Origin of the sequence: Novosphingobium sp. B1 (genome assembly GCF_900176395.1) — a bacterium.
GTDB lineage: Bacteria > Pseudomonadota > Alphaproteobacteria > Sphingomonadales > Sphingomonadaceae > Novosphingobium.
Window position 1 is genome coordinate 55,223 of sequence record NZ_FWXL01000011.1, and the last position, 46,703, is coordinate 101,925.

Consider the following 46,703-nt stretch of genomic DNA (forward strand, 5'->3'; position numbering starts at 1 on the left):
GTGCAATGGATCATTGCCTCGGCGACCCTGCGCAGGCGCCATCCTGTCACGATCCGATCAAGCTGCAATTGTGCCCCATCGCCACCAGATCCCGCGGCAATGATCGAAGCGTAAGGCCTGCCTTCCAGCTGCCCCAGCAACGGGTAGTAGGAGCGATCGAAAAAAGCCTTCATTTCGCCCGACATGCTGCCGAGGTTCTCGGGGAAACAAAACAGATAGCCGGCGCTTTCCAGCATGTCGGCGGGGCTGGTCTCCTCGGCACTCGACAGGCGGCTCCCCAACTCGGTCATCGCACCGGCATGCGCGGCACAGGCCATAGCCTGCGACGCGCCGGTGCGACTGTGCCAGATGATGAGGAGCCCCTGTGCCATGTCTCAGCAGTCGTCTGCGCCCGTGGGCAGGCCCAGCGCGCCGCCAACAGCCCCTCCCAGCAGGCCGCCCAGACCCTTCTTCTTCGGCTTGCATTGCGGCCGCTGTTCTTGCGCCGGGGTCCCTTGCGTTCGGCCATTGTCGCTCCGCCCCGCAAAGCCCTCGAAGCCGACGAGAAACCCCGTAGTCGACCGATGCCGGATGCGTGCTGTCCATTCCGGCATCCATCGCACCTTGGGATCTGCCGGGCGCGGCGGATAGGCGAACGATTCTTCCGGCCCATAGGCGTGGAGCGTACCGAACATGAAATCGGGCGCTGCGGCCTTGACCTCTGCCGGCACCGTGCATGTCGTCGTCTGGGGTGACATCACGGTACGGTCGGCAACCAGCCTTGCCACCGTTGCGGGTGAAAGCCAATCGGACAGGCCACCCCCGAACTGGCGGGCTGCGCTCGATGACCACCACACGATGTCGGTCATCTCCTGTCCCTTAGGCGCCTGCTTGCCGCCGATGATCATCGCATAATAGCCAGTGGCATCAGCCAAGCTGCCCCACCGCAGCAACGTCGCGCCAGAAGGCTGAGGGGCGTTCGTCGCATCCAGAGCGCCCATGAAGTCCTTCGACAGGCTGAAAGCCATCTCAGGTGCATAATTGGAGGCAATCCTGTGCTGGCCTGGCAACGACGAATCCGGCCTTGCGGACTTGCCGTCATCGCCAGGCCAGTATCCGTATGTCTTGCTCGAGCCAGGCGAAACCCACCGGTCGAGCGGCACCGTCGTCGTCCAAAGACCGGGTGGCACCTGCCCTTGGGCAAGCTTGCTGAAGTCGATAACCACCGGCTGCCCCTTCGGCGCATGCTCGCCGCACCCCCAGAAGATGAGCATCCGCCCCTTGGGCCGCTGGAATTCCGCTTCTCCCGGCAGACGGGGCTCGCTGACCGGCGTCTTGAGCAGAACCGATTTTCCAAGCTTCGCGCCCGGGGGCATGAAATGTTCGGCTTTCGGCTTGCCATCGGTCGGCCCACGCGTGCTGCCAAGATCGAGCCACAACATATGCTGCGCCTTGGGTGCACCACCCATGCCCAGCGCCATGGCTGCAGCAAGCCCACCTCCACCAGAACCCGGCGCGCCCATACCGCCCAGTCCAGACATCGTCTCGGCACGCATGTCGTAGCGCGCGATCGGCGCGGCCGACTGCTGTGCCACGCCCGTACCGGCAAGCGCGACAAGCACTCCTGCGCCAGCCGCGATCCCTATGGTCCTTCCCCGCATGTTCCGTCTCCATCCTCAATCGATGCGACCGCCATGGACCGGGGACAAGTTTCTCATCGTGCGCAACCGCGCCTGCCCTTTTCGGTGTCCGTGTCATGGTATAGCGCAAACACATGATTCCGGTCACTGCGATAACACACTCTCTTTCCGGCCAGGCCTGGCGCTGGCGCGGCGGCAACATGGACATGGGACATGGCCTGCGCGGTCCGGCCGATGACATTGTCAACCAGCTGCTACTGTCGCGCGGGGTCACCATTGATGAGCTCGAACGCCATCGCCGGCCCACTTTGCGCGAGTTTCTTCCTGACCCGTCGATCTTCCGGGACATGGACATTGCAGCTGCGCGCCTTGCAGATGCTGTCCTTCAGGGTGAAGCGATCACGATCTACGGCGACTACGATGTCGACGGGGCGACGAGTGCAGCCTTGCTTATCCTGCTGCTGCGCGATCTTGGCGTAACGGCTGGCCACTACATTCCCGACAGGTTGCTTGAGGGATATGGTCCCTCGGGTGAAGCTCTGGTCCGGCTGGCCCAAGCGGGGTCGCAGCTTATCGTCACTGTCGATTGCGGGGCGATGGCGCATGAAGCCCTCGCCATGGCGGCTGCAGAAGGTGTCGACGTCATCGTTGTCGACCATCACAAATGCTCAGCAGAGCTTCCGCGTGCGACGGCACTGGTCAATCCCAATCGGCTCGATGAAGATGACGAGGCCGCTGCCCACGGTCATCTGGCAGCAGTAGGCGTTGCCTTCCTGCTGGCCGTCGCCACGGTTCGCGAGCTTAGGGCGCGTGGCTGGTTCGAAAGCCGTAAGGCGCCAGACCTGATGAACCTGCTCGATCTGGTCGCGCTCGGCACGGTGGCCGACGTTGCGCAGCTCAGGGGCCTGAACCGCGCGCTGGTGAGCCAGGGCCTCAAGATCATGGCACGGCGCGAGAATATCGGCCTCTCCGCGCTGATCGATGCCAGCCGCCTCAATCGAGCGCCGACCTGCAGCGATCTCGGATTCGCTCTTGGACCGCGCATCAATGCCGGTGGCCGGGTGGGTGAAGCCACGCTGGGTGTCAGGTTGCTGACGACGCAAGACCCCGAGGAGGCGCGCGAGATTTCCGCCCTCCTCTCGCAGCTCAACGAAGAGCGTCGGGCCATCGAACAGGAAGTGCAGGAAGCTGCAGAATCGCAGCTAGCGGCGCAGCACAACCGGGCGGTAATGGTGCTTTCGGGGCGCGGATGGCATCCCGGCGTGATCGGAATCGTGGCAGGCCGCATCAAGGAACGCACTGGCAAGCCGACACTCGTTATCGCCCTGGACGCCGACGAGAACGGAAAGGGCAAGGGATCGGGTCGCTCCATCACCGGGGTCGATCTTGGCGCTGCCATCATCGCTGCGCGCGAAGCGGGTCTTCTCGTCGCCGGAGGAGGCCACGCGATGGCCTGTGGGCTGACGGTAAGCCCTGACCAGCTTCAGGACCTGGCCGATTGGCTCGACGCGCGGCTGTCCCGCGATGTTACGCGGGCGCAAGCGTCGCAGTCCCTGTTGCTCGACCTCTCTCTCAGTCCCGGCGGTCTCACGCCTGAACTTGTTGAGTCGCTCGAGGCTGCAGGTCCATTCGGCGTGGGCTGGCCGGGACCGCGTGTGGCCGTGGGCCCGGTGCGCCTGGTCAAGGCCGATCTAGTCGGCACCGATCATGTGCGGATGATCGCTGCGGGAAGCGACGGGCGCTCGTTCAAGGCCATCGCCTTTCGCGCTGCCCAGACCGAGATGGGCCAGGCGCTTCTGCACGGCTCGAAAGGCCGCCAGCTCTGGCTGGCAGGGCGTGCAAAGATCGATGATTGGGGCAGCCGGCCTGCTGCGGAACTCCATGTCGAGGATGCAGCTTTTGCCGACTGACATTTTTCTTCAATTCCGTGCTTGACGCCCCGCCATACTCCCCTTAGAGGCGCGGACCTGCCCAGCGGCGCAAGCCCAGTGGCCCCTTCGTCTAGCGGTCAGGACGCGGCCCTTTCACGGCTGAAACACGGGTTCGATTCCCGTAGGGGTCACCACTTGCTTCTCCTCTTGCTTGAGGGAAGCGGCGGCGCACTATCAGGCCTTCCAGCGGAATGGCCCCTTCGTCTAGCGGTCAGGACGCGGCCCTCTCACGGCTGAAACACGGGTTCGATTCCCGTAGGGGTCACCATTGCCACGATCGGATGGGTATTTTCCAAAGCAAACTGTCGCGTCACAAGCGCACAGGTAGCCGGGGCAGACGGTAGCACCGCCCGCCCCCGCGCATCTCTTCAGCAGTCTGTCTTGCCTACAATGCGTTTCGCGCAGCGATTCGGCCAAGGACCTCGGCGCTCGGCTTCGCAGTCCGCTTGAACGTCACCCGGTCGAACGAATGCAGGCCGAAGCGGTGGTGGTAGCCAAAGCCCCACTCGAAGTTGTCGATCAAGGACCAGTGGAAGTAGCCGCGCACCGGTACACCATCGTTGATCGCGCGTTTCAGTTCTGCAAGCGCGGCCGGGATCAGCCACTGGCGCAAAGCATCATCGTCCGAATTGACGCCGTGCTCGGTGACATAGACCGGCAGCTTCGTCACCTCATGGGCATAGCGCACGGCACCCGCCAACGAGCCTGGCCAGACCTCTATCCCGCCGGCGTTGCGCCGTGCGTCTGCAGGCGCTGGAAGCGGGCCCCGATCATTCCACACCTTGCGCTCATAGTTCTGCACGCCGATGAAATCACAGGTGTCACGCGCCAGGCGCAGCCATTCGTTGTAATAGCGCTCGCGAATGCCATCGCGCATCGAGTTCTTGCCAACCGCCTGGTCGTCCAGCATCGCCAGGCTCACGCCTACCGGCAGGTCGGGCCGAACCGCCTTGATCGCGGCGAGGCCGCGACGATGACCCTCCATCATGTTGGCGCGGTAGGTCTTCGGGTCGCGGATATAGAGAGCCACGCCTGGCGTGTAGAGCGGCACGCCCAGTTGCCGGGCTGCGGCCTCCTGCGTGGCCTTGTCACCGGCCATGAGCTGCGGTGGCAGGATTTCGCCGATCACGCCTGCGAGATTGGGCTCGTTCAGCGTGGTGGCGATTTCGATGCCCGCCGCAAGATGGCGTGCAGCACGGTCGCAGAAGCGTGCGAACAGCGCAGGCGATTCCGGATTGTGCCAGCCGCACTTGGCAGCAAACCAGCGCGGCGTGGTAAAGTGGTTGAAGGTTACGACGGGCTTGAGGCCCCTCACCCGGCAGCCTTCGATCATCGCCTTGTAATGATCGAGCATGGCGTTGGAGAAGTATCCCTCGTCCGGCTCGATCCTCGCCCATTCCAGGCTGAAGCGATAGGCGTTGAGGCCCATGCCCTTGACCAGATCGAGATCGACGGGCCAAAGTTCGAAACTGTTGGCCGCGTCGCCCGAACGCTCGGCGAACGTGGTGCCGGGTACGTTTTCGATCACCCACAAGTCGGCGTTGAGGTTGTTGCCCTCGACCTGGTGGGCAGCAGTCGCGGCACCCCACAGGAAGCCTGCGGGAAATTCTGGATCAAGCGGCTTGGCCCTGGCTGCGCGCGCAAGCGCATTGCCGCCTGTCACCGCAGAAGCACCTAGAGCCACGGCAGAAGCCATCAGGCTGCGACGGTCGATCATCTTACTTCTTCTCCGTTGTCAGGAAGCCCTGCGTTCGCATCCACCGGTACAGAAGTTCGAGCCATCCTTCCTCTGGCGAACCGGCAGGGCCAGCGCCAAAGCCATGGCCGCCGGCCGAAAACAGGTGGAACTCGATCGACTTGCCGGCGCTGCGATAATTTTCAATCAAGGGCAGACCGCGCTGCCGAGCCAGCAGGAAATCATCGGCGGCTATGGCGACAAACATGGGCGGCGCATCGGCAGGTACTGTCATCGGACCCATGTTCGGGTAGATGGGCGCAGCAAAATCGGGGCGATCAGCGCCCCCCTTCTCCACGACGCTTCGGGTAAGGAAACCGCCTGCCGAAAATCCCATGAAGCCCACACGCTCGGGATCGATGCCATATCTGGCTGAACTTGCGCGCACATGGCGCAGTGCGGCTATGCCGTCTGCCAAGGCTTCGGCGGGGGTATCGGCCGGAGGTGCAAAGGCAGCCTTCTGGCCGCCGATCATCTTGCCGAGTTCGGCGACGAAGACCTTCTGGTCAGCAGGCGTCGGCAGCGTCCTGTACTTGAGGACGAAAGCAGTCACGCCATGATTGGCAAACCAGCGCGCCACTTCCCAGCCTTCCTTGTCCATTTCCAGGCCAAGGAACGCTCCCCCTGGTGCAATGATGACAGACGCTGGCAAGGCTTTCCCGATCGGCTGGAAAACAGTGAGCGTCGGCCGGGTGACGTTGCGCACTGCGTAGCGGCCCATGTCGCTGGGATGCCAGACCTCGCGATCCACCTTCTCGGCAGTCGGGAGGGTGATGGTATTGGGTTGCGCAGGCGCTGCGATCGTTTCGGTAGAAATACCCGTCTGCGCTATTGCTGACGAGCCCCAGAAGAATGCGATACCCAGGCAAAGCATCGAGCACCGAAGCGCGGGCGAGGTCGTCATCAGGTCATCCTTTTCCAGAACCGCTCCAGTCTTGGCCGGATGCAGCAAACGCAAGGGCCGCCACTTGGTGGTGGCGGCCCTCTTTGAGCATCAGAAGTTGATACCGGCACGCAAGCCGATGGTCCGTACCGATTCAAAGCTGAAACGCTGGTTGAGCGTCATCACCGGCGGGGCAACGCCCACCGGGTTGGCGTCGCCACCATCCGAACCAACCGAAATCGGGCGGATCTCGTTCGTGCAATTCTTGCAGAACAGGCTGATGTTCCAGTTGTCGGCCTTCACACCGGCGCGCAGGTCGACCGTGTCCCAGGTCGGGATGACGAACGGTGCTCCGATGCCGGCGGACTGCGGCGAGCGATGGTAGTAGCCAACGCCAAATTGCGCTTCCAGGCCCTCGGTGATCGGCGCTGCATATTCGGCGCCGAGCGTCGCGGTAAACTTCGAGGACAGCGGCAACTGATAGCCCTTGGCATTGAAAGTGCCGACGAAGCCGGGCAGCGACGAATTGATGTCAGCCTTGCAACCGCCGGTCGTCTGTGAGGGATAGCACTGCGCGCCAGGGTAATCATCGAACGTCGCATCAGCGTACGAGGCAGACCCCGAAAGGGTCAGCCCTTCGAACGGACGGGCCTGGAACGAGAAGTCGATGCCCTTGGTCGTTGCCGTCGCAGCATTGCCCAGCACGAACGTGCGCAGCGCCTGGACGAAGGCTTGGACCTGAAGGTCATAGAACTTCGTGTAGAAGCCCGAAACGCTGAACGTCAACGCGCCGTCAAGCGCCTTGCCCTTGATGCCGAGTTCGCCACCGCGCGAGATTTCCGGGCGGACGGCAAGATCGGCATTCGGAGCAGGAGCCGTATTCGAGAAGCCCGGTCCCTTGAAGCCTTCGCCGTAGAAGCCATAGAGCATCAGGTCTGGCGACGCCTGCCAGTCGAAGCCCAGCTTGTAGCTGAGATCGGTGGCATCGGTGGACTGGTCGGCAACGTTATTCTTAACGCCGAGCGTGACAAAATAATTACCGAAGTTTTCGCGCAAGTTTATCTGCGCCTTTTCATAAGTCAGGCGCGCACCGGCAGTAATCTTGAAGGTGTCGGTGAGCTGGTAGCCAAGCTGGCCAAACGCGGCATAGCTGTCGTTCTGCAGGCGGTACTGGAAGTCCTGGCCGAGGAACGAGCGGTTGCTGACACCACACGCCGGCGGCGGACCTGCGGTGACCGTGGCGCCGATGCAGAACGGAAAGCCGATGGCCACAAAGTCTGGCAAGCCATTGTTGCCACCACGGAAGCCCGAATTGTTACCGACCGAGCGATAGTAATACAGACCGAACTGGCCGGTCAGGGCATTGCCGCTGGGCAGGGCGAGACGCAGTTCCTGCGAGTATTGGTCGTACTTCTGGTTGGAACCGTTGAAGTTGAAGAAGTTGAACGGCGTCTGGTCCGAGTCGAACTGGAAATCGACCTTGGCCTGCTTCCATGCTGTGATGCTGCTCAGTTCCATGCCGTTGCCGAGGCGCAGGTTGATGTTGGCCTGAAGACCACCGGTATCGCTGTCACGGAAGTTGGGCGCGTCAGCCGCGAAGTTCAGGTTCTCCGTTCCTGCGACGAGGCCACGTGCCGGGTACTGGCTGCCAGGGCCGAACTGGCGGAAGGTGATGTCGTAGCGCCCGGTGATGCCGAGCTGGCGGTTGTAGTCGCCAATCACATAGACCGAGAGATTGTCGGTCGGCTCGAACAGCAGCTTCGCCCGCAGGCCGAGGTTTTCGAGACCAAGGTCGTTGCGTATGTTCGGATTGACCTTGCCGACCGTGATCGGGTCCTGATCGCTGTAAATCGCATTCAGGCGCAGCGCAGCCTTGTCGCCCAGCGGCGCGTTGACGGTCGAGCGGATCTGGTAACCGGTACCGTCGTCACCGGGACGGGCACGCTGGACCAGTTCGCCATCGGCGCTGAAGGAGAACTCACCAAGCTTGGGCTTGTTGGTCGTGATGTTCACCAGACCGGCCGAGGCGTTCTTGCCGAACAGCAGGCCCTGCGGCCCGTTCAGCACTTCGACGCGCGCTACGTCGTAGAATGCGTTTGCCGCATATTCACGGTTGCCGAGCACCACGTCGTCGATCACCTGCGAAACGCTGGCTTCGACCGTGTTCGAGAACGTGGCCGTGCCTACGCCACGCACCGAAAAGGTGTTGTCCTGTGCCACCTGAAGGCTTGGCGCCAACTTGGTTACAGCGGTCAGGTCGTTTGCGCCGCGCTGGACCAGCTGCTCCGCGCCAACCACGGTCACGCTGACCGGAACCTTGAGCACGTTCTCGCTGCGGCGCTGCGCGGTAACGATGATCTCGCCGGGCGCCGATGCTTCTTCGGCGGCCTGTTCATCGGCGGCTTGGGCGAAGGCGGGTACTGAAGAGAACAGCGCGATCGCTGCGATTGATACCGACTGCACGAGCCGGGTCTTCCTGCTGATGTTCATGGATTATCCTCCCTTTGAACGATTTCCGCGGCCTTTGCTTTGCCCCGCCGGTCCGCGTACCCGGCGTCCTGATTCCCGGCAGCCTGTCGCTGCTTCAAGCCTGGATGATCGTCGCGTGACGTTCGTTGCGAGCGATGGCGGGCTGGAACTCGGGCGGGAAATACGGGTGACGATAGCGGATCGCGCTGCCGACGAGATGCACCCCGCGCGTCAGGCCGCCCTGCTTCGGCACGACGACAGTGAAGTAGTCGCCAACGTAAAGCCGCGTCTGCGTCGCTTCGTTCAGTTCGTCACGGGTGTATTCCTTGCCGCCAAGGCGGAACAGGTTCCCCTCTGCCGGATAGGTCACGCCGTCGACGATAATATCGACGCCTTCGATCAGGCTCAGCCGTGACGAACGGTAATTGGCCTGACGGATGCGCACCTCGAAGCCGGTTCGCGCACCTTCGGGGCCGACATTGCGAAAGCCGGTGCTCTGGATATGGCTACGTTCAAGCATCGGCCGTCTCCGCCAAAGGTGCACCATGGGCGGCGTCATATTCTTCTTCGAGCGTCCGCAGCAGCGCGTGCTGGCGGCGTACCTGCTCAATCGCCACCCAGGGATCGCGCCTCCCTTCGTATTCGCTCGAAAGATAGCCGGCGTAGCCAAGCTTCTTGAGCATTGGCACGATCCGCTCCCACGGGATCTGATGATCGTGCAGAGCCTCGTCGATATTGTGGAACTTGGCCTGGATGAATGGCACGTACTGGATGACATCGGCCAGATGCTCGACGGGCACCTTGGTCCCGTAGACCATTTCGGGAGCGCCCTTCTTGATCGCCTCGAAATCGCCGCCACCCCAGGCGTCGAGCGGGCGATCCTGGAAGATGCCGGTGTCGATCATCAGGCCGAAATGCTTGGTGCCCGTCCGTTCGATGAAGGCCACGTAGCCTTCGGTCACCGGATGACGGATCGGCGTCGGAGCATGAATTTCGGGGAGGATCACCACGTCCAGCTGATGGGCCAGATCAAGACTACGCTCGATCGCGCCTTCCCAGATCGGGTCGGGCGTCAGTTCACGATCCATCACCCCAAACTTGGGCCGAATGAACTTGAAGCCGAGACGATGCGCCAACCGCAAGTCCTGCGCGATCTGCGCGGCACCCTCTTCTTCCGACATCCTGCGATCGATCTGTATGCGGGTATCAACCCAGCAGGCCAAGTTGGTCGGCTCAAGGCGGTAGCGCTCAAGCTTGGCAAACCAGTCATCGATCCACGAAACCGGAGGCTCCGGATAGAGCGGAACACTGGTCTCGCCAAGAATCTCGATGCCGGTCGATCCCGTATCGGCGACGTGGTCGAACGCATCATCGAGCGTCATCACGGTGCCGAAGTCATCGGTATAGCTGTACAGCGAAACGCCGTACTTGAAGCCTGTCACAGGACGATCTCCCTAGGGCGGCGCCTTTAATTATCACCGCTAATTTTCGCTTCTTAGCACCGCTTAATAGCCGTGCAAGTGGAATTTATCAGCGCTCATTAAGACGGATGAGGCTTGCGAAGATTTGCAATTCCCCGCACATGAGCGCGATGACCATCAGGCCGGTGACCAGAGAAAGGCGGGGCAGACCCTCGCACAGGGAAGACCTGCGTCTCGAGCTGCTGGAAGCCGCCAAGACGGTCATCGCGCGCGAGGGCTATGAGGCTCTGTCGATGCGCAAGCTGGCCGAAGAAATCGGCGTCAGTTCCGCGGCGCCTTACCATCACTTTCCCGATCGTCAGGCGTTGCTGCTGGCCGTTGCGGTGGATGGCTACAGAACGATGTTCGCAGACGCTTTCGCAGGTGTCGTCAGCAGCGAACCGCGCGAGAGGTTGCGCGGACTTCTGATGAATTTCCTTCACTTCTCGACCGCGAACCGTCGCACATTCGCCCTCATGTACGAAAGCGAGCTGGTGCGCGAAGGGCTCGCGCCGGAAATCCGGGCGGAGCAGGATCTCGGTTTCCGGCAGATGCACCAGCTTGTGCAGTCCGTGTGTCCTGACCTTTCAGATCACGAACGCGGCATCCGAATGGCGACGATGTGGTGCGCCGTGTTTGGCTTCGCGCTGCAATCCAACCGGGCCATGATCCGCACCCCGCAACCCGAGCCGGAGCCGCAGGCCCTGGCCGCTGCCGTCGTCACCCAGGCGATGCGACTTCTGGAGAGTTAGGGCCGCAGCTTGCATGGCGGTCGCTGCGTCGCCTATTCCGGCTGCAATATGCGCGAAACACTAGTCGGCGATTCGGATTTTGAACCGCTGACGATGGCGTGATTCGACTTGGGATAATGCCGCTGCCACTCTCCAATCTTCCTATGCCGAGCATCGTGGTTGCGTTCTGCTCGGTGCTTGTCATGTATTTCGGCGGCGCCGGATTCTGGATGTCGGCTGCCGTCCTGCCGGTCTGGCTGGCAACGCTTTGGCTGGCGCGCCCCGAACCAACGGTCGAAACCCGTGACGACGATGATGGCAGCGTATCCCGTCAGGCGATGATCGACCTCATCGAGCCTTTCGGCTTGCCCGTCCTGATGCTTGACGGCCAACGGATCAGCAATGCCAATGCGGCCGCGCGCGAAGAGCTGGGAGCGCACATCGTCGGTCAGGACGCACGCGTCGCCTTGCGCCATCCCGAAGCAGTCCGCCTCCTGCAACAGCCCCAAGGCCGTGCGCTGGTTCGCGGACTGACCGGCGCTCGCTCGATCTGGCAGGTCAGCCGCGTACCGATCGACGAGCGTTTCTCGCTCATCGAGATGGTCAATCGCACGGCAGAGGCCGACATCAGCCGGGCCCACACCGATTTCGTTGCCAATGCCAGCCACGAACTGCGCACGCCGCTGGCCTCGATCATCGGTTACATCGAAACACTCGCCGATCCTGACGCCAAGGTCGACAAGGCCACTACGGCCAAGTTTCACGCCACCGTGCTCCGCGAGGCGCGCCGACTGCAAAGCCTCGTCGAAGACTTGATGTCGCTCTCGCGGATCGAGGCCGAAAAGCACGAACTCCCGCGCGACCGGATCGACATCGGACAGATGGTCGGCTCCATCGCCAGTGAAATCACGATGACTGCGGGCGAGGAGCGTCTGGCCGCGACGACTGGAGATGCCATCGTTCTGGGAGACCGGCAGCAGCTTGACCAGTTGGTCCGCAACCTGATCGACAATGCCATGAAATATGGCGACCCCGCACAACCGGTGCAGGTTTCAATCACCGCAGCCAACGGCGAGGCAGAACTGGTCGTCACGGACCGCGGCGAAGGCATCCACCCGGATCATCTGCCCTACCTGACGCGTCGGTTCTACCGCACCGATCCGGGCCGGAGCCGCGCGGTAGGAGGCACCGGGCTGGGCCTGGCGATCGTCAAGCACATCGTCGAACGCCATCGCGGCAAGCTCGATATCGCGTCGACCCAAGGCATCGGAACGACAGTAACCGTGCGCATTCCTCTGGCCCCGGTCGATCATGTTTCCGAAGATTGACGGGCTGTTGCTGCCACTGTCATAAACCTGTCACGCAACCGTCGCATTGGCCGCCCTGCCAACAGGGATGAAGGCTTGGAAACCATGTCGATGATTCGCAACATTTCGCTTTCTGCTGCCGCTATCGGCGCTCTTGCTCTTGCCGGCTGTGGAAGCCAGGAAGCGGCCACTCGCGACCAGGTTCGCGCGGTCGGCTCGTCCACCGTATACCCCTTCGCCAAGGCGGTTGCGGAATCTCTTGCCAAGTCAGATTCGTCGCTGAAGTCGCCGATCATTGAATCGACCGGCACTGGTGCGGGCATGAAACTGTTCTGCGCCGGCGTCGGTGCACAGCACCCCGACATCGAGAACGCCTCGCGCCGCATGAAGAAGTCGGAATTCGAGGATTGCGCGAAGAACGGCGTGAAGGAGATCGTCGAAATCCAGGTTGGCCTCGATGGCGTCGCCTTTGCCGAAGCCCAGGGTGGCCCCGGCATCGCGCTGACCCCGGAAGACGTCTACAAGGCGCTCGCCAAGAACCCTTATGGCAAGGCGAACACTGCCAAGACCTGGAAGGACGTCAACCCGTCGCTTCCGAACGAGCCGATCCTTGTCTACGGCCCTCCGTCGACCTCGGGCACGCGCGATGCACTCAAGGAACTGATCCTGATCAAGGGTTGCGATGAGAACGCCGAGATGAAGGCGCTCAAGGACAGCGACAAGGACAAGCACGACAAGATCTGCGGAGAAGTGCGCGATGACGGCGCCTATGTCGATGCAGGGGAAAACGACAACCTGATCGTCCAGAAGATCGAGGCGAACCCGAAGGCCATCGGCATCTTCGGCTACTCCTACCTTGAAGAGAACAAGGGCCGTATCAAGGGCCTGACCATGAAGGGCGTCGAGCCGACCTACGCGACGATTTCGGACTTCTCCTATCCTGGTGCTCGTCCGCTCTACATCTACGTGAAGAAGGCGCACCTGAAGGCAATTCCCGGCTTGCAGGCATTTGTCACCGAATGGTCAAAGCTGTGGGGCAAGGATGGCGTGCTCAGCAAGCTCGGCATGGTCGTCGCACCTGATGATGTGCTTGCGGGGAGCGCGAAGGCTGTTAACGACCTGCCGGTCCTTGATGGTTCGCAGCTTAAGTAAGAATTGGGGGTAGTACCGGGGTCATGTCGCCAGCCATCCTGCTTTTGCTCGCCCTTGGGCTGGGCCTTCTTGGTTGGCTGGCGGCACGGTCGCGCGCCTGGGCGTTCCGCAAGGCCGCTCCAACCACCCGGCTCCATTCCCTTCCGAACTTTCACGGTTGGTACGTCGCTCTCTGGATCGGCGTGCCTGCCCTGCTCTTCGCGGTTATCTGGAATGCTGTCAGCCCGGTCCTGATCACCAGCCAAGTCCTGGCCGATCCGGCTGCATCGCTGCTTCCGGGCTTCGGGTTCGAGCGCGAGACCATGCTTGCCGAGGCCCGTGCCGTGGCCGAGGGTCGCGCATTCGGCGTGTTCAACGAAGAAGCGCAGGGCCTCATCGCGCCCTATCGCGCAGCAATCACGCTGTACGATTCCATTGGCCTGGTAATCACGATACTTGTCGCCTTCGCAGGCGGCGCTTTTGCGTTCACGCGACTCAAGCCCGATTTCACCGCGCGGACCCGCGTCGAACGTGCCGTGATGGCGCTCCTGCTGGTTGCCTCGCTGGTGGCGATCCTGACGACTGTCGGCATCATCGTCAGCCTCGTGTTCGAAACAGTGCGCTTCTTCGGCATGGTCTCGCCGATCGATTTCCTGTTCGGCACGCACTGGTCGCCCGACCCGATGAGCTCGGGATCGCCGGACGGCAGCGACTACGGCGCCATCCCGCTATTCTGGGGAACGATCTACATCGGCGCGATCATTGCCATGATCGTTGCCATCCCGCTCGGGCTGATGAGCGCCATCTTCCTTACGCAATACGCCAGCAACGGCGTGCGCAAGGTGCTGAAGCCCATGCTCGAGATTCTCGCCGGCGTGCCGACGGTCGTTTACGGCTACTTTGCCGCGCTGACGGTTGCGCCGATGGTGCGCGATGCTGCACAGGCCATCGGCATCTCCAGCGCCTCGACCGAAAGCGCTGTGGCGGCAGGCCTTGTCATGGGTGTGATGATCATCCCGTTCGTGTCTTCAATGGCCGACGATTCCATAGCCGCCGTGCCGCAGGCGATGCGCGACGGCAGCCTTGCCATGGGCGCCACCACTTCGGAGACAATCCGCAAGGTTCTGATCCCAGCCGCCCTTCCCGGGATCGTCGCCGGCGTGATGCTCGCCGTCAGCCGCGCGATCGGCGAAACGATGATCGTCGTGATGGCCGCAGGCGCTTCGGCCAACCTTACCGCCAATCCGTTCGAAAGCATGACCACGGTCACGTTCCAGATCGTTGCCATGCTGACCGGCGAAGGCAGCTTCGACCATCCAGCCACGCTTTCGGCGTTCGCGCTCGGCATGGTCCTGTTCCTTGTCACCCTCACGCTGAACTTCATCGCCCTGCGCGTGGTGAAGCGCTACCGCGAAGCCTATGAGTGATCCTGCGATGACCGACACCACTTCAGATGTGCAGGCGCGCAGGCGGGCGCTGATGGACAAGGGGCTCGCGCGCCGCCGCGCCGCCGACAAGCGCTTCCGCTGGCTGGGTTTTGCCGCCGTGGCGTTTTCGGCGTTGATGCTGGCGTTTCTGCTGGTCAACATGAGTTCGGCCGGCATTGCCGGATTCCAGCGCAGCGAAGTGCGTTTCGACATTCCGCTCGCAGGCGCGATGCAAATCGACGCCAAGCGCCTTGCCCAGCCCGATCCCAGCGGCGGGCTCGAACTTGCAGGCATCGAGAAGGTCGTCGAGGGCGCGGCGAAGACCGCACTTGGCGCGCAAGCCGATGATCTTGTCGCCCAGGGTGCATGGCGCGAGGTGGCGACTGCCATTGTCGAGGACCCCACGCTCCTGAGCCGCACCTACAGCGCCTCGCTCCCCGCCAGTGACGATCTTGCCGCCGCCCAGCGCGGCGAAGGCGAGCCGGCGATGCAGCAGCTCGCAACAAAGCTGGTCAGCGAAGGCAAGCTGGTCCGTGTCTTCGACAAGGGCTTTCTCAGCCGCTCGGACGCAACCAGCCCCCAGTCGGTGGGCATCTGGGGTGCGCTGAAGGGCTCGATCCTGACGATGTTCATCACGCTTGTCCTGGCCTTCCCGGTCGGCGTGCTCTCCGCGCTTTACCTCGAGGAATACGCGCCCAAGAACCGCTGGACGGAGTGGATCGAGATTTCGATCAACAATCTGGCCGCGGTGCCTTCGATCATCTTCGGTCTGCTCGGGCTTGCCGTATTTCTGGCCCTGTTTCCGCACTATCGTTCGGCCCCGCTGATCGGTGGCATGACTCTCGCGCTGATGACCATGCCGGTCATCGTCATCTCGGGCCGCAACGCGATCAAGGCGGTTCCACCCTCGATCCGCGATGCCGCGCTGGCGATCGGTGCAAGCAAGGTCCAGGTCGTCTTCAACCACGTCTTGCCCCTTGCCTTGCCCGGCATCCTCACCGGCACGATCATCGGCATGGCCCGCGCCCTGGGAGAGACCGCTCCCCTGCTGATGATCGGCATGCGCGCGTTTGTGTCCAGCCCGCCCACGGACTTCACCTCGCCTTCAAGCGTGCTGCCGGTGCAGATCTTCCTGTGGTCCGACGAGATCGACCGCGGCTTCGTCGAGCGCACCAGCGCCGCGATCGTCGTCCTGCTCGTCTTCCTTCTCCTGATGAACGGCCTTGCGATCTACCTGCGCAACCGTTTCGAAAAGCGGTGGTAAAATGAACGCTGAAGCGATCCAGACAGCCGTGAAGGCAGACGACAAGCCCTACTTCGATGCGCCGTCGAAGATGAGCGCGAAGAATGTATCGGTCTTCTACGGCGAGAAGCGGGCGATCGACGATGTCTCGATCGAGATCCCGCAGCGCTACGTAACGGCTTTCATCGGCCCGTCGGGCTGCGGCAAGTCGACCTTCCTGCGCACCCTCAACCGCATGAACGACACCATCGCCAGTGCCAAGGTCGAAGGCGACATCCTGCTCGATGGCGAGGATATCTACAAATCGGGCATGGACGTCGTGCAGCTCCGCGCCCGCGTGGGCATGGTGTTCCAGAAGCCCAATCCCTTCCCCAAGTCGATCTACGAAAACATCGCCTACGGACCCAAGATCCACGGCATCACCGGCAGCAAGGCCGAGCTTGACGAAATCGTCGAGCAGTCGCTGCGCCGGGCCGGCTTGTGGGATGAAGTCAAGGATCGCCTCAACGACAGCGGCACTGCGCTTTCCGGCGGTCAGCAGCAGCGCCTATGCATCGCCCGCGCCATTGCCGTCGATCCAGAGGTGATCCTGATGGACGAGCCATGCTCCGCGCTGGATCCCATCGCCACCGCTCGCATCGAGGAACTGATTGACGAGTTGCGCGGCCGCTATGCCATCGTCATCGTCACCCATTCGATGCAGCAGGCAGCGCGCGTGTCCCAGCGGACGGCGTTCTTCCACCTTGGCAAGATCGTCGAATACGGCAAGACTTCCGATATCTTCACCAATCCGCGCGAGGAACGGACGAAGGACTACATCACCGGGCGTTACGGGTAAGGGGAAGAGATGGTGGCCGAACATACCGTCAAGGCATTCGACGAGGACATCACCCGGCTGCGCGGCCTGGTTGCGGAAATGGGCGGCCTTGCCGAACTGTCCGTGTCCGAGGCGATGGACGCACTGCTGCGCGGAGACCGGGATCTTGCCGCCGGCGTGATCGCCCGCGACAAGCGCATCGACCAGCTCGAAGCCGAGGTCGACAAGCTTGCAATCCGCGTCCTTGCCCTTCGCGCTCCGATGGCGGACGATCTGCGCGAGGTCATTGCCGCCCTCAAGATTGCTGGCGTGATCGAACGCATCGGCGATTATGCCAAGAACATCGCCAAGCGCGTCGGCATCATCGAAGGCCGCAAGCGATTCGAGCCGCTGACGCTGATTCCGGCAATGAACGACCTTGCGGCAGAGATGGTGCACGACGTGCTCACGGCGTTTGCCGCGCGCGATCCGGTGGCCGCTGCCGAGATCGTCCAGCGCGATGCCAAGGTCGATGCGTTCTACGATTCGATCTTCCGCAATCTCGTGTCGTTCATGGTCGAGAACCCCGCGACCATCAGCAGCGCCGCGCAGCTCCTGTTCGTGGCGCGCAATATCGAGCGTATTGGCGACCACGCCACCAACATTGCCGAAATGGTCTATTATGCCGCAACGGGCATGAACCTGCCGGACCGCGAGGAAGTGCTGCCGCCAGCTTGAAGCCCTTTTCGGGTTTCGTCACAGCACGGTAACAATGGTCGTGTCTTGGCAAACTGACCGTCATGGAGGTTTGCGTGCCTGCTCCCAAGTTGCTGCTGGTTGAAGACGATACGGCCCTCGCCGAGCTGGTAGAATACCGGTTTCGGGGAGAAGGCTATGATGTGCGCACCACCGATGATGGCGACGAGGCCCTGCTTCTCGCTGCCGAAGATGCACCCGATCTCGTCCTTCTGGACTGGATGATCGGCGGCACGAGCGGCATTGAGGTGTGCCGTCGCCTGCGTCGCAACAAGGAGACGGCGCACGTCCCGATCATCATGCTCACCGCCCGATCCGATGAGGAAGACCGGATCCGCGGCCTCGAGATCGGCGCTGACGACTATGTCACCAAGCCCTTCTCTCCCCGCGAACTGATCGCCCGGGTCAGCGCCGTTTTGCGCCGGGTTCGCCCTGCCCTGGCTGGCGAGACCATCACTGTCGGAGACTTGTCGCTGGACCCCACCGCGCATCGCGTCGCCCGGCGCGGCACGCCAATGAAAGTCGGCCCCACCGAATTTCGGCTCTTGCGGCATTTCATGGAGCACCCCGGTCGCGTCTTCTCTCGCGGACAACTGCTTGACGCCGTGTGGGGAAGCGGGAGCGATATCGAACTGCGCACGGTCGATGTGCATATCCGCCGCTTGCGGCAGGCGATCGCCATCCCTGGAGCTGCAGATCCGGTGCGTACCGTCCGCTCCGCCGGCTACGCCCTCGAAGGCGTCTGACCCTACTTGTCGAGCCGCTGCAGCACAGTGTTGTAATCGAGATCGCCGGCAGGCTCGGTACAGGATCCCGCCCTCGCCAGCACGCAATACTGCTGCTCGAACAACGGCTTGCGTGGCGACATGCAACCCATGAAGCGGTAGGCCTGCGGCAGTTCCCGCATGTGTTCGGCTGGCACGACCACCACGTTGAAGCGAGTTTGGGCGTCGCTCGCGCGCCTTGCGGCGTCGGGTCCGTCGATCAGCAGCGTCGGGACTTCGCGATTGAGCACCGCGCGCGACACGAACGGCACATCTCGCACGCGATAGGTCGCCAACCCGCACAATCCGGCCTGCGCTCGAACCGTGCGCATGGCACGCAGCGGCGCTTTCCCAACTCCCCAATTGATCACGAACGGCTCACTGGCAGCGACCTGTACCGACGCTGCTGTCCACAATCCAAGTATCAGCAGCACACTGCCGCGCGGCGCTACGCGCCCTCGCCGCGCACGGAGCCAGTCGAGGAAGTCGGCCGAGCCGATCGCAGCCAGCAATATCAGGAGCAGGACTGCGAGGAGGATGAAGCGATATTCCTTGTGGCTGATCGCCGAATGCACACCGATCACCGCTACCGCCGTCGCCAGCAGCATCGGATATCGCCTCGCGCCGAATACGAGCGCAGGGACAAGGGCAATTGCGATGTACTGCCATTCCCAGCCCAGCACCCGCAGATACCAGTCGGCGCCTTCGACGCCATAGGCGTGGCTGCGCTGGGCAACCACGTTGGCAAAGACGTTGTTATACACCCACTGCAGCGGCGGCTGACCCATTGCAGCATTGGCCACGACGTCGAAGCCTACGCCACAGGCCGCACCGGCGAGAAGCGGCACCCACCCCTTGCGAATGTCCAGACGCCCTGCCCAGATGAAGGGAATGGCAAGCGCAGGACCGAGCGGGAAACGTGTGATGAACCCCAGACCGAGCAGAAGCCCGCCCCAGAAGGCATGCTTCGAAGCATGTTCGTCCCGAAACCGCGCAAGCATGGCAACGCCAGGCAATATGGCCAGCGCTGAAAAGGTATCACTTGACGTGCGCGGGGCAAAATAGGCGAAATCCACCCAGATTGAGGCTACGAATGCGGCAACGATGGCATGACGCCTGCTCAACCGAAATCCCAGCGACCAGCCCGCCCACACTGTACCAATTGACGCAAGGGCCATTGCCAGCCGTGGCAGTATCAGGTGCAGTTCACTGTCCGGAGCAAGGGCGTGGCCCAGCCACACAGGCGGGAGCATCGCCAGCGGGATCAGCCAGCTGCGTATGCCAAGCCTGATATCCCAGGTGCGTATCCAGTCACCGGTCAGAAGCCCGTAGGCTGGCTCGATGTATTGCCAGATTTCGTCGGCGTGATGATAGACCGTGAAGAGTGCGATCGGGACGCGAACCGCCAATGCCAGCGCCATGATCGACAGCAACGCCGGATCGATCCTGCGCTTGCCATCAGCTACCTTGCTGCCTGCCCCCTCCAGCACTTTCAGTGCGAGAAGTAGGTCGTCAGATCGAGATCTTCGACCGTGATCCAGCCATTGAAGTAGTTCGCATAGAAGAAGGCGAACATCACGGCGGAAAGCAGCGTCGCCCTGATAACCAGCTTGCGCGGATCGAAGTTGCCGGGCGCGCTGTCAGCCTGACCCAGCACCTTTTCCTTGCCGAGTTCGTCATGGGTTCGCACCCCGAACGGCAGCACGAGAAACGCTGCCATGACCCAGAACAGCCCGTAGATGGCGAAGATCGAGGTTACTCGCATCGGTTTCAGCTTTCCCGCAGGAGGACCTGTACGACCGGCTTCTTGCCGGACCAGCGTTGCCCGGTACGCCGTACCGCCAGACGGACGGCTTCGGCAACCGCCACCCTATCGCGCTTGCGATCTCCCTTCAGCCCGCGCACCGCTTCGGCCGCCTCGACCTTGGCTTCCGCAACGAAGGCTTCCATGTCCTCGTCCAACGGAATGCCGATAGACGCGATTTCGACTTCGGATGCCAGCACGCCATCGCGGCGCACTGCCAGAGCTGCGGTGATCAAGCCGTTCTGCGAAAGCTTCCGCCGCGCGACCACGCCCTCGCCATCTGCTGGGGCAATGATGTCGCCATCCAGCACGAGCCGCCCGGTCCGCTCTTCTGAAATCTTCTTCGGACCATCGGGGGCAAGACGAATGAGATCGCCATTCTTCTGCAGGATCGCCTTCGGCACGCCTTCATCAAGGCCCAATTGCGCCTGCTCGGCCATGTGGCGGATCTCACCGTGCACAGGGACGAGGATTTCCGGCCGGATCCAGTCATACAGCGCCACAAGTTCCGGGCGCCCCGGGTGGCCGGAAACATGGATCATCGACTGCTTGTCGGTCACGATCCGCACGCCCTTCTCCACCAGCGCATTCTGGATACGGCCGATGGCAAGCTCGTTGCCGGGTATCTGACGGCTGGAGAACAGCACGACATCGCCCTTTTCCAGGCGCACAGGATGCTGGTCACCCGCGATGCGCGCCAAGGCAGCGCGCGGCTCACCCTGTCCGCCCGTCGCCAGGACCAGCAGTTCTCCTCGCGGCAGGTCCATCGCATCATCCATGTGGACGAGTTCCGGGAAGTTCTCGAGATAGCCACACGATTTCGCGACGCGAATGATCCGGTCGAGCGAGCGCCCCGCAACGCACAGCTTGCGGTTGGTTGCCTCGGCCACCTCACCCAGGGTCTGCAGGCGTGCCACGTTGGAGGCGAATGTCGTGACGACGACGCGACGGCCCTTTTGCGCGCCCACCGCCTCAAGCAACCCTGCCCTGACCTCGCCTTCCGAACCGGACGGCTTTGGATTGAACACGTTCGTGGAATCGCAGACCAGCGCCAGCACGCCTTCGTCGCCGATGGCAGTCAGTTCTTCCTCGGTTGCAGGCGTGCCGATACGCGGCTCGTCGTCGAGCTTCCAGTCACCGGTGTGGAAGATCTTCCCGTGCGGCGTATCGATCAGCAGAGCGTTGCCCTCGGCGATCGAATGCGCCAGCGGCACGTAGCGAACGCCGAACGGCCCGAGTTTGAACCGTTCGAGGTGGTCGATCACATTCAGTTCGACCTCGTCCTCGATCCCAGCTTCGACCAGCTTCTCGTGCACCAGCTTCGCCGTGAATGGCGTTGCATAGAGCGGCACGCCAAGGTCCTGCGCGAAATAGGGCACCGCCCCGATATGGTCCTCGTGCGCATGGGTGAGCACGATGCCCACCAGGTCATCGAGCCGCCGTTCGATGAAATCGAGATCGGCAAAAACCAGGTCGATCCCGGGATAATAGGGGTCGGCAAAGGTCATGCCGAGATCCACCATCAGCCACTTGCCGTCACATCCATAAAGATTGACGTTCATCCCGATCTCGCCCGAACCTCCGAGTGCGAGAAAGAGGAGTTCCTTGGCAGACTTCACGAATTGGATACTCTCTCAGCAAGGATCGCGAGGCCGTCGAGCGTAAGGTCGGTATCCACGTGATCGAAAATTTCGGTATGCTCGTCGAACAGGACGGCAAGCCCGCCCGTCGCGACGACCTTTGCAGGTCGACCGATCTCGGAGCGCAGTCTGGCGATCAGGCCCTCCATCATCGCGACATAACCCCAGAACACGCCGATCTGCATCTGGTCCTCGGTGTTGCGACCGATGACGCTGCGATCGTTCCCCCGGGGCGGGGCAATGGCGATTCGCGGCAGCTTGGCCGCTGCCGTCACCAGCGCGTCGAGCGAGAGGTTGATCCCCGGTGCAATGATGCCGCCCTTGTAGGCGCCGTTGAAGTCGACCACGTCGAACGTCGTCGCCGTGCCGAAATCAACCACGATCAAATCGCCGGAATACTTGGCATGCGCGGCCACCGTGTTCACGGCGCGATCCGCACCAAGCGAACGCGGCTCGTCAACGTCGGCCTCGAACCCCCACACCACCGGCGATTGACCGGCAATCAACGGATCGAGCCCGAAGTACTTTTGCGCCAGGACTTCAAGATTGTGCAACGCCCGCGGCACCACCGTCGAGATGATGATGCGCGTCACAGCCTTGGCGTCAAACCCTTGCAGTTGCATGAGCTGGAGCAACCATACTGCATATTCATCGGCCGTTCTGCGCGGATCGGTCGCAACCCGCCAGCGAGACTTGATCTCGCGGCCTTCGAACAGCGCGAAGACGATGTTGGTATTGCCGACGTCAACCGCCAGAAGCATGCGAACCTACCATATCTATGTCGCCAGCGTGGATGGCACGGACCGCGCCATCCGCCAAGCGCAGAAGGGCAACGCCATCGTCATCGATTCCGGCGAACGCCCCCATGATGGTGCCGTGGTCTCGATCCTTTACCGAAACAAGCGTCCCTGTGGGCAAGGCACGCGAAATCCACTGCTGGCGCAGCAGCGCCCACTCGCCATAGTGCCATCGGTCGACCGCATCACTAAATCGCGCAGCCAGATTCGCCGCGAATACGTCGCGCGGGACAGCAAAGCCCAGTTCCTTGAGCGACGCTGTATCTCGATCGGAAACCTGCGGTGCTTGCGCAAGGTTGAGGCCGATGCCCACTACCACCGCATCGCCCTGCCGCTCCAGCAGAATGCCGCCGAGCTTGGCCCCGCCAATCAGCAAGTCATTTGGCCACTTGAGGAACAGGTCTCTTAATTGAGGCGCGGAGGCGGTCACGGTATCGTGAGCGGCCAGCCCTGCGACCAGCGCAAGGGTTTGCGGCAAAGGATCGGATCCGCGGAGATTGACGACCGTCGATCCCATGAAATTGCCAAAACCATCGCTCCAAGAACGCCCAGCCCGCCCCCGACCCGCACTTTGCCGGTCGGCTACTAGCCAGTCGCCCTCGCGCGACGCCTCGCCCTCGCCAAGGCGCGCCAGCAACGCGCCATTGGTCGAGGGAATCTCGGCAACAGTCTCGATCAAGTGTTCAACCGACCGGGAACAGCGCGGTCGCAGCGTATCCTGCAAGCGTGTCGAGGCACTTGGTGCCGAGGTAGCCAAGCGGCGAGATCGCCAGCGTGGACAATACAAGCAGAACCGTATGCGACGTTTCGCCCGCGCCCTTCACCACATCGGCCGGTTCGTCGAAGTACATGACCTTGACGACCTTGAGGTAGTAGAACGCACCGATCACGGAAGCCGCGATACCGATTGCCGCGAGTACGATCATGTCGGCCTGGACCGCAGCCTGGAACACCACGAACTTGCCCCAGAACCCGAACAGCGGAGGAATGCCGGCAAGGCTGAACATCACCGAAGCCATCGCCAGGGCAATCCACGGCCGGGTCTTCGAAAGACCGGCGAGATCAGAGATTGCCTCCACCTGGTTGCCGTTCTCGTCGCGCAGCAGCAGAACTGCAACGAACCCTGCCACCGACATCGCCACATAGATCGCAATGTATACGAGCATTGCCGATGCCCCGGCACGGGTCGCCGTGGCAAGGCCGATCAGGATGAAGCCGACATTGTTGATCGACGAATAGGCCATCAGGCGCTTGATGTTGTTCTGGCCGATTGCACCAAGTGCGCCGATCACGATGGACAGGAGCGAGGCAAAGATCACGACCTGCTGCCATGCATGCGGCTGGCTCCCGAACGCCTCGAAGCTGACGCGCATCAGCAGGCCGAGCGCCGAAACCTTCGAGGCCGTGGCGAAGAAGGTCGTGACTGGAGTAGGCGCGCCTTCGTAAACGTCAGGCGTCCACATGTGGAACGGCGCAGCGCTGATCTTGAAGGCAAGTCCTGCGAGCACGAAGATCAGGCCGAACGTGGCGCCGGTGGAGAGGCCGCCCGAAAGCGCGGCATTGATCCCGGCAAAGCTGGTCGTTCCTGTGAAGCCATAGGTCAGGCTCATGCCGAACAGAAGAATGCCCGACGCGAGCGAGCCCAGCACGAAGTACTTGAGGCCCGATTCCGCCGAGCGCTCGTCATTGCGGAGCATCGAAGCCATAACGTAGGACGCAAGGCTGTTCAGTTCGAGGCCAATGTACAGTGCCAGCAGATCGCCGGCCGAGACCATCATGCCCATTCCGAGCGAGGCGAACAGAACCAGCAGCGGGAATTCCGCCCGCATGGCACGAGCCTTGTCGAAGAACGACTGCGCAATGATCAGCGTGACGCCAGCGCTGGCGTAAATCAGAAGCTTGCCGAACGCGGCAAAGGCATCGGCGCGATGCTGGCCACCAAATGCAGCGACGTCCGGCCCCATCGCCTGTCCCCACAGCGCGGGCGCGGTAAGGATGGCGCAGACCGTGAGCACACCGACGGCCAGGATCGAGATCAGGCGGGAGGCCTTGTCACCGCCCCAGGCGGCGATCAGCAGCAGTACCAGTCCCGAAACCGAAATCAGGATTTCAGGCGCGGTAAGCGCAAGCGAACGGGCGAAGTCCATCAGTGTGCCTCCCCGTGCGCGGCAGCATGTTCAGAATGACCAGCAGGCATTGGCTTTCCAGCAGTAGGTTGCGCATCGCCCTTGGGCTTGGCCTGCGCAAGGCGCGCATCGAGTGCGGCGATGTCCTTGCGCATCGGCGCGATGAAGCTTTCAGGGTACACGCCCATCCACAGGACCACGGCTGCAAGTGGCACCATCATCGCCCATTCACGCTTGTCGAGATCGAGCATCGCGGCAGCATCTGCGTTCTTCTGCTCGCCATAGGCGATACGGCGATAGAGATAGAGCATGTACGCCGCACCGAGGATGATTCCGGTCGTGCAGATCAGCGCCACCAAGCTCGAGATCTGATAGACGCCCAGCAGCGACAGGAACTCGCCGACGAACCCGCTGGTGCCCGGAAGGCCGATCGACGCCATCGTGAAGAGCAGCAGGAACACCGCGTAATACGGCATGTTGATCGAGAGACCACCGTAGCGCGCAATTTCACGCGTATGCAGGCGGTCGTAGATCACGCCGACGCTGAGGAACAGCGCACCCGCCACCAGGCCGTGGCTCAGCATGATCAGCATCGAGCCTTCGAGGCCCTGCTGGTTGAATGCGAACAGGCCGATCGTCACGATCGCCATGTGCGCGACCGAGGAATAGGCGATCAGCTTCTTCATGTCGTGCTGCACCAGCGCGATCAGCGAGGTGATAACGACTGCTGCCATCGACATGCCGAAGATCAGCGGCGCGAACTGCGCAGAGGCTTCGGGGAACATCGGCAGCGAGAAGCGGATGAAGCCGTAACCACCCATCTTCAGCAGCACGCCGGCAAGGATCACCGAACCACCGGTAGGTGCCTGAACGTGCGCGTCCGGAAGCCAGGTGTGGACCGGCCACATTGGCATCTTCACCGCAAAGCTCGCGAAGAAGGCCAACCAAAGCCAGGTCTGCGCCTGCACCGGGAAGTTGTAGGCCATCAGCGTGGGGATGTCGGTCGTGCCAGCCTCGTTCACCATCCAGAACATCGCGATCAGCATCAGCACGGAGCCGAGCAGCGTGTAGAGGAAGAACTTGTAGCTGGCGTAGATGCGCTCAGCCCCGCCCCACACGCCGATGATCAGATACATCGGGATCAGGCCGGCTTCGAACATGATGTAGAACAGGAACAGGTCCTGCGCCGCAAAAACGCCGATCATCAGCGTTTCCATCAGCAGGAACGCCGCGTAGTATTCGCCCTGGCGCTTGTCGATCGAGGTCCAGCTGGCGCCGATGCAGATCGGCATCAGGAACACCGTCAGCGCGATCAGCAGGAGCGCGATGCCGTCAATGCCGAGCTTCCACGAGAAGCCCGAGAAGATCGCGGCGCTTTCCGTGAACTGCCACTGCGCGCCGCCGATGTCGAACTGCGCCCACAGGATCACGCCCAGCACGAAATTGATCATCGTGGCGACCAGCGCCACCGAACGCGCCTGTTCGCGCGGAACGACAAGGCAGGCCACCGCTGCAACCAGCGGCACAAGCAGCATCAGCGAGAGGATCGGAAAACTGGTCATTGTGCGATCACCCAGCTGATCGCGCCGACAAGGCCGACGAGCATGACCAGCGCATAGCTATAGAGATACCCCGACTGGAGCTTGGCGGCGGCGCGGCTGCCCTGGGCGACGACCCATGCGGCACCGTTCGGGCCGAACCGGTCGATCACGCCCTGGTCGACAACCTTCCAGAACACCCGGCCGAGCCACATCGCGGGGACGACGAAGACATAATGGTAGAGCTCGTCGAAGTACCACTTGTTGAGCAGGAACTTGTAGAGGAACCCGAACTGGTCGACGAACGCCGCCGGGAACTTCGTGTTCTTGATGTAGGCATACCAGGCGATCAGCAGGCCGGTGGCCATGACCGCAAACGGCGCCCACTTCACCCACGTCGGCACGCCGTGCATCGCGTGCAGGGTGTGCTCTGCGAAGATCAGCGAACCCTTCCAGAATTCGCCCGTGCCTTCGCTGATGAAGGCGTGGTGGAACACGAAACCGGCGAAGATTGCGCCCAACGACAGCACGCCCAGCGGAACCAGCATGTTCAGCGGGCTTTCGTGCGGGTGATAACCCGCCGTGCCGTCGCTGTGCTCATCGTGATGATGGGCATGGGCGTGACCGTGCGGTTCATGCCCGGCGTCTTCCTGCGACGGCGGATTGTCATGCTCACCGTCGGCATGGTCGTGGTGACCGTGCGCATCGTGGACGGCGTGCTGGATATGCTCCGACTGCTCCCAGCGCGGTTTGCCAAAGAACGTCAGAAAAACCAGACGCCACGAATAAAAGCTGGTCAGCAGCGCCGCGAAAATGCCGATGAAGAAGGCAAAGTGCCCAAGCTCGGTACCCTTGGCATAGGCCGCCTCAAGGATCGCGTCCTTAGAATAGAACCCGGCAAAGCCGAACAGGTCGACGATGCCGACGCCGGTAATCGCCAGCGTGCCCATCATCATGGCCCAGTATGTCAGCGGGATCCGCTTACGCAGGCCGCCATAGTAACGCATGTCCTGCTCGTGATGCATCGCGTGGATCACCGAACCGGCACCAAGGAACAGGAGCGCCTTGAAGAATGCGTGCGTGAACAGGTGGAACATCGCCGCGCCATAGGCCGAGACGCCCGCCGCGAAGAACATGTAGCCCAACTGCGAACAGGTCGAATAGGCGATCACGCGCTTGATGTCGGTCTGCGTCGTGCCGACGGTCGCTGCAAAGATGCAGGTCATCGCGCCGATGAAGGTCACGAACGACAGAGCCGTCGGGCTGACCTCGAACATCGGCGAAAGGCGGCAAACCATGAACACGCCCGCGGTCACCATCGTCGCCGCGTGGATCAGCGCCGACACCGGGGTCGGACCTTCCATCGCGTCAGGCAACCAGGTGTGCAGGCCAAGCTGCGCCGACTTACCCATCGCACCGATGAACAGCAGGATGCAAAGCACGGTCATCGTGTCGAAGCGGTGGCCCAGGAAGCCGATGGTCGAACCGGCCACGCCGGGCGCAGCCTCGAGGATCGCCGGAATCGATACGGTGCCGAACACCAGGAACGTCCCGAAAATGCCCATCATGAAGCCAAGGTCACCAACGCGGTTGACAACGAAGGCCTTCATCGCGGCCGCATTGGCCGATGGCTTGCGGAACCAGAAGCCGATCAGCAGGTAAGAGGCAAGGCCCACGCCTTCCCAACCGAAGAACATCTGCACCAGGTTGTCCGCCGTCACCAGCATCAGCATGGCGAAGGTGAACAGCGAGAGGTAAGCGAAGAAGCGCGGCTGATCCGGCTCCTCGCTCATGTAGCCCCAAGAGTACAGGTGGACGAGAGCCGAGACGCTGGTGATAACCACCAGCATGACGGCCGTCAGCGTGTCGACCCGCAGCGCCCACGAGAAGTCGAGCGCGCCCGACTTCACCCAGTGCAGCACCGGGGTGACGCTCGCTTCGGCGGTGCCGCCAAGGAACGAGAGGAAGATCGGCCACGAAAGCGCGCAGGAGATGAACAGCGCGCCGGTCGTCACGACCTTGGCCGGGACCGCGCCGAGCTTCTTGTTGCCAAGCCCTGCGATGATCGCTGCCAGAAGCGGCAGGAAAACGATTATCAGGATGGAAGACATCGATTCAGCCCTTCATCCGGTTGACATCGTCGACGGCAATCGTGCCGCGGCCACGGAAGTAGATGACGAGAATGGCAAGCCCGATCGCCGCTTCGCCCGCAGCCACCGTCAGCACGAACATGGCGAAAACCTGGCCGACAAGGTCGTGCAGGAACGCGCTGAACGCAACGAGGTTGAGGTTCACCGAAAGCAGGATCAGTTCGATCGCCATCAGGATGATGATCACGTTCTTCCGGTTGAGGAAGATGCCGAGCACGCCGAGCACGAACAGGATCGAGCTGACGACGAGGTAATGTTCGATGCCGATCATCAGATCTGGACCCCCTTGCCGATCTCAGGCTGGAGATTGACGGTCGCCTCTTCGGGGCGACGCGCGTTCTGCTTCGAGACGTTCTGGCCGCGCGTATCAGTGCGCTGGCGGTGGGTCAGCACGATAGCGCCGATCATGGCCACCAGCAGGACGATGCCCGCAGCTTCAAACAGGAACAGGTAGCGGCTGTAAAGCAGCGCACCAATCGCCTCGATGTTGGATGCTTCGGCCACCGGCGCAGCCGAGCCATCAGCCTTGCCCAACGCCACCGACCCTGCCCCGCGCACGATCAGGCCGACGAACAGTTCGACAAACAGCACGACTGCGAGCGCCATCCCGAGCGGGAAGTTCTTGATGAACCCGGCCCGCAGTTCGGCAAAGTCGATGTCGAGCATCATGACGACGAACAGGAACAGCACCGCGACCGCGCCGACATAGACGATGACCAGCAGCATCGCGATGAACTCCGCGCCCACCAGTACCATCAGGCCGGCGGCGTTGAAGAACGCGAGAATCAGCCACAGCACCGAATGCACCGGATTGCGCGCAAGGATCGTCACGGCACCGCTGAAGATGCAGAGCGTGGCGAAGAGATAGAAGGCAAATACCTGGATCATTGGCGCGGCCCCCTAGCGATACGGCGCATCGGCTTCAAGGTTCGCGGCAATCGCCCGCTCCCACTTGTCCCCGTTCGCGAGCAGCTTCGCCTTGTCATAAAGCAGCTCCTCACGCGTTTCGGTCGCGTATTCGAAGTTCGGCCCCTCGACGATCGCATCGACCGGGCAGGCTTCCTGGCAGAAGCCGCAGAAGATGCACTTGGTCATGTCGATGTCGTAGCGCGTGGTGCGACGACTGCCGTCCTCGCGCGGTTCGGCCTCGATGGTGATAGCCTGCGCCGGGCAGACCGCCTCGCACAGCTTGCACGCGATGCAGCGCTCCTCGCCGTTGGGATAACGGCGCAGGGCATGCTCACCACGGAAACGCGGGGAAAGCGGGTTCTTCTCGAACGGGTAGTTGATCGTCGCCTTGGGCTTGAAGAGATACTTCAAGGTCAGCCAGTGCGCCTTCACGAACTCCCACAGGGTGAAGCTCTTTATGAGCTGTCCGACGGTCATGCGAAGTGTCCGGTAGCCATGAGGTAGCCGCTGACGAGGAATACGAACAGCAGCGATACGGGCAGGAAGACCTTCCAGCCCAGGCGCATCAGCTGGTCATAGCGATAGCGCGGGACGGTGGCCTTCACCCAGCTGAAGATGAAGAAGAAGAACAGGATCTTGAGCAGGAGCCACACGAAGCCCGGCACCAGATAGAGCACCGGAATGTCGAGCGGCGGCAGATATCCGCCCCAGAACAGCACGGCATTCAGCGCGCACATCAGCAGCACGTTGGCATATTCGCCCAGCCAGTAGAGCGCGAAGGCCATCGACGAATATTCGGTCTGATACCCGGCGACGAGTTCAGATTCCGCCTCGGTCAGGTCGAACGGCGCGCGTGCGGTTTCGGCCATGCCCGAGATCAGGAACATCACCCACATCGGGAACAGCAGCGGGTTTGCAACGAAACCGTTGATGATGCCGAATACATGTCCCTTCTGGGCCTGCACGATGCCGTTCAGGTTGAACGTCCCCGCCCACAGCACCACGCAGATCAGGACGAAGCCGATCGAGACTTCATAGGAAATCATCTGCGCCGAGGCGCGCATCGCCGAAAAGAATGGGTACTTCGAGTTGGACGACCAGCCCGCGATCACCACGCCGTAAACACCCAGCGACGAGATCGCGAGAACATAGAGCAGGCCGACGTTGATGTTGGCCAGCACCGCGCCCGAATTGAACGGGATCACCGCCCATGCCATCAGCGCGACGGTGAAGGTGATGATCGGCGCGATCAGGAACAGGCCCTTGTTCGCAGCCGAGGGAATGATGGTTTCCTGCAGGAACACCTTCAAGCCGTCGGCGAACGACTGCAGCAGGCCGAGCGGCCCGACTACGTTCGGACCCTTGCGCAGCGCCATGGCCGCCCAGATCTTGCGGTCGGCATAGATGATCATGGCAACGCCGAGCATCAGCGGGAACGCGATCAGCAGAATCCCGCAGACAGTGGCGATGCCCCAGGCCCACTCGTACGAGAGGCCAAGACCCATGAAGAACTCGGTCATTCCGCGGCCTCCGCGAAGCTCTCACCATGCAGCAGTTCAGCCGAGCAGCGCTGCAGCGTCGGGCTGGAACGGGCGATGGCGTTGGTCAGGTAGCGGTCCTTGATCGGATACCCCGCAATCACGCCCTCTGCCTTCGCGTCCGAAGGAGCGGCAGGCAGCGCACCGTAATCGGCCAGACCTTCCACGCCGAGCGCCGGAACTTCGGCAACCATCGCCGCGCGAAGCTGCTCGAAGCTGTCGAAGCCGACCGAAACGCCCAGTGCATCGGCCATCGCACGCAGGATCGTCCAGTCCTCGCGGGCATCACCCGGCGCGAACACGGCCTTCTCCGCATACTGCACGCGGCCTTCGGTGTTGACGTAAGTGCCGTCCTTCTCGCTGAACGCGGCGGCAGGCAGGATCACGTCGGCAGCGTGCGCCGCCTTGTCACCGTGGTGGCCAATGTGGACGATCATGGAGCCGGCAAACTTGGTGAAGTCCACCTCATCCGCACCGAGCGAGATGACCATCTTCGGCTTGGCGGCAACCAGATCGGCGATGCCGCCCGTCTGCGCATAGCCCAGCATCAGACCGCCCATGCGGCTTGCCGCCATATGCACGACGTTGAAGCCGTTCCAGCCATCACGCACCAGATTGAACTGCGCGGCGAAGGCCAGGCCGGCTTCCAGACCACCCTTAGCCAGCCCTGCCCCGCCGACGATGACCGCCGGACGTTCAGCCTTGCCGAATGCCTCGGTAACCGCTTCGGGCAGGCTGCCCAGCACCGCCAGATCGTCGCCCAGGAACTTCGCGGGATAGGTCGGATCCCAATGCGGGCCAACGATGTATACCTTCGCGCCCTTCTTCACCGCCTTGCGCAGGCGGGTGTTGAGCAGCGGCGCTTCGTCGCGGATCATCGAGCCGACGATCAGCACGGCGTCGGCGTCCTCGATACCAGCGATGGTCGAGTTGAAGTTCACCGCAGCAAGGTTCGACGCATCGTACGCGAGGCCGGTCTGGCGGCCTTCGAGCAGCGTCGAGCCCAGCGCGCCCGCCAGCTTCTTGGCGGCAAACATCGTCTCGCAATCGACCAGATCGCCCGCGATCACCGCCACCGAGGAACCCGGATTGATCCTGGCAACCGCCTCGAACGCCTCGGCCCAGGTTGCAGCGACCAGCTTGCCGTCACGGCGCAGCCACGGCTTGTCAAGGCGGCGGCGGGTCAGCCCGTCGACCATGTAGCGGCCACGGTCGGACAGCCATTCCTCGTTCACGTCGTCGTTGACGCGCGGCAGGGCGCGCATCACTTCGCGACCACGGCTGTCGAGCCGGATGTTCGAGCCGATCGCGTCCGAAACGTCGATCGACAGCGTCTTCTTCAGCTCCCACGGACGCGCTTCGAACGCATAGGGGCGCGAAGTCAGCGCGCCGACCGGGCAGAGGTCGATCACGTTGGCCGAAAGCTCGTGCGCCGCAGCCTTTTCCAGATAGGTGGAAATCTGCATCGTCTCGCCGCGATAGAGCGCGCCGATCTCGTCCACGCCGGCCACTTCTTCACTGAAGCGCACGCAGCGGGTGCAGTGGATGCACCGCGTCATCGTCGTCTTGATGAGCGGGCCCATGTACTTCTCGGTCACCGCGCGCTTGTTCTCGTGATAGCGCGAGGCGCCGCGGCCATAGGCAACCGACTGGTCCTGCAGGTCGCACTCACCGCCCTGATCGCAGATCGGGCAGTCGAGCGGGTGATTGATCAGGAGGAACTCCATCACCCCTTCCCGCGCCTTCTTGACCATCTCGGAATCCGTGCGGATTTCCTGGCCTTCGGTGGCGGGCAGCGCGCACGACGCCTGCGGCTTGGGCGGCCCCGGCTTCACCTCGACCAGACACATGCGGCAGTTGCCAGCGATGCTCAGGCGCTCGTGATAGCAGAAACGCGGGATTTCCTTGCCGGCCAGCTCGCACGCCTGCAGGACGGTAGCGCCTGCCGGGACTTCGAGTTCTACGCCGTCGACTTTGACTTTAGGCATTAGAGGAGGCCCTCTTTGAAGCCGGGTACCGCTGCTGCGGCAAGACGAAGATAGTTTATGGCAAAAACTTGGCGGATCTGTGCAGGCCGGACCTTGATCGCGCCCGAAGCCACACACTCAGATACCGTCGGCAATACTGCCTTCAGCGCAGAATTCTCTTCCGGTGTATCCATGCCGGTTTGAAAGACACCTGCCACAAGTTGTGGTGACTTTCTCACCACACACTCGCCAAGAACATCCAAAGTGCGCTCAGCGCGATTTGTGGCAAGCATGGCATCGAAACGCTCCCGCGATCCTTTAGCAGGATCAAAGGTCGGCTCTGCATTTCGTTGGATTGCAGGTGCGTCCGACAGCTTTTCACTCAAAGAGCCGAGGTCCCTTCCTTGCAACAGCTCTTCTGCAATCGCACTCGCAAGGGCGGCTGCAGATATCCTAATTCGAGCAAAATCTGACGAAACACGTTTTGCGCATGTCGCATTTCCAAGCTTGCCGAAATTTCCGGCAACATTGGGCGTGCCAAGGTTGAGCGCCATGTCTACCGCTAATGGTCTCATCTGCTCCAGATTGCATCGCGCCAAAACCTGAAGTGCAACGCGCTGCTCGTGCCCGGTCATGTTTGCCGCTGTTTTCGCATATGCTCCGGGAGCTGGGCCGAACGACAATGCAGCAAGGGCGAGTAACGCAATCTTCACTCCGCCGCCTCCCGAGCGTTCTCGGCAATCCGGCGCTCGATCTCCGGGCGGAAGTGCTTGATCAGGCCCTGGATCGGCCATGCGGCGGCGTCGCCGAGGGCGCAGATGGTGTGGCCTTCGACCTGCTTGGTCACATTGAACAGCATGTCGATTTCGCTGACGTCGGCATCGCCGGTGCGCAGGCGCTCCATCACGCGCCACATCCAACCGGTGCCTTCGCGGCACGGCGTGCACTGGCCGCAGCTTTCGTGCTTGTAGAAGTACGACAGGCGGGCAATCGCACGGACGATGTCGGTGGACTTGTCCATGACGATGACGGCCGCGGTGCCAAGGCCCGAACCCAGCGCACGAAGGCCATCGAAGTCCATCGGCGCGTCCCAGATTTCAGCGGCCGGAACCAGCGGCACCGACGAGCCACCCGGGATCACGGCAAGCAGGTTGTCCTTGCCGCCACGGATGCCGCCACAGTGCTTCTCGATCAGCTCGCTGAACGGGATGCTCATCTCTTCCTCGACCACGCAGGGCCGGTTCACGTGGCCGCTGATCTGGAAGAGCTTGGTGCCCTTGTTGTTCTCGCGACCGAACGAGGAGAACCACGAAGCGCCGCGCCGCAGGATTGTCGGCGCAACCGCGATCGATTCCACGTTGTTGACCGTGGTCGGGCAGCCGTAGAGGCCTGCACCTGCCGGGAACGGCGGCTTGAGGCGGGGCTGGCCCTTCTTGCCTTCAAGGCTTTCGATCATCGCGGTTTCTTCACCGCAGATGTAGGCGCCCGCGCCGCGATGGACGAAGACGTCGAAATCGTAGCCCGAACCGCTCGCGTTCTTGCCGATCAGGCCGGCGTCATAGGCCTCCTGCACGGCGGCAAACAGCGTCTCGGCCTCGCGGATGTATTCGCCGCGAATGTAGATGTAGGCGGCGCGCGCGCGCATCGCGTAGCCCGCAATCAGCGCGCCCTCGATCAGCTTGTGCGGATCGTGGCGAATGATTTCGCGGTCCTTGCACGAACCCGGCTCGGATTCGTCGGCATTGATGACCAGGAAGCTCGGACGACCGTCCTTGCTTTCCTTGGGCATGAACGACCACTTCATGCCGGTGGGGAAGCCCGCACCGCCACGGCCGCGCAGGCCCGAAGCCTTGATCTCCTCGATGATCGCGTCCTGCCCGCGCTCCATCAGGGCCTTGGTATTGTCCCAGTCACCGCGCGCCTGGGCGGCAGCCAGGTTCCACGGCTGGAAGCCGTAGACGTTGGTGAAGATGCGATCCTTGTCAGCGAGAGCCATGGCTTACCACTCCCCCCGGTAATCGTGATTGGCATCGACCATCGCGGTCAGGTTGCTGAGCGCCCCTGCCGGTTCGACCGTGTGACGACCGGGAAGCTGCGTGCCGGTCTTCGGCTGCTTGCCCGCGGCCAGCTCATCAAGGATGCGCTCCATGTCGGCGGCGGTGAGGTCTTCGTAGTTGTCGTCGTTGATCTGGACCATCGGGGCCGAGGCGCAGTTGCCCATGCACTCTACCTCGGTCAGCGTGAACATGCCGTCCGCCGTGGTGTGGCCCTTCTTCAGGCCCTTGCCCTTGCAGGCGGCCAGAATGTCGTCCGACCCGCGCAGCATGCAAGGCGTGGTGCCGCAAACCTGCACGTGGAACCGGCCGATCGGCGCGATGTTGTACATGGTGTAGAATGTCGCCACCTCGACCACGCGGATCACCGGCATGTCGAGGTATTTGGCGATGTACTCCATCACCGGGATCGGCAGCCAACCCTGCGTGTTCAGTTCCGCCCCAACCTGGCGCTGCGCCAGATCGAGCAGCGGCATCACAGCCGAACGCTGACGCCCGGCGGGATATCGCCCGACGATGACCTTGGCCTGTTCGGCGTTCTCGGCCGTCCATTCAAAGCCACCCCAGCGCGCGCGCAGTTCGGGACTGTCGGGTTCGATGAAACGATCAGCCATTGGTCCGCCCCCGCTTGATCAGGATGTCCTGCGCGCAGTGGAACAGCTCGAACCCGCCGATGGCGGCGATCAGCATCGGCAGCGTATCGGTCGGCTTCGCTCCGAAGTACAGTTCGCCAAAGTACCAGCCAGCGAGCACGAGGCCCGTCAGCATGGCCCACAGGCGCATGAGGTCAAACGTGGACTTCACCGGATAAACTCCACCCGAGAGCACTTGTCGCCCTCGAAAGAATAGACTGCGATCACATCGAACGGCTCGACCAGCGCCGAACCATCGGTGGCGGGCCCCCGCGTCACATGCTCGCGCATCAGCACGTAGTTTCCGATAGCCTGCGCTTCGACGATCTCGGCATGGTTCTGCGGCCATCGCGCAAACGCTGCGGCAAGGCCGGAGCGCGTGCCCTCCTTGCCCTCGCGCACCACATCCCCGCGATAGTTCGCCTCGCAGGCATCGTCGGTCATGTACGAGACATAGGTATCCACGTCCTGCGCATTGTAGGCTGCGATCATCGCCTTGGCAGTGTCGAGATTGCTCACCGGTCACACTCCCCGAACACCACGTCGATCGCACCGAGGATGGCGGTGGCGTCGGGCAGCATGTGCCCCTTGCACATGAAGTCCATCGCCTGAAGATGGCTGAAGGCCGTCGGGCGGATCTTGCAGCGGTACGGCTTGTTCGAGCCGTCCGAGACCAGATAGACACCGAATTCGCCCTTGGGGCTCTCGGTCGCCACATAGACCTCACCGGCGGGCACGTGGAAGCCTTCGGTGTAGAGCTTGAAGTGATGGATCAGCGCTTCCATCGACTGCTTCATCTCTGCGCGCTTGGGCGGCACGACCTTGCGGTCGGTGCTGGCAATCGGGCCTTCGGGCATCTGCGCGATGCACTGCTTCATGATGCGGGCCGACTGGCGCACTTCTTCCACGCGGACCATGAAACGATCGTAGCAATCGCCGCTGGTGCCAACCGGAATGTCGAACTCCATCCGGTCATAGACGTCGTAGGGCTGGCTCTTGCGCAGGTCCCACGGAATGCCCGAGCCACGGATCATCGGCCCCGAGAATCCCCAGCGCAGCGCATCTTCCTTGGAAACCACGGCGATGTCGACATTGCGCTGCTTGAAGATGCGGTTGTCGACAACGAGGCTCATCGCGTCCTCGAACAGCGGGAACAGGCGCTCGTCGATCCAGTCCGCCATGTCGGTCAGCAGCTTGAGCGGCACGTCCTGATGCACGCCGCCGGGGCGGAACCATGCCGAGTGCATGCGCGCGCCCGATGCGCGTTCGAAGAAGTTGAGGCAGTCCTCGCGGATTTCGAACATCCACAGGTTCGGCGTCATCGCGCCCACGTCCATGACGTGCGACCCGAGGTTGAGCATGTGGTTGCAGATGCGGGTAAGCTCGGCAAACAGCACGCGCAGGTACTGGGCGCGCAGCGGAACCTCGATGTTCAGCAGCTTCTCGACCGCGAGCACATAAGAGTGCTCCATGCCCAGCGGCGAGCAGTAGTCCAACCGGTCGAAGTACGGCAGCGCCTGCAGGTAGGTCTTGTGCTCGATCAGCTTCTCGGTGCCGCGATGCAGCAGGCCGACGTGCGGATCGATGCGCTCGATGATTTCGCCGTCAAGCTCCATCACCATGCGCAGCACGCCGTGCGCCGCCGGGTGCTGGGGTCCGAAGTTGATTGTGTAGTTGGTGATGACCTCGTCGCCGGTGGTCGGCGATTCCTCGAGCGAGAAGCTCATGCGCCTTCTCCGTCATTCTTGGCAGGACGATCCTCGGTCGACTTCGGGGCATCAGGCGCGTTGACGGCGGAATCGTTGCCGTCAGACGGCTTAGCCGCGGCGTCGTTCGCCTTCTCGCCAGCGCCGGTGTCGGCCTTGCTGTCGGTCGTCTTGGGCTTGTCGACAGAAGCCGAACCCTTGGTTTCGGGTGCGGTCGCAACCGGTGCCGGCGCAGGCGGCGGCGTCACGGCCTTCTCGTCGCCCGGCAGCACGTAGTCGGCACCCTCCCACGGGCTCATAAAGTCGAACTGCCGCAGGTCCTGCGCCAGTTGCACCGGCTCATAGACCACGCGCTTGTCTTCTTCCGAATAGCGCAGCTCGACATAGCCGGTCAGCGGGAAGTCCTTGCGGAAGGGATGCCCCTGGAAGCCGTAGTCCGTCAGGATGCGGCGCAGGTCCGGATTGCCCGAAAAGAGCACGCCGAACATGTCGTAGACTTCGCGCTCGTACCAGCCGGCGTTGGGCCACAGCGTCGTCACGGTTGGCACCGGAGTCGCCTCGTCGGTTGCGACCTTGACGATCACGCGATGGTTCTTCGTCACCGAAAGCAGGCAGTAGCAGACATCGAAACGCTCGGCGCGCTGCGGATAGTCGACGCCCGCGATGTCCATCAACTGCTGGTATTCATGCTCGTCCCGAAGCACGCGCAGCGCATCCTCGACGCTGTCGCGCGCGACGGTCAGCAGGATTTCGCCATGCTCTTCATCGGCCTTGACCAGCATCGCGCCAAGCGCTGCGGACAGGACTTCCTTCACGCCCTCGTTCGAAGACCAGCGCGGAGCGGAATGGAGAACCGTCATTACCCAACCCTCCTCAGCGCTCGATCGTGCCGGCGCGGCGGATCTTCCGCTGCAACTGCATCACGCCATAGAGCAGCGCTTCGGCGGTCGGCGGGCAACCGGGCACGTAGATATCCACCGGAACGATGCGGTCGCAGCCGCGCACCACCGAATAGCTGTAGTGATAATAGCCGCCACCATTGGCGCACGAACCCATCGAGATCACGTACTTGGGGTCCGACATCTGGTCATAGACCTTGCGCAGCGCCGGTGCCATCTTGTTGCACAGCGTGCCGGCCACGATCATCACGTCCGACTGGCGCGGCGAAGCGCGCGGGGCAACGCCGAAGCGCTCCATATCGTAACGCGGCATGTTCACGTGGATCATCTCTACCGCGCAGCAGGCGAGGCCGAAGGTCATCCACCACAGCGAGCCGGTGCGGGCCCACTGGAACAGCTCCTCGGTGCTGGTGACGAGGAAGCCCTTGTCATTGACCTCGGCATTGAGGCTGTCGAAAAACGCCTGGTCCGGCGCCGTGACGGCACCGGCATTGGCGGTAACGAGCGGGTTAGTGGCCATGTTGCTCATTCCCAGTCCAGTGCGCCCTTCTTCCAGGCGTAGATAAAGCCGATCACCAGTTCGCCGAGGAAGACCATCATGGTCGTCCACCCGGCCCAGCCGGTTTCCTTCAGGCTGACCGCCCAGGGAAACAGGAACGCGGCTTCGAGATCGAAGATGATGAACAGGATCGCGACGAGATAGAACCGCACGTCGAACTGGCTGCGCGGATCCTCGAACGCGGGGAAGCCGCATTCGTACTCGCTGAGCTTTTCAGCCGTGGGATTGTGGGCTCCGGTCAAGCGGGCCACGCCCATCGGCAGGAACACGAATGCCGAGGATAATGCCAGAGCGATCCCGAGAAAGATCAGGATCGGCAGGTATTGAGACAGATCGACCAAAGGGCTGACTCGCGAAGCTGCAGGTTCGCCTGCGCCCTAGTCCCGACCGCGCGCCTGCGCAAGTGGTGTGCATTGCGGTACGGGCGGATTTGCCCGCCCTTTTCCCCGCATCATGCGAAAGGACAAGCTCCGCGCAGGCCTGTCCTTTCATATGCCTAACCTACTTCAACTGCATCTTGAGCGTGCGTGCGGTGGCCGCGCCATAGGGTGGCTTGAGGCCTGCAATCTTGGCCAGATCGATCTTCGGCTGGCTATAGACCGCGCGGCCATGGCTGAACGCACGAAAACCTTCGACGCCATGATAGCTGCCCATGCCCGAAGGCCCCACTCCACCAAAGGGCAGATCGTCTGCCGAGACATGAAAAATAACGTCATTGACCGTGACGCCGCCCGAAATCGTCCGGGTCAGCACGGTCTCGCGCTCGGTCGAATCCTCACCGAAATAGTACAGCCCCAGCGGACGGTCGTGCGCATTCACGTAATCGATAGCCTGCTCGATCCGCCCATAGGTCTTCACTGGCAGGATCGGCCCGAAAATCTCGTCCTGCATCACCTTCATGTCGTCGTTGACATTGCGCAGGATCGTCAGTGGCAGCTTGTTGCCATTCGATCCGTCGAAATTCTCGTTGCCCGGATTGACGACGATCGCCTCGGCTCCCTTGGCAACCGCATCCTCGACAAGACCCGCCAGCCGATCGCGGTGGCGGCGGTTGATGACCGAGGTGTAGTCGTCATTGGCAAGCAGTGTCGGATACATTTGCGCCACGCTCGCCTGAACCGCGCCGATGGCCTTTTGCTCGAGTTCTTCGGGAACGAGCATATAGTCCGGCGCCAGGCAGATCTGGCCCGCGTTCATCATCTTGCCGAGCGCGATGCGGTCGGCGGCCTTGGCAACGTCAGCGCTGCGCCCGAGAATGGTGGGCGACTTGCCGCCCAGTTCCAACGTTACCGGCACGAGATTGTCGGCCGCCGCATGCAGGACATGCTTGCCGATCGAGGTTGCGCCGGTGAACAGCAGGTGGTCGAAGGGCAGGGAGCAGAAGTCCTGGCCCGTCTGCGGTCCGCCCAAGATCACCGCCACTTCCTCCTCACCGAAGAATTTGGGAAAAAGCTCGGCCATCAGTTCAGAGGTCCGCTCGGTGAACTCGCTGGGCTTGAGCATGGCGCGATTGCCGGCGGCAAACGCTTGCGCCAGCGGCCCCATCGTCAGTCCGACCGGAAAGTTCCACGGCGCGACGATGCCGATCACGCCCTTGGGCTCGTACCGGACCTCAGCCCGCGCTCCGAGCAGGTTCAGCGGGAAGTTGACATGGCGCTTCTCTGGCTTGCTCCAGCCCCTCATGCGCTTTTGCGAATAGCGGATAAGGCTCATCGAAGGCATGATGTCGGTCAGCATCGACTGCTCATGACTGCGATGGCCGAAGTCGGCGCTCATTGCCCTGGCAAAGTCCTCGCCATGCGCGAGCAGCATCTTCGCACAGCGCTCCAGCCGGTCATTGCGGGTAGCAAGCGGTTCTGGCCGGGCAGTCGTGAAAGCCTCGCGCTGTTTGTCCAGCGCCAGCATCATCTCGTCGCGCGCGGTTTCCTTGAACATTTCGCCATGCTCCCCCGAATCTTTTTCAGCCAAACCCTTGCAACAGGAAGATCGGCCAGGCCGTAGCGGCAAGGCAGGTCCCCAGTGGCAGGGCCGTTTCGGCGTCGATCTTACGCTTGCTGACAAGCATGACAATAGCCGCCATGATCCCGACGATGCTGGCACCCAGCATGGTCTCGACCACGCCCAGCGGCCCAACCCACAGGCCAATCGCGCCGAGCAGTGGCGGATCGCCGCCGCCCATGCCTTCGCGTCCGCGCGCCTTCAGGTAGAACCTCGCGATCAACCATAGAGAGAGAAAGCCCACCGCTGCGCCGCCAGCGCCGATCAGCACGGGCGCGAGATCCTGCGCCGCCCAGGCCCTTGCAAAGGCTATCACCGCACCCGAGCCCGCAAGGCACGCCGTCAGCAGGCGTGGCAACCACAGATGCCGCAGGTCGAGCAGCGCCAGCAGGAGGAGTTGCCATCCCAGCAGCATGGCGGGCAAGGCAAGCCCCTCGCGCGCCAGCAGCAGCGAGCCCACGCCCACCCCTGCCCCACCCAGCTCGCACCCCAATTGCCATCCGCCGATGCTCGCTCCACAGGCGCGGCACTTGCCACGCTGCAGCAGCCACGAAAATACCGGCACCAGCTCCGCCACCGTCAGTGCCTTGCCGCAGCCGTCGCAGGCTGAACGCCCGGTCACGACAGAGCGCCCCTGCGGCAAGCGCACGAGCGCCGCTCCAAGGAAGCTGCCGACCACCGCCCCCAGAACGGCACCACCAACCAGTTGAACCACATTGAAAACCGGTGAAAATGCAGGCTCAATCATGCATTGGCCCAATGCCCCATTTGCGTTCGCTGCAGTGCAGCACTATGTACGCAGACGAACGCGGGAGCGTACAAGCCCGCGCATCAGCACCGAAACGCAGGAGGCCGTCAAGCCATGGCACAGTTCTCGTCCGCCGATCCCGTCGTCATCCTGTCCTACGCCCGCACCCCGATGGGCGCGATGCAGGGCAGCCTCGCGGATGTCGCCGCAACCGATCTTGGCGCCACTGCGGTAAAGGCTGCGGTCGAGCGCGCAGGCGTCACGCCTGACAGCATCGAGCGCATCTACATGGGCTGCGTGCTGCCAGCCGGCCTCGGCCAAGCCCCTGCCCGCCAGGCCGCGATCAAGGCAGGACTGCCCAAGTCGGTTCAGGCAACGACCGTGAACAAGGTTTGTGGCTCGGGCATGCAGACGATCATCATGGGTGCCGAAGCGCTCGCTTCGGGCAGCGTCGACATCGTCGTTGCCGGTGGCATGGAATCGATGACGAATGCCCCCTACCTGCTCAAGAAGCACCGCTCTGGCGCGCGCATCGGCCACGACATGGCCTATGACCATATGTTCCTCGATGGCCTCGAAGACGCCTACGACGCCGGTCGTGCCATGGGCACCTTCGCGCAGGACACGGCGAACGCCTACCAGCTGACCCGCGAGAACCAGGACGAATACGCTATCGAATCGCTGCGCCGTGCCCAGGCCGCCATCGCCGATGGCACATTCATGGACGAGATCGCGCCCGTTACCGTCAAGACTCGCGCTGGCGAAGTCACTGTCGACACCGATGAAGCGCCCGGCAAGGGCCGCCCGGACAAGATCCCGTCGCTGAAGCCTGCCTTTGCCAAGGATGGCACGATCACTGCGGCAACGTCTTCGTCGATCTCGGACGGCGCTGCCGCTGTCGTGCTGGCGCGCGAAAGCGTCGCCAAGGCTTCGGGTCTTGCGCCCGTCGCGCGGATCGTTGCCCTGGCCGCGCACGCGCAGGAGCCGAAGGACTTCACCACGGCCCCTGTCGGCGCAATCCAGAAAGTCCTCAACAAGGCCGGCTGGTCGATCGCTGACGTCGAACTGTTCGAAGTGAACGAGGCTTTCGCCTGCGTTGCGATGTTCGCCATGCACGATCTCGGCATTCCGCACGAGAAGATCAACGTCAACGGCGGCGCTACCGCCCTCGGCCACCCGATCGGCGCATCGGGCACCCGCATCGTCACCACGCTGATCGCCGCACTCAAGCAGCACGGCAAGACCAGGGGCGTCGCCAGCCTCTGCATCGGCGGCGGCGAAGCCACGGCGCTGGCAGTCGAAATCGTCTGAAACTGACGCAATTGCATCGAAAAGCCCCGGTCTCGCGAGAGGCCGGGGCTTTTTTCGGTTGCGAAAGGCTTGGCAATCAGGGCGTGCCCGCGCCCCAGACCGTGCTCGCCTTGATGTATCCCTTGCGACCGTCGACCTCGAACGGGCACCACCCATCCTTGCATTCGCCGAGCTTGCCGATCACGCCGGGCGCGACGCGCCACAGCAACCGCCCGCTGCCATCCTTGCTTTCGCGCATGCCGGTGATGCTGCCCTTGATGATGCCAGCGCGCTCACGGCTCAGGAACTGCTGCAGGATCCAGCCGCGCGCACCTTCCGGATCCTCGACCAGCCGCCACCCGCCCATCATCCGCAGGACCTTCATCGGCACGCCCTTGCGCGTATAGGTCCACTTGATGCGATATTCCCGCCCCGGCCCTACGCGCATGTTGGCAGTATCCTTGCGCGTGCTCACCCAATAGGGCACGCCGGACTCTGCATCTTGCGCAATTGCCGGGCCGGCCGCCACCATCGCGACGGGAACGGAGGCCGTGAGAAGCGCCAGCGGCATGATGGCGCAGCGCGAATGCCTGAAGCGTTGCAGCAGAGTTTTGACCATGCCTTGCCGTCGCAAAAATGCAGCGCAAGAGCAAGGCGGATGCACAACCTGTCCCCGGCGCTCCGCTGCCCGGATGCTTGACCGTCCGGCCCTTACGCGCCTAGCTTCAGGACTATGCCTAGCTCGTCCGAATATCGTCCGACACGTCGCATCGAAGGCAAGCCGCGGGTCGTCGTCACGCGCCGCCTCCTGCCCGAAACCGAGGCGCGCATGTCGGAACTTTTCGACGTCACGCTCAGCGCCGAGGACAAGCCTCTTTCGCGCGAGCAACTTGTAGCCGCGCTGAATACGGCGCATGTGCTGGTGCCCACCGTGACGGATGCGATCGATGCCGATCTGATCGCGCAAGCCGGGCCCCAGTTCGGGTTGATCGCCAATTTCGGCGCCGGCACCGAACATATCGATCTTGCCGCGGCCCGTGCGCGCAAGATCATGGTCACCAACACGCCCGGCGTGTTCACTGATGACACCGCGGACATGACCATCGCGCTCATCATCTCGGTCGCCCGCCGGCTCAACTACGGCGGACGGACCTTGCGTGCCGGGAAATGGGAAGGCTGGGCGCCATCGACCATGCTGGGCCATCGTCTTTCGGGCAAGACCCTGGGTATCGTCGGCATGGGCCGGATCGGTCAGGCCGTCGCCCACCGGGCCCGGGCCTTCGGTCTCAACGTCGCCTATCACAGCCGCCATCGCTTGCCCGAAGCATTCGAGACCATGCTCGGCGCAACTTACGTCGACGATCTCGACGATCTGGTCGCCGCGGCCGACATTCTCACCTTGCACTGCCCTGCATCGCCCGAAACGCTGCACATGATCGATGCTCGTCGCATCGCGCTGATGAAGCCCAGCGCCTATCTGGTTAACACCGCGCGTGGCCAGCTCGTCGATGAGGAGGCGCTGATCGAGGCGCTTGTTGCCGGGCGCATCGGCGGGGCGGGCCTCGATGTGTTCGAGCATGAACCCCAGGTCGATGCCCGGCTCCTCGCCCATTCCAATGTCGCCATTCTCCCGCACATGGGCAGCGCCACTTTCGAAGGCCGCATTGCATCGGGCGACAAGGTCATCGCCAACATCCGCTTCTGGGCCGATGGCCACCGCCCGCCTGATCAGGTGCTGCAGGGTCTCGTCTGATTGCACGCTGCGCCCAAGTTATTGGCACTCAGCGTAACAGGTCCACGTTTAGCACAACAATCGTTCGCTCACCTCCTTGTGCACCTGCGCAATGTTGCTCTAATGCCCGGCCCGGAGAGGGTCTGGCACGTCATACGCGTGCGAGAGGGGAGAGGCGTACGATGATTGCGAGAACCGCCAAGGGGCTTTTCGGCGCGGTGTTGACCACCGGACTGGCGTTGCTGTCGCTTGCCGCTCACGCGCAAGATGCCCTCACCAGCGTGCAGGATGTCGCCGATAGCGGCGATACCGCCTGGATCCTCGTCTCCTCGGCCTTCGTGCTGCTGATGACGATGCCCGGTCTTACCCTGTTCTACGGCGGCCTGGTCCGCGCCAAGGGCTTTCTCGCGGTGCTGGTGCAAGTCGGCGCGATCGCTGCGGTCGCCTCGGTGCTGTGGATCATGGTGGGCTACACGCTGGCATTCGGCAACGTCTCTGCCGGATGGCTGGGCGGCGGCAATGCTTGGATGCTGCTCGATATCGGCAATGTTCGCGCCGGCACGACCATTCCCGAAAGCGCTTTCGCCCTGTTCCAGATGTGCTTTGCCCTGATCACGCCGGCCCTCATGGTCGGTGCATGGGTCGACCGGGCGCGTTTCGGCTGGGTGATCGGGTTCTGCGCCTTGTGGGGCCTTATCGTCTACGCCCCGGTCGCACACTGGGTCTGGGGCGGCGGATGGCTCGCCACCCGGTTCGGCACGCTCGATTTTGCCGGAGGCATCGTCGTCCATACCACCGCCGGCATTTCGGCGCTGGTGGTCGCGCTCCTGCTTGGCAAGCGCAGCGGCTTCCCCAAGACACTCATGCTCCCCCACAGCCCTTCGCTGACCATGGCCGGCGCTGCCCTGCTCTGGGTTGGCTGGTTCGGGTTCAACGGCGGATCGGCCCTTGCTGCCAACGACGATGCGGCTTCGGCGATCATCAACACCCACGTCGCGGCCTGCATCGCTGCGCTGGTGTGGATTGCCATCGAAAAGTTCAGCGTGGGCAAGCCAACCTCGGTCGGCTTTGCTACGGGCGCCGTTGCCGGACTGGCGACGGTCACGCCCGCGGCCGGCTTCATTGCCCCCGGCGCGGCGATGATCTTCGGCGCTCTGGGCGCAATCGTCTGCTACCCGATGATCCAGTTGGTGAAGCAGCGGCTCGAGATCGATGATTCCCTCGATGTCTTTGCCGTTCACGGTGTCGGCGGCATGCTCGGCTCGATCCTGCTGGCCGTATTCCTTTCCGATGGGTTCGGAGGCACGGGTTACGCCGATGGCATGAACATGGTCCGCCAGCTCGTTGCCCAGTTCGCCGGAGTCGGCATAGTCGCACTGTGGAGCGCCTTTGCCACGGTCGTGTGCGCGCTGATGGTTGCCATGGTCATTCCGATGCGCGTCACCGAGGACGAGGAGCGCGAAGGTCTCGACATCACCAGCCATGGCGAAAGGGCCTGGGAATTCGATTGAACCCCCGGTTCCGCGTCATTACGCTGCCGTCATGACATCCTGCCTCTCAGTCGATCCACCTCGCCAGGAGCAGGACTTGTGCACCCACTGCGCGATGTGTTGCGACGGCACAAAGTTCGCCTACGTGAACGTCTCGCCGGACGAAGCGCCAGCGCTCGCGGCAGACTTCGCCATCAGCGACGACGGCGGCGAACCCAGCTTTCCTCAGCCTTGCCACTATTCGGTGGAACGCAGGTGCGAGATCTACGCCCGCCGCCCGATCACCTGTCGCAGCTATCGATGCAAGACTCTGTCGGAACTGCGCAAGGAACTGATTGCACCCGAAGAGGCCAGGCGGCGGGTCGATGAAACCCTGGTCGCCAGAAGGGCCGTCAGCCAACTGCTGCAGCCGGGCGAAACACTTCCGCTCGCCCGCAAGCGACGCAACACGATAAGCTCGGGAAGTGCACCCGCCGTTTCGGATCTGCGCTTCATGCTTGCCCTGACCGCCCTCGATCTGCTCGTCGACCGCTATTTCCGCGCGAATGGCGAAACGATGTTTTCGCGCAAGGCCGCGGGCGCCATCGAGGACTAGATCACGCCCCGCGCGCAACACTGATTCATAATGGATACTTTCGTTCGATAACTAGCAGCACCTTGCGAGCGAAGTTACGCTTCTCACATGGAATCGCAGAGTGCTCCGCTTTCGCTGGCAAGCGAGTTGTGCCTTGCTTGCGGCCTTTGCTGCGAAGGTACGCTTTATACCAAGGCGCTGATCGGTAAGCGGTGTTCTGTCGGCACCTTGCGCAGCCTCGGGGCGTGGTTGAATTGGGGGGATGGACGAGCACCGCGTTACGACCGCATTGGACACCCA

The 46,703-nt window shown here is 62.7% G+C and carries 46 protein-coding genes and 2 tRNA genes (1 of these 48 cut by a window edge); 16 read left to right on the forward strand and 32 right to left on the reverse strand.

Translation table 11 applies throughout. The features are described from left to right. Together B9A23_RS16760 and B9A23_RS16765 are read right to left on the reverse strand one after the other, a co-directional pair. On the reverse strand, nt 1-371 hold the 5' portion of the coding sequence (locus tag B9A23_RS16760) for a flavodoxin family protein (RefSeq protein ID WP_084280175.1). The gene continues 118 nt to the left of window position 1, outside the view; 371 of the gene's 489 nt are visible here — the first part of the coding sequence; its start codon is at nt 369-371; its stop codon lies off the left edge, out of view. Nucleotides 372-374: 3 nt separating this feature from the next. Continuing rightward, entirely contained in the window at nt 375-1,640 is a 1,266-nt protein-coding gene (locus B9A23_RS16765) for a hypothetical protein (protein WP_254895165.1), read from the reverse strand. Nucleotides 1,641-1,753: 113 nt separating this feature from the next. Here B9A23_RS16765 and recJ point away from each other — a divergent pair, with 113 nt between their 5' ends. The 3 genes from recJ to B9A23_RS16780 all read left to right on the forward strand — a co-directional run bounded on the left by recJ (nt 1,754) and on the right by B9A23_RS16780 (nt 3,818). Beyond that, entirely contained in the window at nt 1,754-3,529 is a 1,776-nt protein-coding gene (gene recJ, locus B9A23_RS16770) for a single-stranded-DNA-specific exonuclease RecJ (protein WP_084280176.1), read from the forward strand. An 80-nt stretch (nt 3,530-3,609) separates the two neighbouring features. After that, nucleotides 3,610-3,684: transfer RNA gene (locus B9A23_RS16775), tRNA-Glu, on the forward strand. Nucleotides 3,685-3,743: 59 nt separating this feature from the next. Continuing rightward, a tRNA-Glu gene (locus B9A23_RS16780) sits at nt 3,744-3,818 on the forward strand. A gap of 117 nt (nt 3,819-3,935) precedes the next feature. On the opposite strand, the gene B9A23_RS16785 is transcribed toward B9A23_RS16780, so the two are convergent. From B9A23_RS16785 to B9A23_RS16805, 5 genes are all read right to left on the reverse strand, one after another. Further along, nucleotides 3,936-5,267, reverse strand: coding sequence for a family 1 glycosylhydrolase (locus B9A23_RS16785; protein ID WP_084280177.1), 1,332 nt, complete (start codon nt 5,265-5,267; stop codon nt 3,936-3,938). Between the two features lies 1 nt (nt 5,268). Further along, nucleotides 5,269-6,189 carry an alpha/beta hydrolase gene (locus tag B9A23_RS16790; RefSeq protein WP_084280217.1) on the reverse strand — a complete coding sequence of 307 codons (921 nt, stop codon included), beginning with the start codon at nt 6,187-6,189 and terminating at the stop codon, nt 5,269-5,271. 90 nt (nt 6,190-6,279) lie between these two features. Next, nucleotides 6,280-8,658: a TonB-dependent receptor gene (locus tag B9A23_RS16795; RefSeq protein ID WP_084280178.1), complete on the reverse strand. Its 2,379-nt coding sequence runs from the start codon at nt 8,656-8,658 to the stop codon at nt 6,280-6,282. A 94-nt stretch (nt 8,659-8,752) separates the two neighbouring features. Next, nucleotides 8,753-9,157, reverse strand: a complete 405-nt coding sequence (locus B9A23_RS16800) for a C-glycoside deglycosidase beta subunit domain-containing protein (protein WP_084280179.1) — start codon at nt 9,155-9,157, stop codon at nt 8,753-8,755. Beyond that, complete coding sequence (locus B9A23_RS16805; RefSeq protein WP_084280180.1) at nt 9,150-10,079, reverse strand: sugar phosphate isomerase/epimerase family protein; 930 nt, start codon at nt 10,077-10,079, stop codon at nt 9,150-9,152. Before B9A23_RS16805 ends, B9A23_RS16800 begins: the two co-directional genes overlap by 8 nt. A gap of 149 nt (nt 10,080-10,228) precedes the next feature. Between B9A23_RS16805 and B9A23_RS16810 the strand changes: the two genes are divergently transcribed. From B9A23_RS16810 to phoB, 8 genes are all read left to right on the forward strand, one after another. After that, complete coding sequence (locus B9A23_RS16810; protein WP_084280218.1) at nt 10,229-10,849, forward strand: TetR/AcrR family transcriptional regulator; 621 nt, start codon at nt 10,229-10,231, stop codon at nt 10,847-10,849. Between the two features lie 143 nt (nt 10,850-10,992). Beyond that, on the forward strand, nt 10,993-12,156 hold the full coding sequence (locus tag B9A23_RS16815) for a sensor histidine kinase (RefSeq protein ID WP_254895166.1): 1,164 nt from the start codon (nt 10,993-10,995) through the stop codon (nt 12,154-12,156). Nucleotides 12,157-12,246: 90 nt separating this feature from the next. Beyond that, the gene (locus B9A23_RS16820) at nt 12,247-13,287 is read left to right on the forward strand and encodes a substrate-binding domain-containing protein (RefSeq protein ID WP_084280219.1); all 1,041 of its coding nucleotides are present in this window, start codon (nt 12,247-12,249) and stop codon (nt 13,285-13,287) included. Between the two features lie 23 nt (nt 13,288-13,310). Then, a complete protein-coding gene (pstC, locus tag B9A23_RS16825; protein ID WP_084280182.1) occupies nt 13,311-14,693 on the forward strand; it encodes a phosphate ABC transporter permease subunit PstC in 1,383 nt (460 codons plus the stop codon). Between the two features lie 7 nt (nt 14,694-14,700). Next, nucleotides 14,701-15,957: a phosphate ABC transporter permease PstA gene (gene pstA, locus B9A23_RS16830; protein ID WP_254895167.1), complete on the forward strand. Its 1,257-nt coding sequence runs from the start codon at nt 14,701-14,703 to the stop codon at nt 15,955-15,957. Between the two features lie 70 nt (nt 15,958-16,027). Beyond that, on the forward strand, nt 16,028-16,774 hold the full coding sequence (gene pstB, locus B9A23_RS16835; RefSeq protein WP_254895168.1) for a phosphate ABC transporter ATP-binding protein PstB: 747 nt from the start codon (nt 16,028-16,030) through the stop codon (nt 16,772-16,774). Between the two features lie 9 nt (nt 16,775-16,783). After that, complete coding sequence (gene phoU, locus B9A23_RS16840; protein ID WP_084280185.1) at nt 16,784-17,470, forward strand: phosphate signaling complex protein PhoU; 687 nt, start codon at nt 16,784-16,786, stop codon at nt 17,468-17,470. Nucleotides 17,471-17,544: 74 nt separating this feature from the next. Beyond that, a complete protein-coding gene (gene phoB, locus B9A23_RS16845) occupies nt 17,545-18,234 on the forward strand; it encodes a phosphate regulon transcriptional regulator PhoB (protein ID WP_084280220.1) in 690 nt (229 codons plus the stop codon). Nucleotides 18,235-18,236: 2 nt separating this feature from the next. Here the strand turns inward: phoB and B9A23_RS16850 are convergent, their stop codons facing one another. From B9A23_RS16850 to B9A23_RS16960, 24 genes are all read right to left on the reverse strand, one after another. Beyond that, nucleotides 18,237-19,742, reverse strand: a complete 1,506-nt coding sequence (locus B9A23_RS16850; protein WP_084280186.1) for a glycosyltransferase family protein — start codon at nt 19,740-19,742, stop codon at nt 18,237-18,239. A 2-nt stretch (nt 19,743-19,744) separates the two neighbouring features. Then, nucleotides 19,745-20,017 (reverse strand): DUF1467 family protein, encoded by a 273-nt coding sequence (locus B9A23_RS16855; protein ID WP_084280187.1) that lies wholly within the window; start codon nt 20,015-20,017, stop codon nt 19,745-19,747. 5 nt (nt 20,018-20,022) lie between these two features. Further along, nucleotides 20,023-21,675 carry a ribonuclease J gene (locus B9A23_RS16860; protein WP_139797523.1) on the reverse strand — a complete coding sequence of 551 codons (1,653 nt, stop codon included), beginning with the start codon at nt 21,673-21,675 and terminating at the stop codon, nt 20,023-20,025. Beyond that, nucleotides 21,672-22,457 carry a type III pantothenate kinase gene (locus B9A23_RS16865; RefSeq protein WP_084280188.1) on the reverse strand — a complete coding sequence of 262 codons (786 nt, stop codon included), beginning with the start codon at nt 22,455-22,457 and terminating at the stop codon, nt 21,672-21,674. The genes B9A23_RS16860 and B9A23_RS16865 overlap by 4 nt, the downstream gene beginning before the upstream one ends. Further along, a complete protein-coding gene (locus tag B9A23_RS16870) occupies nt 22,441-23,172 on the reverse strand; it encodes a biotin--[acetyl-CoA-carboxylase] ligase (protein ID WP_084280189.1) in 732 nt (243 codons plus the stop codon). The genes B9A23_RS16865 and B9A23_RS16870 overlap by 17 nt, the downstream gene beginning before the upstream one ends. 4 nt (nt 23,173-23,176) lie before the next feature. Next, nucleotides 23,177-24,640 carry an NADH-quinone oxidoreductase subunit NuoN gene (gene nuoN, locus B9A23_RS16875; protein WP_084280190.1) on the reverse strand — a complete coding sequence of 488 codons (1,464 nt, stop codon included), beginning with the start codon at nt 24,638-24,640 and terminating at the stop codon, nt 23,177-23,179. Continuing rightward, nucleotides 24,640-26,181 (reverse strand): NADH-quinone oxidoreductase subunit M, encoded by a 1,542-nt coding sequence (locus tag B9A23_RS16880; protein ID WP_084280191.1) that lies wholly within the window; start codon nt 26,179-26,181, stop codon nt 24,640-24,642. Before B9A23_RS16880 ends, nuoN begins: the two co-directional genes overlap by 1 nt. Further along, a complete protein-coding gene (gene nuoL, locus B9A23_RS16885) occupies nt 26,178-28,268 on the reverse strand; it encodes an NADH-quinone oxidoreductase subunit L (protein WP_084280192.1) in 2,091 nt (696 codons plus the stop codon). The genes B9A23_RS16880 and nuoL overlap by 4 nt, the downstream gene beginning before the upstream one ends. A gap of 4 nt (nt 28,269-28,272) precedes the next feature. Further along, nucleotides 28,273-28,578, reverse strand: a complete 306-nt coding sequence (nuoK, locus tag B9A23_RS16890; RefSeq protein ID WP_011445933.1) for an NADH-quinone oxidoreductase subunit NuoK — start codon at nt 28,576-28,578, stop codon at nt 28,273-28,275. Further along, on the reverse strand, nt 28,578-29,195 hold the full coding sequence (locus B9A23_RS16895) for an NADH-quinone oxidoreductase subunit J (protein ID WP_084280193.1): 618 nt from the start codon (nt 29,193-29,195) through the stop codon (nt 28,578-28,580). Before B9A23_RS16895 ends, nuoK begins: the two co-directional genes overlap by 1 nt. Nucleotides 29,196-29,207: 12 nt before the next feature. Next, nucleotides 29,208-29,693 (reverse strand): NADH-quinone oxidoreductase subunit NuoI, encoded by a 486-nt coding sequence (gene nuoI, locus B9A23_RS16900; RefSeq protein WP_084280194.1) that lies wholly within the window; start codon nt 29,691-29,693, stop codon nt 29,208-29,210. Further along, complete coding sequence (gene nuoH, locus B9A23_RS16905; protein WP_084280195.1) at nt 29,690-30,736, reverse strand: NADH-quinone oxidoreductase subunit NuoH; 1,047 nt, start codon at nt 30,734-30,736, stop codon at nt 29,690-29,692. Before nuoH ends, nuoI begins: the two co-directional genes overlap by 4 nt. Next, nucleotides 30,733-32,742 carry an NADH-quinone oxidoreductase subunit NuoG gene (gene nuoG / locus B9A23_RS16910; RefSeq protein ID WP_084280196.1) on the reverse strand — a complete coding sequence of 670 codons (2,010 nt, stop codon included), beginning with the start codon at nt 32,740-32,742 and terminating at the stop codon, nt 30,733-30,735. The genes nuoH and nuoG overlap by 4 nt, the downstream gene beginning before the upstream one ends. Continuing rightward, entirely contained in the window at nt 32,742-33,434 is a 693-nt protein-coding gene (locus B9A23_RS22365) for a hypothetical protein (protein WP_139797524.1), read from the reverse strand. The genes nuoG and B9A23_RS22365 overlap by 1 nt, the downstream gene beginning before the upstream one ends. Then, the gene (gene nuoF, locus B9A23_RS16915) at nt 33,431-34,717 is read right to left on the reverse strand and encodes an NADH-quinone oxidoreductase subunit NuoF (protein ID WP_084280197.1); all 1,287 of its coding nucleotides are present in this window, start codon (nt 34,715-34,717) and stop codon (nt 33,431-33,433) included. The genes B9A23_RS22365 and nuoF overlap by 4 nt, the downstream gene beginning before the upstream one ends. Before the next feature lie 3 nt (nt 34,718-34,720). After that, complete coding sequence (locus B9A23_RS16920) at nt 34,721-35,389, reverse strand: complex I 24 kDa subunit family protein (protein ID WP_084280198.1); 669 nt, start codon at nt 35,387-35,389, stop codon at nt 34,721-34,723. Then, complete coding sequence (locus B9A23_RS16925) at nt 35,382-35,579, reverse strand: hypothetical protein (RefSeq protein ID WP_084280199.1); 198 nt, start codon at nt 35,577-35,579, stop codon at nt 35,382-35,384. Before B9A23_RS16925 ends, B9A23_RS16920 begins: the two co-directional genes overlap by 8 nt. Beyond that, nucleotides 35,576-35,926: a nuclear transport factor 2 family protein gene (locus B9A23_RS16930; protein WP_084280200.1), complete on the reverse strand. Its 351-nt coding sequence runs from the start codon at nt 35,924-35,926 to the stop codon at nt 35,576-35,578. Before B9A23_RS16930 ends, B9A23_RS16925 begins: the two co-directional genes overlap by 4 nt. Next, nucleotides 35,923-37,134 carry an NADH-quinone oxidoreductase subunit D gene (locus B9A23_RS16935; protein WP_084280201.1) on the reverse strand — a complete coding sequence of 404 codons (1,212 nt, stop codon included), beginning with the start codon at nt 37,132-37,134 and terminating at the stop codon, nt 35,923-35,925. Before B9A23_RS16935 ends, B9A23_RS16930 begins: the two co-directional genes overlap by 4 nt. Further along, nucleotides 37,131-37,973: an NADH-quinone oxidoreductase subunit C gene (locus B9A23_RS16940; RefSeq protein WP_084280202.1), complete on the reverse strand. Its 843-nt coding sequence runs from the start codon at nt 37,971-37,973 to the stop codon at nt 37,131-37,133. The genes B9A23_RS16935 and B9A23_RS16940 overlap by 4 nt, the downstream gene beginning before the upstream one ends. 13 nt (nt 37,974-37,986) lie before the next feature. Then, nucleotides 37,987-38,532: a NuoB/complex I 20 kDa subunit family protein gene (locus B9A23_RS16945; protein WP_118074794.1), complete on the reverse strand. Its 546-nt coding sequence runs from the start codon at nt 38,530-38,532 to the stop codon at nt 37,987-37,989. Nucleotides 38,533-38,537: 5 nt separating this feature from the next. Continuing rightward, nucleotides 38,538-38,912: an NADH-quinone oxidoreductase subunit A gene (locus B9A23_RS16950; protein ID WP_084280203.1), complete on the reverse strand. Its 375-nt coding sequence runs from the start codon at nt 38,910-38,912 to the stop codon at nt 38,538-38,540. Nucleotides 38,913-39,072: 160 nt separating this feature from the next. Further along, nucleotides 39,073-40,506 (reverse strand): coniferyl aldehyde dehydrogenase, encoded by a 1,434-nt coding sequence (locus B9A23_RS16955; RefSeq protein WP_084280222.1) that lies wholly within the window; start codon nt 40,504-40,506, stop codon nt 39,073-39,075. Nucleotides 40,507-40,531: 25 nt separating this feature from the next. Beyond that, nucleotides 40,532-41,317 carry a prepilin peptidase gene (locus B9A23_RS16960; RefSeq protein WP_084280204.1) on the reverse strand — a complete coding sequence of 262 codons (786 nt, stop codon included), beginning with the start codon at nt 41,315-41,317 and terminating at the stop codon, nt 40,532-40,534. Between the two features lie 114 nt (nt 41,318-41,431). Here B9A23_RS16960 and B9A23_RS16965 point away from each other — a divergent pair, with 114 nt between their 5' ends. Next, nucleotides 41,432-42,628 carry an acetyl-CoA C-acyltransferase gene (locus B9A23_RS16965; protein ID WP_084280205.1) on the forward strand — a complete coding sequence of 399 codons (1,197 nt, stop codon included), beginning with the start codon at nt 41,432-41,434 and terminating at the stop codon, nt 42,626-42,628. Between the two features lie 76 nt (nt 42,629-42,704). Here the strand turns inward: B9A23_RS16965 and B9A23_RS16970 are convergent, their stop codons facing one another. Continuing rightward, on the reverse strand, nt 42,705-43,226 hold the full coding sequence (locus B9A23_RS16970) for an SH3 domain-containing protein (protein ID WP_084280206.1): 522 nt from the start codon (nt 43,224-43,226) through the stop codon (nt 42,705-42,707). 114 nt (nt 43,227-43,340) lie between these two features. On the opposite strand from B9A23_RS16970, the gene B9A23_RS16975 reads away from it, so the two are divergent. The 4 genes from B9A23_RS16975 to B9A23_RS23085 all read left to right on the forward strand — a co-directional run. Beyond that, nucleotides 43,341-44,360 carry a 2-hydroxyacid dehydrogenase gene (locus B9A23_RS16975; RefSeq protein WP_084280207.1) on the forward strand — a complete coding sequence of 340 codons (1,020 nt, stop codon included), beginning with the start codon at nt 43,341-43,343 and terminating at the stop codon, nt 44,358-44,360. Between the two features lie 161 nt (nt 44,361-44,521). After that, a complete protein-coding gene (locus B9A23_RS16980) occupies nt 44,522-45,850 on the forward strand; it encodes an ammonium transporter (RefSeq protein ID WP_084280208.1) in 1,329 nt (442 codons plus the stop codon). A gap of 31 nt (nt 45,851-45,881) precedes the next feature. Then, complete coding sequence (locus B9A23_RS16985) at nt 45,882-46,424, forward strand: YkgJ family cysteine cluster protein (RefSeq protein ID WP_176218033.1); 543 nt, start codon at nt 45,882-45,884, stop codon at nt 46,422-46,424. Between the two features lie 87 nt (nt 46,425-46,511). Continuing rightward, the coding region (locus B9A23_RS23085) for a hypothetical protein (RefSeq protein WP_217806617.1) at nt 46,512-46,703 on the forward strand (192 nt) is incomplete at its 3' end.

What these genes read in the sequence shown, in the direction of transcription:
- B9A23_RS16810 (WP_084280218.1), top strand. Translation starts at nt 10,229, where the DNA reads ATGACCATCAGGCCGGTGACCAGAGAAAGGCGGGGCAGACCCTCGCAC.
- B9A23_RS16820 (WP_084280219.1), top strand. Translation starts at nt 12,247, where the DNA reads ATGATTCGCAACATTTCGCTTTCTGCTGCCGCTATCGGCGCTCTTGCT.
- pstB (WP_254895168.1), top strand. Translation starts at nt 16,028, where the DNA reads ATGAGCGCGAAGAATGTATCGGTCTTCTACGGCGAGAAGCGGGCGATC.
- B9A23_RS16960 (WP_084280204.1), bottom strand. Translation starts at nt 41,317, where the DNA reads ATGATTGAGCCTGCATTTTCACCGGTTTTCAATGTGGTTCAACTGGTT.
- nuoN (WP_084280190.1), bottom strand. Translation starts at nt 24,640, where the DNA reads ATGGACTTCGCCCGTTCGCTTGCGCTTACCGCGCCTGAAATCCTGATT.
- nuoF (WP_084280197.1), bottom strand. Translation starts at nt 34,717, where the DNA reads ATGGCTCTCGCTGACAAGGATCGCATCTTCACCAACGTCTACGGCTTC.
- B9A23_RS16895 (WP_084280193.1), bottom strand. Translation starts at nt 29,195, where the DNA reads ATGATCCAGGTATTTGCCTTCTATCTCTTCGCCACGCTCTGCATCTTC.
- B9A23_RS16815 (WP_254895166.1), top strand. Translation starts at nt 10,993, where the DNA reads ATGCCGAGCATCGTGGTTGCGTTCTGCTCGGTGCTTGTCATGTATTTC.
- nuoL (WP_084280192.1), bottom strand. Translation starts at nt 28,268, where the DNA reads ATGTCTTCCATCCTGATAATCGTTTTCCTGCCGCTTCTGGCAGCGATC.
- B9A23_RS16800 (WP_084280179.1), bottom strand. Translation starts at nt 9,157, where the DNA reads ATGCTTGAACGTAGCCATATCCAGAGCACCGGCTTTCGCAATGTCGGC.
- B9A23_RS16920 (WP_084280198.1), bottom strand. Translation starts at nt 35,389, where the DNA reads ATGGCTGATCGTTTCATCGAACCCGACAGTCCCGAACTGCGCGCGCGC.
- B9A23_RS16980 (WP_084280208.1), top strand. Translation starts at nt 44,522, where the DNA reads ATGATTGCGAGAACCGCCAAGGGGCTTTTCGGCGCGGTGTTGACCACC.
- nuoH (WP_084280195.1), bottom strand. Translation starts at nt 30,736, where the DNA reads ATGACCGAGTTCTTCATGGGTCTTGGCCTCTCGTACGAGTGGGCCTGG.
- B9A23_RS16865 (WP_084280188.1), bottom strand. Translation starts at nt 22,457, where the DNA reads ATGCTTCTGGCGGTTGACGTCGGCAATACCAACATCGTCTTCGCGCTG.
- nuoI (WP_084280194.1), bottom strand. Translation starts at nt 29,693, where the DNA reads ATGACCGTCGGACAGCTCATAAAGAGCTTCACCCTGTGGGAGTTCGTG.
- B9A23_RS16970 (WP_084280206.1), bottom strand. Translation starts at nt 43,226, where the DNA reads ATGGTCAAAACTCTGCTGCAACGCTTCAGGCATTCGCGCTGCGCCATC.
- B9A23_RS16765 (WP_254895165.1), bottom strand. Translation starts at nt 1,640, where the DNA reads ATGCGGGGAAGGACCATAGGGATCGCGGCTGGCGCAGGAGTGCTTGTC.
- B9A23_RS16985 (WP_176218033.1), top strand. Translation starts at nt 45,882, where the DNA reads ATGACATCCTGCCTCTCAGTCGATCCACCTCGCCAGGAGCAGGACTTG.
- B9A23_RS16975 (WP_084280207.1), top strand. Translation starts at nt 43,341, where the DNA reads ATGCCTAGCTCGTCCGAATATCGTCCGACACGTCGCATCGAAGGCAAG.
- pstA (WP_254895167.1), top strand. Translation starts at nt 14,701, where the DNA reads ATGACCGACACCACTTCAGATGTGCAGGCGCGCAGGCGGGCGCTGATG.
- B9A23_RS16955 (WP_084280222.1), bottom strand. Translation starts at nt 40,506, where the DNA reads ATGTTCAAGGAAACCGCGCGCGACGAGATGATGCTGGCGCTGGACAAA.
- recJ (WP_084280176.1), top strand. Translation starts at nt 1,754, where the DNA reads ATGATTCCGGTCACTGCGATAACACACTCTCTTTCCGGCCAGGCCTGG.
- B9A23_RS16795 (WP_084280178.1), bottom strand. Translation starts at nt 8,658, where the DNA reads ATGAACATCAGCAGGAAGACCCGGCTCGTGCAGTCGGTATCAATCGCA.
- B9A23_RS16935 (WP_084280201.1), bottom strand. Translation starts at nt 37,134, where the DNA reads ATGAGCTTCTCGCTCGAGGAATCGCCGACCACCGGCGACGAGGTCATC.
- B9A23_RS16855 (WP_084280187.1), bottom strand. Translation starts at nt 20,017, where the DNA reads ATGCGAGTAACCTCGATCTTCGCCATCTACGGGCTGTTCTGGGTCATG.
- nuoK (WP_011445933.1), bottom strand. Translation starts at nt 28,578, where the DNA reads ATGATCGGCATCGAACATTACCTCGTCGTCAGCTCGATCCTGTTCGTG.
- nuoG (WP_084280196.1), bottom strand. Translation starts at nt 32,742, where the DNA reads ATGCCTAAAGTCAAAGTCGACGGCGTAGAACTCGAAGTCCCGGCAGGC.
- pstC (WP_084280182.1), top strand. Translation starts at nt 13,311, where the DNA reads ATGTCGCCAGCCATCCTGCTTTTGCTCGCCCTTGGGCTGGGCCTTCTT.
- B9A23_RS16965 (WP_084280205.1), top strand. Translation starts at nt 41,432, where the DNA reads ATGGCACAGTTCTCGTCCGCCGATCCCGTCGTCATCCTGTCCTACGCC.
- B9A23_RS16880 (WP_084280191.1), bottom strand. Translation starts at nt 26,181, where the DNA reads ATGACCAGTTTTCCGATCCTCTCGCTGATGCTGCTTGTGCCGCTGGTT.
- phoU (WP_084280185.1), top strand. Translation starts at nt 16,784, where the DNA reads ATGGTGGCCGAACATACCGTCAAGGCATTCGACGAGGACATCACCCGG.
- B9A23_RS16785 (WP_084280177.1), bottom strand. Translation starts at nt 5,267, where the DNA reads ATGATCGACCGTCGCAGCCTGATGGCTTCTGCCGTGGCTCTAGGTGCT.
- B9A23_RS16940 (WP_084280202.1), bottom strand. Translation starts at nt 37,973, where the DNA reads ATGACGGTTCTCCATTCCGCTCCGCGCTGGTCTTCGAACGAGGGCGTG.
- B9A23_RS16945 (WP_118074794.1), bottom strand. Translation starts at nt 38,532, where the DNA reads ATGGCCACTAACCCGCTCGTTACCGCCAATGCCGGTGCCGTCACGGCG.
- B9A23_RS16790 (WP_084280217.1), bottom strand. Translation starts at nt 6,189, where the DNA reads ATGACGACCTCGCCCGCGCTTCGGTGCTCGATGCTTTGCCTGGGTATC.